Source organism: Kluyvera huaxiensis, assembly GCF_040149365.1.
GTDB classification, from domain to species: domain Bacteria; phylum Pseudomonadota; class Gammaproteobacteria; order Enterobacterales; family Enterobacteriaceae; genus Kluyvera; species Kluyvera intermedia_A.
On the sequence record NZ_JBEFLV010000021.1, the window covers coordinates 1 to 57,311 of the forward strand.

General features: G+C 54.5%; 51 protein-coding genes, 7 tRNA genes, 1 rRNA gene and 1 pseudogene (1 of these 60 running past the window's edge). 44 read left to right on the plus strand and 16 right to left on the minus strand.

All coding sequences use genetic code 11. The features are described 5' to 3' along the window. The 3 genes from rrf to ABOC97_RS18910 form a co-directional block, all read left to right on the plus strand. A 5S ribosomal RNA gene (gene rrf / locus ABOC97_RS18900) occupies positions 1-88 on the plus strand; the annotation flags it as partial. A gap of 57 nt (positions 89-145) precedes the next feature. Then, a tRNA-Asp gene (locus ABOC97_RS18905) sits at positions 146-222 on the plus strand. A 63-nt stretch (positions 223-285) separates the two neighbouring features. Continuing rightward, positions 286-361: transfer RNA gene (locus tag ABOC97_RS18910), tRNA-Trp, on the plus strand. A 101-nt stretch (positions 362-462) separates the two neighbouring features. Here the strand turns inward: ABOC97_RS18910 and hdfR are convergent. After that, the gene (gene hdfR, locus ABOC97_RS18915) at positions 463-1,281 is read right to left on the minus strand and encodes an HTH-type transcriptional regulator HdfR (protein ID WP_349600742.1); all 819 of its coding nucleotides are present in this window, start codon (positions 1,279-1,281) and stop codon (positions 463-465) included. A gap of 118 nt (positions 1,282-1,399) precedes the next feature. On the opposite strand from hdfR, the gene ABOC97_RS18920 reads away from it, so the two are divergent. Next, positions 1,400-1,738, plus strand: a complete 339-nt coding sequence (locus ABOC97_RS18920; RefSeq protein ID WP_061283982.1) for a MaoP family protein — start codon at positions 1,400-1,402, stop codon at positions 1,736-1,738. A gap of 25 nt (positions 1,739-1,763) precedes the next feature. On the opposite strand, the gene ABOC97_RS18925 is transcribed toward ABOC97_RS18920, so the two are convergent. Next, positions 1,764-3,284: a YifB family Mg chelatase-like AAA ATPase gene (locus ABOC97_RS18925; protein WP_349600745.1), complete on the minus strand. Its 1,521-nt coding sequence runs from the start codon at positions 3,282-3,284 to the stop codon at positions 1,764-1,766. A gap of 353 nt (positions 3,285-3,637) precedes the next feature. Between ABOC97_RS18925 and ilvL the strand changes: the two genes are divergently transcribed. The 6 genes from ilvL (at position 3,638) to ilvA (ending at position 10,193) form a co-directional block, all read left to right on the plus strand. Then, a complete protein-coding gene (gene ilvL, locus ABOC97_RS18930) occupies positions 3,638-3,736 on the plus strand; it encodes an ilv operon leader peptide (RefSeq protein ID WP_015966468.1) in 99 nt (32 codons plus the stop codon). A 139-nt stretch (positions 3,737-3,875) separates the two neighbouring features. After that, positions 3,876-5,522, plus strand: coding sequence for an acetolactate synthase 2 catalytic subunit (gene ilvG, locus ABOC97_RS18935; RefSeq protein ID WP_349600749.1), 1,647 nt, complete (start codon positions 3,876-3,878; stop codon positions 5,520-5,522). Then, positions 5,519-5,785: an acetolactate synthase 2 small subunit gene (gene ilvM, locus ABOC97_RS18940; RefSeq protein WP_234507333.1), complete on the plus strand. Its 267-nt coding sequence runs from the start codon at positions 5,519-5,521 to the stop codon at positions 5,783-5,785. Before ilvG ends, ilvM begins: the two co-directional genes overlap by 4 nt. A gap of 17 nt (positions 5,786-5,802) precedes the next feature. Beyond that, positions 5,803-6,732, plus strand: a complete 930-nt coding sequence (locus ABOC97_RS18945) for a branched-chain amino acid transaminase (RefSeq protein WP_349600751.1) — start codon at positions 5,803-5,805, stop codon at positions 6,730-6,732. Between the two features lie 60 nt (positions 6,733-6,792). Continuing rightward, entirely contained in the window at positions 6,793-8,643 is a 1,851-nt protein-coding gene (gene ilvD, locus ABOC97_RS18950; protein WP_349600753.1) for a dihydroxy-acid dehydratase, read from the plus strand. A 5-nt stretch (positions 8,644-8,648) separates the two neighbouring features. Further along, positions 8,649-10,193, plus strand: a complete 1,545-nt coding sequence (gene ilvA, locus ABOC97_RS18955; RefSeq protein WP_349600756.1) for a threonine ammonia-lyase, biosynthetic — start codon at positions 8,649-8,651, stop codon at positions 10,191-10,193. On the opposite strand, the gene ABOC97_RS18960 is transcribed toward ilvA, so the two are convergent. Both ABOC97_RS18960 and ilvY read right to left on the minus strand, forming a co-directional pair. After that, positions 10,171-10,458 carry a hypothetical protein gene (locus ABOC97_RS18960; protein ID WP_349600759.1) on the minus strand — a complete coding sequence of 96 codons (288 nt, stop codon included), beginning with the start codon at positions 10,456-10,458 and terminating at the stop codon, positions 10,171-10,173. The genes ilvA and ABOC97_RS18960 overlap by 23 nt on opposite strands. Before the next feature lie 97 nt (positions 10,459-10,555). Next, complete coding sequence (ilvY, locus tag ABOC97_RS18965; RefSeq protein ID WP_349600762.1) at positions 10,556-11,446, minus strand: HTH-type transcriptional activator IlvY; 891 nt, start codon at positions 11,444-11,446, stop codon at positions 10,556-10,558. A 153-nt stretch (positions 11,447-11,599) separates the two neighbouring features. Here ilvY and ilvC point away from each other — a divergent pair, with 153 nt between their 5' ends. Then, positions 11,600-13,075, plus strand: a complete 1,476-nt coding sequence (ilvC, locus tag ABOC97_RS18970; protein ID WP_349600765.1) for a ketol-acid reductoisomerase — start codon at positions 11,600-11,602, stop codon at positions 13,073-13,075. Between the two features lie 86 nt (positions 13,076-13,161). Here ilvC and ppiC (ABOC97_RS18975) read toward each other — a convergent pair whose 3' ends face one another. Beyond that, positions 13,162-13,443 (minus strand): peptidylprolyl isomerase PpiC, encoded by a 282-nt coding sequence (ppiC, locus tag ABOC97_RS18975; RefSeq protein WP_052285532.1) that lies wholly within the window; start codon positions 13,441-13,443, stop codon positions 13,162-13,164. A 49-nt stretch (positions 13,444-13,492) separates the two neighbouring features. Continuing rightward, positions 13,493-13,774: a peptidylprolyl isomerase PpiC gene (ppiC, locus tag ABOC97_RS18980; RefSeq protein WP_234507302.1), complete on the minus strand. Its 282-nt coding sequence runs from the start codon at positions 13,772-13,774 to the stop codon at positions 13,493-13,495. Positions 13,775-13,889: 115 nt separating this feature from the next. Between ppiC (ABOC97_RS18980) and rep the strand changes: the two genes are divergently transcribed. Continuing rightward, positions 13,890-15,914: a DNA helicase Rep gene (gene rep / locus ABOC97_RS18985; RefSeq protein WP_349600768.1), complete on the plus strand. Its 2,025-nt coding sequence runs from the start codon at positions 13,890-13,892 to the stop codon at positions 15,912-15,914. A gap of 38 nt (positions 15,915-15,952) precedes the next feature. Here rep and gppA read toward each other — a convergent pair whose 3' ends face one another. Together gppA and rhlB are read right to left on the minus strand one after the other, a co-directional pair. Next, entirely contained in the window at positions 15,953-17,437 is a 1,485-nt protein-coding gene (gene gppA / locus ABOC97_RS18990; protein WP_349600770.1) for a guanosine-5'-triphosphate,3'-diphosphate diphosphatase, read from the minus strand. A 7-nt stretch (positions 17,438-17,444) separates the two neighbouring features. Continuing rightward, a complete protein-coding gene (gene rhlB, locus ABOC97_RS18995; protein WP_052285528.1) occupies positions 17,445-18,710 on the minus strand; it encodes an ATP-dependent RNA helicase RhlB in 1,266 nt (421 codons plus the stop codon). 268 nt (positions 18,711-18,978) lie between these two features. Here rhlB and trxA point away from each other — a divergent pair, with 268 nt between their 5' ends. The 22 genes and pseudogenes from trxA to ABOC97_RS19105 all read left to right on the plus strand — a co-directional run bounded on the left by trxA (position 18,979) and on the right by ABOC97_RS19105 (position 37,640). Continuing rightward, positions 18,979-19,308, plus strand: a complete 330-nt coding sequence (trxA, locus tag ABOC97_RS19000) for a thioredoxin TrxA (RefSeq protein ID WP_002883224.1) — start codon at positions 18,979-18,981, stop codon at positions 19,306-19,308. A 137-nt stretch (positions 19,309-19,445) separates the two neighbouring features. Then, positions 19,446-19,550: pseudogene (locus ABOC97_RS19005) on the plus strand (hypothetical protein); the annotation flags it as partial. Between the two features lie 89 nt (positions 19,551-19,639). Beyond that, entirely contained in the window at positions 19,640-20,899 is a 1,260-nt protein-coding gene (rho, locus tag ABOC97_RS19010; RefSeq protein WP_052285527.1) for a transcription termination factor Rho, read from the plus strand. Between the two features lie 240 nt (positions 20,900-21,139). Beyond that, positions 21,140-22,243: a UDP-N-acetylglucosamine--undecaprenyl-phosphate N-acetylglucosaminephosphotransferase gene (wecA, locus tag ABOC97_RS19015; protein WP_349600786.1), complete on the plus strand. Its 1,104-nt coding sequence runs from the start codon at positions 21,140-21,142 to the stop codon at positions 22,241-22,243. A 13-nt stretch (positions 22,244-22,256) separates the two neighbouring features. After that, the gene (gene wzzE / locus ABOC97_RS19020; RefSeq protein ID WP_349600789.1) at positions 22,257-23,303 is read left to right on the plus strand and encodes an ECA polysaccharide chain length modulation protein; all 1,047 of its coding nucleotides are present in this window, start codon (positions 22,257-22,259) and stop codon (positions 23,301-23,303) included. 60 nt (positions 23,304-23,363) lie between these two features. After that, positions 23,364-24,494: a non-hydrolyzing UDP-N-acetylglucosamine 2-epimerase gene (gene wecB, locus ABOC97_RS19025; protein WP_349600792.1), complete on the plus strand. Its 1,131-nt coding sequence runs from the start codon at positions 23,364-23,366 to the stop codon at positions 24,492-24,494. Continuing rightward, on the plus strand, positions 24,491-25,753 hold the full coding sequence (wecC, locus tag ABOC97_RS19030) for a UDP-N-acetyl-D-mannosamine dehydrogenase (protein WP_318243371.1): 1,263 nt from the start codon (positions 24,491-24,493) through the stop codon (positions 25,751-25,753). Before wecB ends, wecC begins: the two co-directional genes overlap by 4 nt. After that, positions 25,750-26,817, plus strand: a complete 1,068-nt coding sequence (gene rffG / locus ABOC97_RS19035; protein WP_349600796.1) for a dTDP-glucose 4,6-dehydratase — start codon at positions 25,750-25,752, stop codon at positions 26,815-26,817. The genes wecC and rffG overlap by 4 nt, the downstream gene beginning before the upstream one ends. A 20-nt stretch (positions 26,818-26,837) precedes the next feature. Next, positions 26,838-27,719, plus strand: a complete 882-nt coding sequence (gene rfbA / locus ABOC97_RS19040) for a glucose-1-phosphate thymidylyltransferase RfbA (protein WP_318243369.1) — start codon at positions 26,838-26,840, stop codon at positions 27,717-27,719. Then, a complete protein-coding gene (gene rffC / locus ABOC97_RS19045) occupies positions 27,697-28,371 on the plus strand; it encodes a dTDP-4-amino-4,6-dideoxy-D-galactose acyltransferase (protein WP_349600911.1) in 675 nt (224 codons plus the stop codon). The genes rfbA and rffC overlap by 23 nt, the downstream gene beginning before the upstream one ends. 4 nt (positions 28,372-28,375) lie before the next feature. Next, positions 28,376-29,506, plus strand: a complete 1,131-nt coding sequence (gene rffA / locus ABOC97_RS19050; protein WP_349600800.1) for a dTDP-4-amino-4,6-dideoxygalactose transaminase — start codon at positions 28,376-28,378, stop codon at positions 29,504-29,506. A gap of 1 nt (position 29,507) precedes the next feature. Next, positions 29,508-30,758, plus strand: a complete 1,251-nt coding sequence (gene wzxE / locus ABOC97_RS19055; RefSeq protein ID WP_349600803.1) for a lipid III flippase WzxE — start codon at positions 29,508-29,510, stop codon at positions 30,756-30,758. Further along, positions 30,755-31,834, plus strand: coding sequence for a TDP-N-acetylfucosamine:lipid II N-acetylfucosaminyltransferase (locus ABOC97_RS19060; RefSeq protein WP_349600806.1), 1,080 nt, complete (start codon positions 30,755-30,757; stop codon positions 31,832-31,834). The genes wzxE and ABOC97_RS19060 overlap by 4 nt, the downstream gene beginning before the upstream one ends. Next, positions 31,831-33,189: an ECA oligosaccharide polymerase gene (wzyE, locus tag ABOC97_RS19065; RefSeq protein ID WP_349600809.1), complete on the plus strand. Its 1,359-nt coding sequence runs from the start codon at positions 31,831-31,833 to the stop codon at positions 33,187-33,189. The genes ABOC97_RS19060 and wzyE overlap by 4 nt, the downstream gene beginning before the upstream one ends. Then, positions 33,182-33,922, plus strand: a complete 741-nt coding sequence (wecG, locus tag ABOC97_RS19070; RefSeq protein ID WP_349600811.1) for a lipopolysaccharide N-acetylmannosaminouronosyltransferase — start codon at positions 33,182-33,184, stop codon at positions 33,920-33,922. Before wzyE ends, wecG begins: the two co-directional genes overlap by 8 nt. A 230-nt stretch (positions 33,923-34,152) precedes the next feature. Continuing rightward, positions 34,153-35,538, plus strand: coding sequence for a bifunctional threonine/serine APC transporter ThrP (thrP, locus tag ABOC97_RS19075; RefSeq protein WP_234507273.1), 1,386 nt, complete (start codon positions 34,153-34,155; stop codon positions 35,536-35,538). Between the two features lie 102 nt (positions 35,539-35,640). Beyond that, positions 35,641-35,717, plus strand: a tRNA-Arg gene (locus ABOC97_RS19080). A gap of 58 nt (positions 35,718-35,775) precedes the next feature. Next, positions 35,776-35,851 (plus strand) — tRNA-His (locus tag ABOC97_RS19085). Positions 35,852-35,875: 24 nt separating this feature from the next. Then, positions 35,876-35,962: transfer RNA gene (locus tag ABOC97_RS19090), tRNA-Leu, on the plus strand. A 48-nt stretch (positions 35,963-36,010) separates the two neighbouring features. After that, positions 36,011-36,087: transfer RNA gene (locus tag ABOC97_RS19095), tRNA-Pro, on the plus strand. Between the two features lie 98 nt (positions 36,088-36,185). Then, a tRNA-Pro gene (locus ABOC97_RS19100) sits at positions 36,186-36,262 on the plus strand. Positions 36,263-36,404: 142 nt separating this feature from the next. Further along, entirely contained in the window at positions 36,405-37,640 is a 1,236-nt protein-coding gene (locus tag ABOC97_RS19105; protein ID WP_349600813.1) for an anaerobic sulfatase maturase, read from the plus strand. Between the two features lie 37 nt (positions 37,641-37,677). On the opposite strand, the gene ABOC97_RS19110 is transcribed toward ABOC97_RS19105, so the two are convergent. From ABOC97_RS19110 to hemC, 5 genes are all read right to left on the minus strand, one after another. Further along, complete coding sequence (locus tag ABOC97_RS19110; RefSeq protein WP_349600815.1) at positions 37,678-39,330, minus strand: sulfatase-like hydrolase/transferase; 1,653 nt, start codon at positions 39,328-39,330, stop codon at positions 37,678-37,680. Positions 39,331-40,035: 705 nt separating this feature from the next. Continuing rightward, on the minus strand, positions 40,036-41,232 hold the full coding sequence (gene hemY, locus ABOC97_RS19115; RefSeq protein WP_349600818.1) for a protoheme IX biogenesis protein HemY: 1,197 nt from the start codon (positions 41,230-41,232) through the stop codon (positions 40,036-40,038). 3 nt (positions 41,233-41,235) lie between these two features. Continuing rightward, the gene (hemX, locus tag ABOC97_RS19120; RefSeq protein WP_349600821.1) at positions 41,236-42,459 is read right to left on the minus strand and encodes a uroporphyrinogen-III C-methyltransferase; all 1,224 of its coding nucleotides are present in this window, start codon (positions 42,457-42,459) and stop codon (positions 41,236-41,238) included. A 21-nt stretch (positions 42,460-42,480) separates the two neighbouring features. Then, complete coding sequence (gene hemD / locus ABOC97_RS19125; protein ID WP_349600824.1) at positions 42,481-43,221, minus strand: uroporphyrinogen-III synthase; 741 nt, start codon at positions 43,219-43,221, stop codon at positions 42,481-42,483. Beyond that, positions 43,218-44,159, minus strand: coding sequence for a hydroxymethylbilane synthase (gene hemC / locus ABOC97_RS19130; RefSeq protein ID WP_349600827.1), 942 nt, complete (start codon positions 44,157-44,159; stop codon positions 43,218-43,220). The genes hemD and hemC overlap by 4 nt, the downstream gene beginning before the upstream one ends. Positions 44,160-44,567: 408 nt before the next feature. Between hemC and cyaA the strand changes: the two genes are divergently transcribed. Further along, positions 44,568-47,114, plus strand: a complete 2,547-nt coding sequence (gene cyaA, locus ABOC97_RS19135) for a class I adenylate cyclase (RefSeq protein ID WP_112202279.1) — start codon at positions 44,568-44,570, stop codon at positions 47,112-47,114. 58 nt (positions 47,115-47,172) lie between these two features. On the opposite strand, the gene cyaY is transcribed toward cyaA, so the two are convergent. After that, a complete protein-coding gene (cyaY, locus tag ABOC97_RS19140) occupies positions 47,173-47,493 on the minus strand; it encodes an iron donor protein CyaY (RefSeq protein WP_349600831.1) in 321 nt (106 codons plus the stop codon). 138 nt (positions 47,494-47,631) lie between these two features. Here cyaY and lptM point away from each other — a divergent pair, with 138 nt between their 5' ends. The 8 genes from lptM (at position 47,632) to corA (ending at position 54,621) form a co-directional block, all read left to right on the plus strand. Beyond that, entirely contained in the window at positions 47,632-47,835 is a 204-nt protein-coding gene (gene lptM / locus ABOC97_RS19145) for an LPS translocon maturation chaperone LptM (protein ID WP_349600833.1), read from the plus strand. A 35-nt stretch (positions 47,836-47,870) separates the two neighbouring features. Further along, positions 47,871-48,695 carry a diaminopimelate epimerase gene (gene dapF / locus ABOC97_RS19150; RefSeq protein ID WP_234501790.1) on the plus strand — a complete coding sequence of 275 codons (825 nt, stop codon included), beginning with the start codon at positions 47,871-47,873 and terminating at the stop codon, positions 48,693-48,695. Further along, positions 48,692-49,399: a DUF484 domain-containing protein gene (locus ABOC97_RS19155; RefSeq protein ID WP_349600836.1), complete on the plus strand. Its 708-nt coding sequence runs from the start codon at positions 48,692-48,694 to the stop codon at positions 49,397-49,399. The genes dapF and ABOC97_RS19155 overlap by 4 nt, the downstream gene beginning before the upstream one ends. Further along, complete coding sequence (xerC, locus tag ABOC97_RS19160; RefSeq protein WP_349600839.1) at positions 49,396-50,298, plus strand: tyrosine recombinase XerC; 903 nt, start codon at positions 49,396-49,398, stop codon at positions 50,296-50,298. The genes ABOC97_RS19155 and xerC overlap by 4 nt, the downstream gene beginning before the upstream one ends. Continuing rightward, positions 50,298-51,014: a 5-amino-6-(5-phospho-D-ribitylamino)uracil phosphatase YigB gene (gene yigB, locus ABOC97_RS19165; protein ID WP_349600842.1), complete on the plus strand. Its 717-nt coding sequence runs from the start codon at positions 50,298-50,300 to the stop codon at positions 51,012-51,014. The genes xerC and yigB overlap by 1 nt, the downstream gene beginning before the upstream one ends. A gap of 138 nt (positions 51,015-51,152) precedes the next feature. Beyond that, positions 51,153-53,315, plus strand: coding sequence for a DNA helicase II (gene uvrD / locus ABOC97_RS19170; RefSeq protein ID WP_349600845.1), 2,163 nt, complete (start codon positions 51,153-51,155; stop codon positions 53,313-53,315). A gap of 147 nt (positions 53,316-53,462) precedes the next feature. Continuing rightward, positions 53,463-53,519 (plus strand): YsgD/CorL family protein, encoded by a 57-nt coding sequence (gene ysgD, locus ABOC97_RS19175; RefSeq protein ID WP_218007475.1) that lies wholly within the window; start codon positions 53,463-53,465, stop codon positions 53,517-53,519. Positions 53,520-53,670: 151 nt separating this feature from the next. After that, positions 53,671-54,621, plus strand: a complete 951-nt coding sequence (gene corA, locus ABOC97_RS19180) for a magnesium/cobalt transporter CorA (RefSeq protein ID WP_234501762.1) — start codon at positions 53,671-53,673, stop codon at positions 54,619-54,621. A 382-nt stretch (positions 54,622-55,003) separates the two neighbouring features. On the opposite strand, the gene rarD is transcribed toward corA, so the two are convergent. Together rarD and yigI are read right to left on the minus strand one after the other, a co-directional pair. After that, a complete protein-coding gene (gene rarD, locus ABOC97_RS19185) occupies positions 55,004-55,897 on the minus strand; it encodes an EamA family transporter RarD (RefSeq protein ID WP_349600850.1) in 894 nt (297 codons plus the stop codon). Positions 55,898-55,947: 50 nt separating this feature from the next. Next, on the minus strand, positions 55,948-56,415 hold the full coding sequence (gene yigI, locus ABOC97_RS19190) for an acyl-CoA thioesterase YigI (RefSeq protein ID WP_349600853.1): 468 nt from the start codon (positions 56,413-56,415) through the stop codon (positions 55,948-55,950). Between the two features lie 160 nt (positions 56,416-56,575). Here yigI and pldA point away from each other — a divergent pair, with 160 nt between their 5' ends. Then, positions 56,576-57,311: the 5' portion of a phospholipase A gene (gene pldA, locus ABOC97_RS19195; protein ID WP_349600856.1), read on the plus strand. Its footprint extends 131 nt past the window's final position; only the first 736 of its 867 coding nucleotides appear in the window; the start codon lies at positions 56,576-56,578; its stop codon lies off the right edge, out of view.

A 57,311-nucleotide genomic window follows, 5' to 3' on the forward strand; every position in this document is an offset into this window, starting at 1 on the left:
CTGACCCCATGCCGAACTCAGAAGTGAAACGCCGTAGCGCCGATGGTAGTGTGGGGTCTCCCCATGCGAGAGTAGGGAACTGCCAGGCATCAAATTGCAGTAAACCGGGGTGACAACCGGTGGTAGTAAAGTAAAGAAATTCGGTGGAGCGGTAGTTCAGTCGGTTAGAATACCTGCCTGTCACGCAGGGGGTCGCGGGTTCGAGTCCCGTCCGTTCCGCCACTTATTTAAAATTAAGCCTGCTAAATTAGCAGGCTTAATGATAAGAAAAATTAAGAAAGATTTAGGGGCGTAGCTCAGTTGGTAGAGCACCGGTCTCCAAAACCGGGTGTCGCGAGTTCGAGTCTCTCCGCCCCTGCCATATATAATCCTTTGCTTCGGCAAAGGATTTTTTTTGTCTAAAATTTGCCTTCCTGAAAGGCCCAAAATATTTTCCTCTGGGCCAAAGATCTCTTCTGATGTTTAAAAAACATTATTTTTCAAAATGTCGCGAATCTGCACCTGTTTGTCGCTATTCTGCAGCCAAATTGCATATAAAGGACGTGAAATAGGTAAACCGTCGGTGACTGGATAAAGATCACTTTGCTCCAGCGCCCATGTAGTTGGCAACCAGGTGCAGCCTTTTAACGGCAGCAACTGACGACGGGCCAGGCTGGCAGAACTGGTGGTTAAAAGTGGAATATCGTCGCTGGCAATGAGCCCTGCCTCATGTTGCTGAAAATCTGCTCCCCACTCAAGGCGAAGATAATTGAGCTCCGATTTCACTGCTGTAGGCGTAGCGCAGTACAGCTCGAGCGGGAAGTGTCCTAACAGTTGGCTGCTGAACTCATCCATTTTTGGGGTTTCTGTCGTGATCAGCAGGTCAAGTTGGCGTTCATGCAGCTGTTTAACCAGCGACTGCCGTTGGGCTATCCGTGCTTCAAACTGCAGCGAGTCGTCCGCCTGGTAAAGTCTGGCCAGCCATTCATTGAGCATACATTCCCATAGCGAAGCGCTCGCACCGATAGAAAACTCGTTGTGTCGTGAGGTATTTGCCACCTCTTTGCGCGCCGCCTGCCAGGTACTCATCAGCGTTTCGGCATAGGGAAGAAGCTTCTCCCCTGCTGCCGTGAGGCGGATGTTGTTACGATGGCGGGTGAACAGGTTTACTCCTAGCTGATTTTCTAACTGACGGATGCGAAAACTTACCGCAGATTGTGTCAGATAGAGCGCTTCCGCGGCCCGCCCAAAGTGACGAGTTCTGCTCACTTCGAGGAAAGTTTTCAGCAATTCGGTATCCACAGCTTTCTCCGCAATTTTTTTTGTCGTAATGATTTAAATCTTTTGTTTTACACTCTGTCAAGCGTATCTAATACTCCGCGCCATAAATAGCTCGGCCAAAGAATTAGGAGCGTGTAGGATGGCGGAAAGCTTTACGACGACTAATCGTTTTTTCGATAATAAAAATTATCCGCGCGGGTTCTCTCGTCATGGTGATTTCACCATCAAAGAGGCACAGCTGCTGGAGCGTTACGGCTTTGCCTATAACGAACTCGATCTCGGTAAGCGTGAGCCTGCTACCGAAGAGGAGCAGCAGTTCCTCGCGGTATGCCGCGGTGAACGTGAGCCGGTGACGGAAGCTGAACGCGTATGGCACAAGTATGTGACGCGCATTAAGCGTCCAAAGCGTTTCCATACACTGTCTGGCGGTAAGCCGCAGGTAGAAGGCGCTGAAGATTACACCGACAGCGACGATTAATAAAAAAGGGGCTCAGGCCCCTTTTTTATTGCAGCAAGGTTTGTAGATGTCGCAACATTCTGTCGATACCACGATAGCTTAGCGCCTCCTGCAGGTGATGCCGCACAATAGACTCGACTCCCTCCATATCCGCCAGCGTGCGTGAAACCTTTAACAGGCGCTGCCAGGCCCGTATCGAAAGTCCCAACTGCATTAACGTTTGCTCTAGCCAGAGTGCATCATCATTGCTTAGCGCACAGTATCGCTTAATCTCACTGCTGCTCAGATGAGCATTAAGTTTATCCTGCCGGTCATACTGGCGATGTTGAGCGGCAATTACCCGGCTTTGGACCGTCAGACTACTTTCACCTGGGTGAGGGGGTTGGCTCAGTAAACCTGGCGGCGGTAGTGGGATTTCCAAAGACAGATCGAAGCGGTCGAGAAATGGACCCGATAGGCGATTCAGGTAGCGTAGAGTCTGCTCCGGCGTGCAGCGGTTGTGCTGCCCTTCATAGTGCCCTGTTGGGCTGGGATTCATAGCAGCAATCAACTGGAAGCGAGCTGGATACGTTATTTTTGCTCGCGCACGAGAGATGAGGATCTTGCCTGATTCGATCGGCTCTCGCAGTGCGTCCAGTACCCGGCGTTCAAACTCCGGTAGTTCGTCGAGAAACAAGATACCGTTATGGGCCAGTGAGATCTCTCCGGGGACAGGTATCGAACCACCGCCGACTATTGCCGCCAACGATGCGCTATGGTGTGGGGCACGAAAAGGGCGACAGCGCCATTGAGTTCGTATATTGCAGGTATTTTCCAGGCTGATGATCGCCGCACTTTCTAGCGCTTCGCGATCGTTTAATGGTGGTAGTAATCCACACAATCGACTGGCGAGCATTGTTTTTCCCGTGCCAGGAGGGCCTATCAGTAGCAGATTATGCCCTCCCGCAGCGGTGACTTCTAAAGCTCGTTTGCCCTGCTGTTGGCCGATGACGTCACTGAGATCTTCAACATTCTCAACGGTAGGGGCATTTTCAGGTGGCGGTAAACGCAGAGCCTGCTTACCTTCAAGAAACGCGCAAACCTCAAGAAGATGGCTGGCAATCAGGCAGTCGTTGCCGCCCAATAGCCCAACCAGCGGTGCGTTGTCCTCGGCAAGTATAATTTGCCGCCCGGCGTTGATGGCCTCTATTGCGGCAGAAAGAGCCCCAGGAATGCCGCGTAGCACGCCCGTGAGCGCCAATTCTCCAACAAACTCATATTGCCCCAGTTTATGGCAGTTAAGCTGCTCAGAAGCCGCCAGGAGCGCAATAGCGATAGGTAAATCATATCGCCCCCCTTCTTTGGGAAGGTCGGCCGGCGCGAGGTTAATGGTGATTTTCTTTGCGGGGAAGGTATATCCACTGTTGATGATGGCGCTACGTACGCGGTCCCGCGACTCTTTGACGGTGGTTTCGGGTAGCCCAACCATGACCAGACCTGGTAGGCCCTGACTAATATGTACTTCGATGGTAATAAGTGGGGCATTGATCCCCAGCGCAGCGCGCGTGTAGACAACAGATAGCGACATAAATCCTCCCAGGATGGTGGGATTATGTATGGTTCGATTGTTGTATTAACTCGTCATTTTGCGTATTTACGCAACGCGTTCGCGATTTTTCGCTGTTTTTCATCGCATTGCATCGATGCCGGAACTACGTTCGCATTTTCCTGAATGACGCTCGACGATCTTCGCTGCGCCTATTGCCCGAATGCAAAAAGGTGAAATATTTTCATTTCATAATTTTTCTATATAAAACAAATTGCTTTAACAAATTCATTAGCATGATAAGCAACGGAGCCATAAAAAAAACTTGTGCAATTTGTGATGTCTGTGGTAACTCTGTAGGTATTCCTTCGAACAAGATGCAAGAACAAACAAAAATGAAAGCCCTTCTACGAGTGATTAGCCTGGTCGTGATTAGCGTGGTGGTGATTATTATCCCACCGTGCGGGGCTGCACTTGGACGAGGAAAGGCTTAGAAATCAAGCCTTAACGAACTAAGACCCCCGCACCGAAAGGTCCGGGGGTTTTTTTATGACTTAAAAACAATAACTAGGAGCAGAAAATGGTTACTAGCATAAAATTCTGTTTCTTACGATCTACGGCGGGGAACTAACTATGAATGGCGCACAGTGGGTGGTACATGCGTTGCGAGCGCAGGGTGTTGAAACGGTATTTGGCTATCCGGGTGGTGCCATTATGCCGGTTTACGACGCGCTGTATGACGGCGGCGTAGAGCACTTGCTGTGTCGGCACGAGCAGGGGGCTGCAGTGGCGGCTATCGGCTACGCCCGCGCCACCGGTAAAACCGGCGTCTGTATCGCGACGTCAGGCCCAGGGGCGACCAACCTGATCACCGGTTTGGCGGATGCGCTGCTCGATTCTGTTCCCGTTGTTGCCATTACCGGTCAGGTCGCCGCTCCGCTTATCGGTACGGATGCCTTTCAGGAAGTGGACGTTCTCGGTTTGTCGCTGGCCTGCACCAAACACAGTTTCCTGGTGCAATCCCTGGAAGAGCTGCCACGCGTAATGGCAGAGGCGTTTCAGGTGGCAAACTCAGGCCGTCCTGGCCCGGTGCTGGTTGATATTCCGAAAGATATTCAGGTTGCGCAGGGTGATTTAGACCCGTATTTTTCCACCGTCGAGAGTGATGATGCTTTCCCGCACAGTGAAGTGGCGCAGGCGCGCCAGATGCTGACTCAGGCGCAAAAGCCGATGCTGTACGTGGGTGGCGGTGTAGGGATGGCTCAGGCGGTTCCCGCACTGCGTGAGTTTATGGCGGCGACCAATATCCCGGCCACTTGCACGCTGAAAGGGTTGGGAGCAGTTCCGGAGAATTACCCATACTACCTTGGCATGCTGGGTATGCACGGCACTAAAGCGGCCAATCTGGCGGTGCAAGAGTGCGATCTGCTGATCGCCGTCGGCGCGCGCTTTGATGACCGCGTTACCGGCAAGCTCAACACCTTTGCCCCACACGCCAAAGTCATCCATATGGATATCGACCCGGCGGAAATGAACAAACTGCGCCAGGTGCACGTCGCGCTGCAGGGGGACCTGAATGCGTTACTGCCTGCATTGCAACAGCCGCTGGCAATTGACGCGTGGTGTGAACATAACGCGGCGATGCGCGCTGAGCACGCCTGGCGCTACGATCACCCGGGTGAAGCCATCTACGCCCCGCTGTTGCTCAAACAGCTGTCTGACAAAAAGCCCGCTGATAGCGTGGTAACCACTGACGTCGGCCAGCATCAGATGTGGTCGGCCCAGCATATGACCTACACCCGCCCGGAGAACTTCATCACCTCCAGCGGCTTAGGCACGATGGGCTTTGGCCTGCCAGCGGCCGTGGGTGCTCAAGTGGCGCGCCCGAATGATACGGTAATCTGTATCTCCGGTGACGGCTCCTTCATGATGAATGTACAGGAGCTGGGCACCGTAAAACGCAAGCAGTTACCGCTGAAGATCGTGTTACTCGACAACCAGCGGTTAGGGATGGTTCGACAATGGCAGCAGCTGTTCTTCCAGGAACGTTATAGCGAAACCACCCTGACCGATAACCCCGATTTCCTCACGTTGGCCAGTGCCTTTGGCATCCCCGGCCAACACATCACTCGTAAAGACCAGGTTGAAGCGGCACTCGACACCATGCTGACGAGCGAAGGCCCGTACCTGCTTCATGTCTCAATCGACGAACTTGAGAATGTCTGGCCACTGGTGCCGCCTGGCGCCAGCAACTCACAAATGCTGGAGAAATTATCATGATGCAACATCAGGTCAACGTGCAGGCCCGCTTCAACCCGGAAACCTTAGAACGCGTCTTACGTGTGGTACGTCACCGTGGTTTTCAGATTTGCTCAATGAATATGGAAACCGCAAACGACACCCAGAATATAAATATTGAGTTGACCGTTGCCAGCCAACGTCCGGTCGACTTACTGTTTAGCCAATTAAATAAACTGGTGGACGTGGCCTCAGTTGCCGTTCAGCAGTGTACAAGCACATCACAACAACAAATTCGCGCCTGAGCGCAATAGGAAGAGAAATGACGACGAAAAAAGCGGATTACATCTGGTTCAACGGTGAAATGGTACGTTGGGAAGAGGCAAAAGTGCACGTCATGTCCCACGCGCTGCACTACGGCACTTCCGTATTTGAAGGCATCCGTTGCTACGACTCTCACAAAGGCCCGGTTGTTTTCCGCCACCGCGAGCACATGCAGCGCCTGCGAGACTCCGCCAAAATTTATCGTTTCCCTGTATCTCAAAGCGTTGATGAGTTGATGGAAGCCTGCCGTGCCGTACTGCGTAAAAATAACCTGACCAGTGCCTATATTCGTCCTTTGGTTTTCGTCGGTGACGTGGGCATGGGCGTTAACCCGCCTGAAGGCTACACCACGGATGTGATCATCGCCGCGTTCCCATGGGGCGCCTATCTGGGTGCTGAAGCGCTGGATCAAGGGATCGATGCAATGGTCTCTTCGTGGAACCGTGTTGCGCCGAACACCATCCCAACTGCCGCGAAAGCGGGAGGTAACTACCTCTCTTCTTTGCTGGTAGGCAGCGAAGCGCGCCGTCATGGCTATCAGGAAGGTATTGCGCTGGACGTTAACGGCTACTTGTCTGAAGGCGCTGGTGAAAACCTGTTTGAAGTGAAAGATGGCATTCTGTTCACGCCACCGTTCACTTCTTCCGCACTGCCGGGTATTACTCGCGATGCGATCATTAAGCTGGCGAAAGAGATCGGTATCGAAGTTCGTGAGCAGGTGTTGTCCCGCGAATCCTTGTATCTGGCTGATGAAGTATTTATGTCCGGTACCGCCGCTGAAATTACTCCGGTGCGTAGCGTCGATGGTATTCAGGTTGGCGAAGGCCGCTGCGGCCCAGTCACCAAACGTATTCAACAAGCGTTCTTTGGCCTCTTCACCGGTGAAACCGAAGATAAATGGGGTTGGTTGGATCAGGTTAATCAATAAGATAGAAATGGGGCGGCACGCACCGTCCCACTAACGAGACAGAGACTGGGAGTACAAAGCATGCCTAAATACCGTTCCGCCACTACCACCCACGGCCGCAATATGGCGGGCGCCCGCGCACTGTGGCGCGCCACCGGGATGACCGATGATGACTTCGGCAAACCAATTATCGCCGTCGTAAACTCGTTTACCCAGTTCGTGCCGGGCCACGTTCACCTGCGCGACCTTGGTAAACTGGTTGCCGAGCAGATTGAAGCCTCCGGCGGCGTGGCGAAAGAGTTCAATACCATCGCTGTGGATGATGGTATCGCCATGGGCCACGGGGGCATGCTGTATTCACTGCCGTCCCGCGAACTGATCGCCGACTCCGTCGAGTACATGGTGAACGCCCACTGCGCTGACGCGATGGTCTGTATCTCCAACTGCGACAAAATCACCCCAGGGATGCTCATGGCCTCCCTGCGCCTGAACATCCCGGTAATTTTTGTTTCCGGTGGCCCAATGGAAGCCGGGAAAACCAAGCTGTCTGACAAGATTATCAAGCTCGACCTGGTCGATGCGATGATCCAGGGCGCTGACCCGAAAGTGTCTGACTCGCAGAGTGACCAGATTGAACGCTCAGCCTGCCCAACCTGTGGCTCCTGTTCCGGCATGTTCACCGCCAACTCGATGAACTGCCTGACTGAAGCGCTGGGTCTGTCACAGCCGGGCAACGGCTCACTGCTGGCCACGCATGCCGACCGTAAAGAGCTGTTCCTCACCGCCGGCCAGCGCATCGTTGAGCTGACCAAACGTTACTACGAGCAGGATGACGCAAGCGCACTGCCGCGTAATATTGCCAACAAAGCGGCGTTCGAAAACGCCATGACGCTGGATATCGCCATGGGCGGTTCCACCAACACCGTACTGCACCTGCTGGCTGCGGCGCAGGAAGCGGAAATCGACTTCACCATGAGTGATATCGACAAGCTGTCACGCAAAGTGCCGCAGCTGTGTAAAGTGGCGCCGAGTACCCAGAAATACCATATGGAAGACGTCCACCGTGCGGGTGGCGTACTGGGCATTTTAGGCGAGTTGGATCGCGCTGAGCTGCTGAACCGTGATGTGAAAAACGTACTGGGGCTGACGCTGCCGCAAACGTTGGATCGCTACGATGTGATGCTGACTCAGGACGAGGCGGTGAAAAAAATGTTCCGCGCAGGCCCGGCGGGTATTCGCACCACTCAGGCGTTCTCTCAGGATTGCCGCTGGGACACGCTGGATGACGACCGTGCTGAAGGCTGTATCCGCTCGCTGGAACACGCCTACAGCAAAGATGGCGGTCTGGCGGTGCTGTACGGCAACTTCGCGGAAAATGGCTGTATCGTGAAAACCGCCGGTGTTGATGACAGCATCCTGAAATTTACCGGCCCGGCCAAAGTGTACGAAAGCCAGGACGAAGCCGTAGACGCTATTCTCGGCGGTAAAGTGGTCGCGGGTGACGTGGTGGTGATTCGCTACGAAGGGCCGAAAGGCGGGCCGGGCATGCAGGAAATGCTCTATCCAACCACCTTCCTGAAATCCATGGGCTTGGGTAAAGCCTGTGCGCTGATAACCGACGGTCGTTTCTCCGGCGGGACCTCCGGCCTGTCGATCGGCCACGTTTCCCCGGAAGCGGCCAGCGGCGGCAACATTGCGATTATCGAAGATGGCGACATGATTGCTATCGACATCCCGAACCGTGGCATTCAGCTGCAGTTGAGCGATGCTGAAATTGCAGCTCGTCGTGAAGCACAAGAAGCTCGCGGTGATAAAGCCTGGACGCCGAAAAATCGTGAACGTCAGGTCTCCTTTGCCCTTCGCGCCTATGCCAGCCTGGCAACCAGCGCCGACAAAGGTGCGGTACGCGATAAATCCAAACTGGGAGGTTAAGAACCATGGCGGACTCGCAACCCCTATCCGGCACCCCTGAAGGTGCCGAGTATCTCAGAGCGGTGCTACGTGCACCGGTCTACGAAGCGGTGCAGGTGACACCGCTGCAGAAAATGGACAAGCTCTCTTCGCGCCTCGATAACGTTATCCTGGTCAAACGCGAAGACCGCCAGCCGGTGCACAGCTTCAAGCTGCGCGGTGCTTACGCAATGATGGCGGGCTTAACCTCCGAGCAGAAATCTCACGGGGTGATTACCGCTTCCGCTGGCAACCATGCGCAAGGGGTGGCGTTCTCAGCTTCCCGCCTGGGAGTGAAGGCGCTGATCGTGATGCCGGTGGCAACCGCCGATATCAAAGTCGATGCCGTTCGCGGCTTCGGCGGCGAAGTCCTGTTGTATGGCGCGAACTTTGATGAAGCGAAAGCGAAAGCGATTGAACTGTCGCAGCAGCAGGGTTTCACCTGGGTGCCGCCATTCGATCATCCGATGGTGATTGCCGGGCAGGGCACGCTGGCGCTGGAGCTACTGCAACAGGACGCGCATCTTGACCGGGTTTTTGTGCCGGTCGGCGGCGGTGGCCTGGCGGCGGGCGTGGCGGTGCTGATCAAACAGCTGATGCCGCAAATCAAAGTGATTGCCGTAGAAGCCGAAGATTCTGCCTGCCTGAAGGTGGCGCTGGATGCGGGCCATCCGGTGGATTTACCGCGCGTTGGGCTGTTTGCCGAAGGCGTCGCGGTGAAACGCATCGGTGATGAAACGTTCCGTCTCTGCCAGGAGTATCTCGACGACATTATCACCGTCGATAGCGATGCAATCTGCGCGGCGATGAAAGACCTGTTCGAAGATGTGCGTGCGGTGGCTGAACCCTCAGGCGCCCTGGCGCTGGCGGGGATGAAGAAATACATCGCTCAGCATGATATTCGCGGCGAGCGTCTGGCGCATGTGCTTTCGGGCGCCAACGTCAACTTCCACGGCCTGCGCTACGTTTCCGAACGCTGCGAGCTGGGCGAACAGCGGGAAGCGCTGCTGGCGGTAACAATTCCGGAAGAGAAGGGTAGCTTCCTGAAATTCTGCCAACTGCTGGGTGGCCGTTCGGTGACCGAGTTTAACTATCGCTACGCCAATGACAAAAATGCCTGCATCTTTGTTGGTGTGCGTTTGAGTCGTGGGCTGGAAGAGCGAAAAGAGATCCTTCAGTTGCTCAACGAAGGCGGCTATAGCGTGGTGGATCTGTCCGACGATGAGATGGCGAAGCTGCACGTGCGCTATATGGTCGGTGGTCGCCCGTCCCAGCCGTTGCAGGAACGTTTGTACAGCTTCGAATTCCCGGAATCCCCGGGCGCGCTGCTCAAATTCCTGCACACCTTAGGCACACACTGGAATATTTCGCTGTTCCACTATCGTAGCCACGGTACTGACTACGGTCGCGTGCTGGCGGCGTTTGAACTGGGCGACAACGAGCCGGACTTCGAAACCCGGCTCAATGAACTGGGCTACGATTGCCATAACGAAACCCATAACCCGGCATTCAGGTTCTTCCTGGCGGGCTAGAGCGACGAAAAAAACCGCCCGATGGCGCTACGCTTATCGGGCCTACAGGAACACCGGGATCGTAGGTCGGATAAGGCGCTTGCGCCGCCATCCGATAAAACCCGCCCGATGGCGCTCCGCTTATCGGGCCTACAGGAACACCGGGATCGTAGGTCGGATAAGGTGCTTTCGCCGCCATCCGATAAAACCCGCCCGATGGCGCTCCGCTTATCGGGCCTACAGGAATACCGGGATCGTAGGTCGGATAAGGCGCTTGCGCCGCCATCCGATAAAACCCGCCTGATGGCGCTCCGCTTATCGGGCCTACAGGAACACCGGGCTTGTAGGTCGGATAAGGTGCTTGCGCCGCCATCCGACATATATCAGTGGTTCGGCAAAATAGACCAGAACGCCTCAACAAGCGGCTCATGCAGCCGCTTTTTTTGTGCACACACACCGAGCTCAAACGGCGTTTTCTCATCGCTGCGGTCCAGAATCATCACGCGGTTGCGCACCGGCTCCGGGCTATTTTCCAGCACCACTTCCGGCAGCAGCGCCACGCCACAGCCCAGCGCGACCATCGAAACCATCGCTTCATGGCCGCCAACGGTCGCATAAATCGAAGGATTACTGATTTTATGGCGGCGGAACCACAGCTCAATGCGGCGGCGCACCGGGCCCTGATCGGCCATGATAAACGGTACCGTCGACCAGTCTGGGTTTTCGATAGAAACCTGATTACGCACCGGGCAGGGTAACGCCGGAGCAATCAGCACTACCGCCAGATTTTCCAGCATCGAGAACGCCACCGCGCCCGGCAGGGTTTCTGGCTTACCGGCAATCGCCAGGTCGGCTTCGCCCGTGACGACCTTATCCATCGCATCGGCGGCGTCACCGGTAGTGAGCTTGATCTCAACCGACGGGTGTTCGGCGCGAAAGCGATCGAGAATCGGCGGCAGATGGCTGTAGGCGGCGGTGACGGAACAGAAAATGTGTAGCTCACCCGACAGCGATGGCCCCTGCTGATCGAGGGTATGACGCAATTGCTGATACTGCAGCAGCGTCTGCTGAGCGAAAACGCGCAGTTCTTCGCCCGCTTCGGTGAGCGTAACCGTCCGGTTATCGCGCACAAACAGCGGCTGGCCGAGGTCCTCTTCCAGCCGCTGAATCTGCCGGGAAAGCGTGGAGGGGCTGACGTGCATCGCCCGGGCGCTGCGGCCAAAATGGCGGCTTTCCGCCAGATGCAGGAAGGTTTTTAGATCGCGTAAATCCACAGATCGCACTCCACGATTTTACGTTGCACAAATTGCAACGTGACGTTGTGAATATATCAATTTCCGCAATAAATTTCCTGTTGTAATGTGGTTTCAATCTCGCAAAACGCGAACCGAACAATAAGACAGTACAACATCACGGAGCACATCATCATGGCTAACTACTTTAATACACTGAACCTGCGCCAGCAGCTGGCACAGCTGGGCAAATGTCGCTTTATGGGCCGCGACGAATTCGCCGATGGCGCAAGCTACCTTCAGGGTAAAAAAGTGGTCATCGTCGGCTGTGGCGCTCAGGGTCTGAACCAGGGTTTGAACATGCGTGACTCTGGTCTGGATATCGCTTACGCCCTGCGTAACGAAGCGATTGCTGAGAAACGTGCTTCCTGGCGTAAAGCGACCGAAAACGGCTTTAAAGTCGGTACTTACGAAGAACTGATCCCGCAGGCTGACCTCGTTGTTAACCTGACGCCAGACAAACAGCACTCTGACGTTGTACGTTCCGTACAGCCGCTGATGAAAGACGGCGCGGCGCTGGGCTACTCTCACGGTTTTAACATCGTTGAAGTGGGCGAGCAGATCCGTAAAGACATCACCGTAGTGATGGTGGCGCCGAAGTGCCCGGGTACCGAAGTGCGTGAAGAGTACAAACGTGGTTTCGGTGTGCCAACCCTGATTGCGGTTCACCCGGAAAACGATCCGAAAGGCGAAGGCATGGCGATTGCTAAAGCCTGGGCTGCGGCAACCGGCGGTCACCGCGCGGGCGTTCTGGAGTCTTCCTTCGTTGCGGAAGTGAAATCTGACCTGATGGGTGAACAGACTATCCTGTGCGGTATGCTGCAGGCCGGTTCTCTGCTGTGCTTCGACAAGCTGGTGGAAGAAGGTACCGACCCGGCATACGCAGAGAAACTGATTCAGTTCGGCTGGGAAACCATCACTGAAGCGCTGAAGCAGGGTGGTATCACCCTGATGATGGACCGTCTGTCTAACCCGGCGAAACTGCGTGCTTACGCGCTGTCCGAACAGCTGAAAGAGATCATGGCGCCGCTGTTCCAGAAACACATGGATGACATCATCTCCGGCGAATTCTCCTCCGGCATGATGGCGGACTGGGCCAATGATGATAAAAAACTGCTGACCTGGCGTGAAGAGACCGGTAAAACCGCGTTTGAAACTGCCGCTCAGTTTGACGGTAAAATCGGCGAGCAGGAGTACTTCGATAAAGGCGTACTGATGATTGCGATGGTGAAAGCGGGCGTTGAGCTGGCATTCGAAACCATGGTGGATTCCGGCATCATCGAAGAGTCTGCTTACTACGAATCACTGCACGAGCTGCCGCTGATTGCGAACACCATTGCCCGTAAGCGCCTGTACGAAATGAACGTGGTTATCTCTGATACCGCGGAATATGGTAACTACCTGTTCTCTTACGCTTGCGTACCGCTGCTGAAAGAGTTCATGACTACGCTGCAGACCGGCGACCTGGGCAAAGCGATTGCCGAAGGTGCGGTGGACAACGCCCAGCTGCGTGACGTGAACGAAGCCGTTCGCGGCCACGAGATCGAGAAAGTGGGTAAAAAACTGCGCGGCTACATGACCGATATGAAACGTATCGCTGTTGCAGGTTAAGAGTGGTCTGATGCCCTCACCCTGACTCTCTCCCACGGGAGAGGGTGCAATAATGAAAAAGCCTTCCGATGGAAGGCTTTTGCAATTTAGTTCCGATACAGCACTTTAATGATGTGATAACCGAACTGCGTGTGCAGTGGGCCGGTTGGCTCCAGCACCGGGCAGGAGAACACCACTTTATCGAACGCCGGTACCATCTGGCCCTGACGGAATTCACCCAGGTGACCGCCTTTCTTACCTGATGGGCAGGTAGAGTGCTTCTTCGCCAGCTTTTCAAAGTCGGCGCCGTTTTTAATCTGCTCCAGAAGATCCAGAGCCAGTTGTTCTTCTTTTACAAGGATATGCAGTGCTGCAGCTGTTTTAGCCATGATTGTGCCTTTAAATGGGGAGATATCAGGCTGGCGATTTTAGCACGGCTTATCGGCGATACAGCACTTTGATGATGTGGTAGCCATATTTGGTTTTCACCGGCCCATAGGGTTTTAGCAGCGGACAGCTAAACACGGCGGCATCAAACGGCCCGACCATCACGCCCTGTTTGAATTCACCCAGATCGCCACCGTTGCGGCCGGAAGGGCAGCGCGAATAGCGTTTGGCCAGATGATCAAAACCGATCCCGCGCTCCAGTTTGCTGAGGATCTCAAGGGCCAGTTTCTCTTCTTTTACCAGAATATGCAGGGCTGCTGCGCTCTTCACCATGGGCTCATTCTCTTCACAGGATTACTGCCCAACACTTTACCATTTGCCGGGTAAATCTCAGCCTGACTTTCTGCTACAATCCACACCCCCGTGTTTATAGATTGAGCAATACGTCATGCGTTTGAACCCCGGACAACAACAAGCCGTCGAATTCGTCACCGGACCCTGCCTGGTGCTGGCGGGTGCTGGATCCGGTAAGACCCGCGTTATTACCAATAAAATCGCCCACCTGATCCACCAGTGTGGCTATCAGGCTCGACATATTGCAGCGGTAACGTTTACCAACAAGGCCGCGCGCGAGATGAAAGAGCGTGTGGCGCAGACGTTGGGGCGCAAAGAGGCGCGCGGGCTGATGATCTCGACCTTCCACACTCTGGGGCTGGATATCATCAAGCGTGAATATGCGGCGCTGGGGATGAAGTCGAACTTCTCCCTGTTTGACGATACCGATCAAACCGCACTGCTGAAGGATCTGACCGAAGGGCTTATCGAGGACGATAAGGTACTCTTCCAGCAGCTGATCTCGACGATCTCTAACTGGAAAAACGATCTGATGACTCCGTCGCAGGCGGCCGCCAGCGCGAAAGGCGAGCGCGACAGGATCTTTGCCCACTGCTACGGCTTGTACGACGCGCACATGAAGGCCTGTAATGTGCTGGACTTCGACGACCTGATTTTGCTGCCGACGCTGTTGTTGCAGCGTAATGAAGAGGTGCGCGAGCGTTGGCAGAATAAAATCCGCTACCTGCTGGTGGATGAGTATCAGGACACCAACACCAGTCAGTACGAATTGGTTAAACTGCTGGTGGGGCGACGAGCCCGCTTTACCGTCGTGGGCGACGATGACCAGTCAATCTACTCGTGGCGCGGTGCGCGTCCGCAAAACCTGGTATTACTGAGCAAAGATTTCCCGGCGCTGCAGGTGATTAAGCTGGAACAGAACTATCGTTCTTCCGGCCGTATCCTGAAGGCCGCGAACATTCTGATCGCCAATAACCCGCATGTATTTGAAAAGCGTCTGTTCTCCGAGCTGGGCTACGGTAAAGAGCTCAAAGTTTTGAGCGCCAACAATGAAGAGCACGAAGCGGAGCGCGTGACCGGCGAGCTTATCGCCCACCACTTCGTCAATAAGACCGCGTATAAGGACTACGCGATCCTCTATCGTGGCAACCACCAGTCGCGGGTGTTCGAAAAATTCCTGATGCAAAACCGCATCCCGTACAAAATTTCCGGCGGTACCTCGTTCTTCTCGCGTCCAGAGATTAAAGACCTGCTGGCGTATCTGCGCGTGTTGAGCAACCCGGATGATGACAGCGCCTTCCTGCGCATCGTCAACACCCCAAAACGTGAGATTGGCTCGGCGACGCTGCAGAAGCTCGGCGAGTGGGCCACGACCCGCAACAAGAGTCTGTTTACCGCCAGTTTTGATATGGGGCTGAATCAGACGCTGACTGGACGCGGCTACGAGTCGTTAACCCGCTTTACCCAGTGGTTGGGTGAAATCCAGCGTCTGGCCGAGCGCGAGCCGATTGCTGCAGTGCGCGATCTTATCCACGGTATCGACTACGAATCCTGGTTGTTTGAAACCTCGCCAAGCCCGAAAGCGGCCGAAATGCGGATGAAAAACGTCAACACCCTATTCGGCTGGATGACGGAAATGCTCGAAGGCAGCGAGCTAGAAGAGCCGATGACGCTCACGCAGGTTGTTACGCGATTTACGCTGCGCGACATGATGGAACGCGGTGAAAGCGAGGAAGACCTTGATCAGGTGCAGCTCATGACTCTCCATGCCTCGAAAGGGCTGGAGTTCCCGTACGTCTTCCTCGTAGGGATGGAAGAGGGGCTACTGCCGCACCAGAGCAGCATCGATGAGGATAATGTCGATGAAGAACGACGCCTGGCCTATGTAGGGATCACCCGTGCGCAGAAGGAGCTCATCTTCACGCTGTGTAAAGAACGCCGTCAGTATGGAGAACTGGTGCGCCCGGAGCCGAGCCGATTCCTGCTGGAGCTACCGCAGGATGACGTTGAGTGGGAGCAAGAGCGCAAAGTGATTACAGCTGAAGAACGGATGCAGAAAGGGCAGAGCCATCTGGCGAACCTGAAGGCGATGATGGCGGCGAAGAAAGCAAAATCGTAGGCCGGATAAGCGCAAGGCTATCCGGCAATGGTGAATGGTTAGCGTACTTCTAAATGCCAGTGGACATAGCTTTGCCACTGGCTTTCTTGATCGATAGTCTCTTTACCCAGCGGATGCTGCTCCAGCCACCCTTCCGGCAGCGTGAGCATCAGGCTTTCCTCGTTGACCTGTACCGTCATGTTGGGCACCAGATCGTCCCGGCGACGGCTGGCGAAGATGATAGCCAGGCGTAGCAGGCGGCAGAGGTGCTCGGCTGCGCGCGGAGGTACCGCATTTTGCTGGTGAAGCGACGAAAGGTCGACAGGGTTAGTCTGATTGAGCAATAAGGTCGCGAGCAGTTTCTTTTGCGCGGGCGTAAAGCCTGGCAGATCGAGATTGCGCACCAGATAGGCGGCGTGCTGCGGTGCTTGTTTAAAATCAACGCTCAGGCCGATTTCATGCAAAGCGCAGGCGCTAAGCAGCAGTTCGCGGCTTAATGGCTCCAGATCCCAGCTATTTCCGACCTGATCGACAAAACTTGCCGCCAACTGCTCGACGCGATTGGCTTGTTCAGTATCGACCATAAAGCGACGCTGAATATTGCGCAGCGTGCGGCTACGAATATCTTCGTCCACTGCCAGATGCAGCATGCCGTAGACCAGACCTTCGCGCAGCGCGCCGCCGGCCAGCGTCATACACTGGATATTCAATTCGGTGAAGATAGCGATAAGGATCGCCAGACCGCTTGGGAAGACCAGCGCGCGTTCCAGCGTCAGCCCTTCAATTTCCAGCTCTTCCAGACGCCCACATTGGATAGCGCGCTGTTTTAGCTGCTGAAGTTTGGCAAGGGTAATACGTTCATCCATCCCCTGCGCCATCATGATTTCTTGTAACGCCTGAACAGTTCCGGACGCGCCGACACAGACTTTCCAGCCGTGCTGACGCAGTTCATCGGCAACCGGTTTGAGCACTTCACGCGCAGCCCGTTCGGCTTCGTCGAAATGTTCCTGAGCCAGGTTACGGTCGGTAAAGTAGCGTTCAAGCCAGGTGACGCAGCCCATCGACAGGCTGAACAGTGAAGTCGTTTGTGCGCCGGTACCGGTCACTAATTCGGTGCTAGCACCGCCGATATCAACCACTAAACGGCGATCGTCGCCGCCGGTGGTGTGCGCGACGCCCTGATAAATCAGGCGCGCTTCTTCTTCGCCACGGATAACCTGCACCGGGCAGCCGAGAATTTCCTGGGCTTTGGCGATAAACACATCGGCATTAACGGCAAGACGAAGTGTTGCGGTCGCAACGATGCGAATTTGGGTCGGGGGAATATCTTGTAAACGTTCGGCGAACAGGCGCAGGCACTGCCATCCACGTTCCATGGCTTCCGTTGACAGCATGTTGTCACGGTTGAGTCCGCCTGCCAGACGCACTTTACGCTTAATGCGCGTAAGCGTCTGGATACTTCCCGCCACCTCGCGAACAAGCAGCATATGAAAACTATTGGAACCGAGATCGATAGCTGCGTAGAGCGAGGTGGAAGTGAGCATAACTTTTTTAACCTGAACGACGGCGATTACGTGGCGCACCAGAACGGCGTGGACCATTGCCCTGACGAACACGCGTCAGACGTAATGGTTTCGGCAGTTCAGTTAACAGCGCATCCGGATTGTACTTACTGACCGGAATAGAGTGACCGGTGTAGGTTTCAATCGCTGGCAGATTCAGCGCGTACTCTTCACAAGCAAGGCTGATGGAGTGTCCGCTGGCGCCAGCACGACCGGTACGGCCGATACGGTGAACGTAGTCTTCACAGTCATCCGGCAGATCGTAGTTAAAGACGTGGGTAACGGCTGGGATATGCAGGCCGCGTGCCGCAACATCGGTGGCAACCAGAATGTCGATATCACCGCTGGTGAAATCTTCCAGAATACGCAGGCGTTTTTTCTGCGCGACGTCGCCGGTCAGCAGACCTACGCGATGACCGTCTGCGGCCAGATGACCCCAGATATCTTCACAGCGATGTTTGGTGTTGGCGAAGATAATCGCGCGGTCCGGCCACTCTTCTTCCAGCAGCGTTTGCAGCAAACGCATCTTCTCTTCGTTGGAAGGGTAGAACAGCTCTTCTTTAATACGGTGGCCCGTTTTCTGCTCTGGCTCGACTTCCACATACTCGGCGTTGTTCATTTGTTCGAACGCCAGTTCGCGGACGCGGTAGGACAGCGTTGCGGAGAACAGCATATTCAGACGCTGGTTGGTCGGCGGCATGCGACGGAACAGCCAACGGATATCTTTAATAAAGCCCAGATCGTACATGCGATCGGCTTCGTCCAGCACCACCACCTGAATCGCGCCCAGGTTGATGTGGTTCTGTTTTGCATAATCAATAAGACGACCTGTGGTGCCGATCAGAATGTCGACGCCGCTTTCCAGCACTTTCAGCTGTTTGTCATAGCCGTCACCGCCATAAGCCAGACCCAGTTTCAGGCCAGTCGCCTGAGCCAGAGGCTCTGCGTCGGCGTGAATCTGCACTGCCAGCTCACGTGTTGGCGCCATAATTAAGGCGCGCGGTTGATTCACCTGGCGGTCTGCACTCGCTGGGTGAGAAAGGAGATAATGAAACGTGGACGTCAGAAACGCCATCGTTTTCCCGGTACCGGTTTGCGCCTGTCCAGCCACATCACGTCCAGCAAGCGTTAGCGGCAAAGCCAGCGCCTGAATGGGCGTGCAATTATAAAACCCTTTGGTTTCAAGGGCTTCAACCACTTTAGGGTGCAGGGCGAAGTCGGAAAACTTCTGTTCTGTTAAATGTGTTTTGCTCATAGTGTGGTAGAATATCAGCTTACTATTGCATTAAGAAAGCGTATCCGGTGAAATAACGTCAACCTTTGTTGGCGAAGTTAACATCAACACCTTGTTGGTTAATGCTATACACGTCATTCTTCAAGCTGCTTCCGCGCTGGCTGCGTTTGTTCACCCGAATCACTTACTTGAGTAAGTTCATCGGGATTCGCTCACTTGCCGCCTTGATGCAACTTGAATGATTTTGTGTATACACCAACACACCAGGCTTATTCCTGTGGAGTTAAATATGAGCGATAAAATTATTCACCTGACTGACGACAGTTTTGACACGGACGTACTCAAAGCTGACGGGCTGACACTCGTCGATTTCTGGGCAGAGTGGTGTGGTCCGTGCAAAATGATCGCCCCGATTCTGGATGAAATCGCCGAGGAGTATCAGGGTAAACTGACCGTTGCTAAACTGAACATCGATCAGAACCCGGGCACAGCCCCTAAGTATGGCATCCGCGGTATCCCTACGCTGCTGCTGTTCAAAAACGGCGAAGTTGCAGCAACCAAAGTTGGCGCGCTGTCTAAAGGCCAACTGAAAGAGTTCCTCGACGCTAACCTGGCGTAAGAAATTCGGTTTGGGCGTCCGGTGTTCTTAAATTAAGCAGAACTCTGGACGCCCGGCTTCAGTCGTGCTAAGTTATTTTTGACTTCGTTTTAAACATACCTTGTTTGAATCTTGTTTTATCCAAACCTCTCGTTGCGATGTATGACGTCAGAGGTGAAAAAATTCCAGGTTTGTCACTCTTTCCGTCTTGTCGTTTCAGTTCTGCGTACTCTCCTGTGACCAGACAGCGAACAGACATGAGTGATGGCCGTAAACAGGCATGGATGACCCTGCCATACCATTCACAACATTAAGTTCGAGATTTCCCCCAAGTTTAAGAACTCACACCATTATGAATCTTACCGAATTAAAGAATACGCCGGTTTCTGAGCTGATTACTCTCGGCGAAAATATGGGTCTGGAAAACCAGGCTCGTATGCGCAAGCAGGACATCATTTTTGCCATCCTGAAGCAGCACGCAAAGAGTGGCGAAGATATCTTTGGTGACGGTGTACTGGAGATATTGCAGGATGGATTTGGTTTCCTCCGCTCTGGAGACAGCTCCTACCTCGCCGGTCCCGATGATATCTACGTTTCCCCTAGCCAAATCCGCCGTTTCAATCTCCGCACTGGTGACACCATTTCGGGTAAGATCCGTCCGCCGAAAGAGGGTGAGCGTTACTTTGCGCTGTTGAAAGTTAACGAAGTTAACTACGACAAGCCGGAAAACTCGCGCAACAAGATCCTGTTTGAGAACTTAACCCCGCTGCACGCAAACTCTCGTCTGCGTATGGAACGTGGTAATGGTTCTACCGAAGATTTAACTGCTCGCGTCCTGGATCTGGCATCGCCGATTGGTCGCGGTCAGCGTGGTCTGATTGTGGCACCGCCGAAAGCCGGTAAAACCATGCTGCTGCAGAACATCGCGCAGAGCATTGCGTATAACCACCCAGACTGCGTACTGATGGTTCTGCTGATTGACGAACGTCCGGAAGAAGTGACCGAGATGCAGCGTCTGGTAAAAGGTGAAGTTATCGCTTCCACCTTTGACGAACCTGCATCCCGCCACGTTCAGGTCGCTGAAATGGTTATCGAGAAAGCGAAACGTCTGGTTGAACACAAGAAAGACGTTATCATTCTGCTCGACTCCATCACTCGTCTGGCTCGCGCCTACAACACCGTGGTACCGGCTTCCGGTAAAGTACTGACCGGTGGTGTCGACGCTAACGCCCTGCATCGTCCGAAGCGTTTCTTCGGTGCAGCACGTAACGTGGAAGAGGGCGGCAGCCTGACGATTATCGCCACCGCGTTGGTTGATACCGGCTCTAAAATGGATGAAGTTATCTATGAAGAGTTTAAAGGTACCGGCAACATGGAACTGCACCTCTCTCGTAAGATTGCTGAAAAACGCGTCTTCCCGGCTATCGATTACAACCGTTCCGGTACCCGTAAAGAAGAGCTGCTCACCACTCAGGAAGAGCTGCAGAAAATGTGGATCCTGCGCAAAATCATCCATCCAATGGGTGAAATCGATGCGATGGAATTCCTCATCAATAAGCTGGCAATGACCAAGACTAACGATGATTTCTTCGACATGATGAAACGTTCGTAAAATCCGGTTTTTGCCGACGAACGCCACACTTTTGTGTGGCGTTTTTGTTTTTAGGAGTTTAGGTGATAGGGCTCAACTTTTTTTTCACGGACAATTACGGTTTACGGCTACAATAATAGTTAGTTTGTAAAATCGGTTATAAATCAGGCGAGTTTCCCCAATATTCATCAGGCTTCCTCTTCTGATGAGCTGCTATCGTGGGTATACTTTCGCTATTAATATTCGCAGCGAGTATAAATTGTGAGTTTACTGACCGTCGGTACTGACTTGATCAGTATTTTTTTGTTCACCACCGTATTCCTTTTTTTCGCCCGTAAGGCAGCTAAAAGGATCGGTTTGGTGGATAGACCTAATTACCGTAAACGTCACCAGGGGCTTATTCCGCTAGTGGGTGGCATCTCGGTCTATGCCGGGATCTGCTTCACTTTTGCGATCGCAGATTACTACATTCCTCACGCTTCCCTTTACCTTGCCTGTGCAGGTGCCCTGGTGCTCGTTGGGGCTCTTGATGACCGCTATGACGTTAGCGTGAAAATCCGTGCAACCATTCAGGCGCTGATTGGTATCGTGATGATGACGGCAGGTAATTTATATCTGCGTAGCTTGGGTTATATCTTCGGCTCGTGGGAACTGGTGCTTGGGCCGTTTGGCTTCTTCCTCACTCTGTTCGCTGTCTGGGCGATGATTAACGCCTTCAATATGGTCGATGGCATTGATGGCCTGCTCGGCGGTCTGTCGAGTGTGAGCTTTGGCGCAATTGGCCTGATCCTGTGGTTTGATGGGCAGGTCAGTCTTGCTATATGGTGCTTCGCGATGATTGCCGCCATTCTGCCGTATATTATGTTGAATCTTGGCGTGCTGGGCCGTCGCTATAAAGTCTTCATGGGCGATGCGGGCAGCACGCTGATTGGCTTTACGGTTATCTGGATCCTGCTGGAAACCACCCAGGGGACACATCATCCTATCAGCCCGGTCACGGCGCTGTGGATTGTCGCCATTCCATTGATGGATATGGTGGCTATCATGTATCGCCGTCTGCGTAAGGGCATGAGCCCGTTCTCAGCAGACCGTCAACACATTCATCATCTGATCATGCGCGCAGGCTTTACTTCTCGCCAGGCGCTGGTCCTGATTACCCTTGCCGCAGCGTTGCTGGCCGGAATCGGAGTCCTGGCCGAGTACACTCGCGTTGTGCCTGAGTGGGTCATGCTGCTACTGTTCTTCGTGGCCTTTGGCCTCTACGGCTACTGCATCAAGCGGGCCTGGAAAGTGGCGCGTTTCATTAAGCGTATGAAGCGTAGAATGCGTCGAAACAGTGAAAACCATCCAAAATTAACCAAGTAAAACTGGGGTAGTAATGACACAACCATTACCGGAAGCACAGTTGGCGAGTGCTGAGAATGAACTGGATATTCGTGGCCTGTTTCGCGCGTTGTGGTCGGGGAAACACTGGATTATCGGCTTTGCGGTGCTGTTTGCCGCCGTGGTGCTGATTTATACTTTTTTTGCCCGGCAAGAGTGGAGCACGACGGCTATCACTGACCGGCCTACCGTGAATATGCTCGGTGGTTACTATTCGCAGCAGCAGTTCCTGCGCAACCTCGATGTGAAGGTCAATCCCACCACTGCCATACCACCCTCGGTGATGGACGAGGTGTACAAAGAGTTCGTTATGCAGCTCGCCTCCTGGGATACCCGTCGTGATTTCTGGTCGCAGACGGACTACTACAAACAGCGAATGGTGGGTAATTCCCGCGCCGATGCAGCGCAGCTGGATGACCTGATTAACGATATTCAATTTATTCCTGGCGATGCGCAAAAGAGCGTGAGCGACAGCGTGAAGCTAAACGCGGAAACCGCGCAGGACGCCAATAACCTGTTGCGCCAGTACGTGGCGTTTGCCAGCCAGCGCGCTGCCGGGCATCTGAATGATGAGCTGAAAGGTGCGTGGGCCGCACGCACGATTCAGATTAAAGCGCAGGTGAAGCGTCAGGAAGAAGTCGCTCAGGCGATATTCAACCGCCGTATGCACAGCATTGAAGCGGCGCTGAAGATTGCACAGCAGCACAACATTAATCGTAGCGTCACGGATATTCCGGCCGATGAGTTACCTGACTCTGAACTCTCATTGTTGGGTCGTCCTATGCTGCAGGCCCGTCTGGAAAACCTGCAGGCCGTGGGACCGGCGTTCGACCTTGATTACGATCAGGGGCGAGCGATGCTGACGACTCTTAATGTTGGCCCGACGCTGGCAGCAAGTTTTCAGACATATCGGTATTTGCGGACACCAGAGGAACCGGTAAAACGCACGAGTCCACGCCGCGTATTCCTGATGGTTATGTGGGGAATTGTCGGCGCATTGGTGGGTGCTGGGGTGGCACTGGCGCGTCGTCGCACGCAGTAGTAAATACCCATCATTTGATGAAGGGCGATGGGCCTGTTTCATCTAAAGAAGAGAATCGATGTGAAAGTACTGACTGTATTTGGCACACGACCAGAGGCCATCAAAATGGCTCCTCTGGTTCATGCGCTAGCAAAGGATCCTCATTTTGAGGCGAAAGTATGCGTCACCGCGCAGCATAGGGAAATGCTTGATCAGGTGCTAAACCTCTTCTCCATCGTTCCGGATTATGATCTCAATATCATGAGTCCAGGACAGGGTCTCACAGAAATAACCTGCCGGATTTTGCAGGGGTTAAAACCCGTTCTGGAATCTTTCAAACCGGACGTTGTGTTGGTGCATGGCGACACGACGACCACGACCGCAGCAAGTCTGGCGGCATTTTATCAGCGTATTCCTGTTGGGCATGTTGAAGCGGGTCTGCGTACCGGCGATCTCTACTCGCCGTGGCCGGAAGAAGCTAACCGCACGCTGACCGGCCATTTGGCTATGTACCATTTCGCGCCGACGGAAAACTCGCGGCAGAATCTGCTGCGGGAAAATTTGTCGGATAAGCGTATTTTCGTCACCGGTAACACGGTGATTGACGCCCTGTTCTGGGTACGTGACCGGGTGATGAACGACGAAGCGCTACGCGCTGATTTGTCCGCGCGCTATCCGTTCCTGAGCAACGGTAAAAAGATGATCCTGGTGACGGGGCACCGTCGTGAGAGTTTCGGCCAGGGCTTCGAAAAAATTTGTCACGCGTTGGCGGAAATCGCCGCGACCAACCCGGATGTGCAGATTGTCTATCCGGTGCACCTGAATCCAAACGTTAGCGAGCCTGTTAACCGTATTCTGGGTCATATCGATAACGTGATACTTATCGACCCTCAGGACTACCTGCCATTCGTCTGGTTGATGAACCATGCCTGGCTTATCCTGACCGACTCTGGCGGTATTCAGGAAGAGGCCCCTTCGCTGGGTAAACCGGTGCTGGTGATGCGCGAAACCACGGAGCGCCCGGAAGCTATCGATGCGGGTACGGTTCGCCTGGTCGGGACGGACAGCCAACGCATTGTGGATGAAGTTACGCGTCTGCTGCGCGATGAAGATGAATATCAAAGGATGAGCCGGGCGCATAACCCTTATGGGGATGGCCGGGCATGCGAACGTATTTTATTAGCATTAAAAAATAATCAGGTAACGTTATGAGTTTCTCAACCCTCTCGGTGATCGGTCTAGGCTATATCGGCCTTCCTACTGCAGCTGCTTTTGCCTCACGGCAAAAGAAGGTGGTGGGTGTCGATATTAATCAACACGCGGTGGATACCATTAACCGCGGTGAAATTCATATTGTTGAGCCCGATCTCGACAGGGTTGTGAAAACGGCGGTTGCCGCCGGATACCTGCGTGCAACCACCACGCCAGAAGCGGCCGACGCTTACCTGATTGCCGTGCCAACGCCATTTAAAGGCGACCATGAGCCCGATATGGTTTACGTGGAAGCGGCAGCGCGTTCCATCGCGCCGGTGCTAAAAAAAGGGACTCTGGTGATCCTCGAGTCTACGTCTCCCGTTGGCGCAACCGAGCAGATGGCCGGCTGGCTTGCACAGATGCGCCCGGACCTGACTTTCCCACAGCAGGTGGGTGAGCAGGCAGACATCAACATCGCCTACTGCCCGGAGCGCGTGCTGCCGGGGCAGGTGATGGTTGAATTGATTAAGAACGACCGGGTGATTGGTGGTATGACGCCGGTGTGCTCCGCGCGCGCCAGCGAACTGTACAAAATCTTCCTGGAAGGTGAATGCGTGGTGACTAACGCGCGTACCGCCGAAATGTGTAAGCTGACCGAAAACAGTTTCCGTGACGTGAACATCGCCTTTGCCAATGAGCTATCGCTCATCTGTGCCGATCAGGGGATTAATGTCTGGGAACTGATTCGTCTGGCGAACCGTCACCCGCGGGTTAATATCCTCCAGCCAGGCCCGGGCGTTGGTGGCCACTGTATCGCCGTCGACCCATGGTTTATCGTGGCGCAAAACCCGGAGCAGGCGCGTCTTATTCGCACCGCGCGGGAAGTGAACGACCATAAACCATTCTGGGTTATCGACAAAGTGAAGGCCCACGTTGCCGACTGTCTGGCGGCCAGCAACAAGCGCGCCAGCGAACTGAAAATTGCCTGCTTTGGCCTGGCGTTTAAACCGAATATTGACGACCTGCGTGAAAGCCCGGCCATGGAAATCGCTGAACTGATTGCCCAGTGGCACAGTGGTGAAACGCTGGTGGTGGAACCGAATATTCATCAGTTGCCGAAAAAGCTCGACGGGCTGTGCTCGCTGGTTTCGGTAGAAACCGCGCTGGCTAGCGCCGATGTGATTGTCATGCTGGTAGATCATACCCAGTTCAAAGCTATTCGCGGCGAGACTGTCGCTCAACAATATGTGGTAGATACTAAAGGAGTCTGGCGTTGAAACGTATTCTGGTAACCGGCGGCGCGGGCTTTATCGGTTCGGCGGTAGTGCGCCATATTATCAACCACACGCCGGACAGCGTAGTGGTGGTCGACAAACTCACCTATGCTGGCAACCTGACTTCGCTGGCACCAGTGGCGCATGATGAGCGCTTTGCCTTTGAACAGGTCGATATCTGCGATCGCAGCGAGTTAAATCGCGTCTTTGCGCAGTATCGTCCGGATGTAGTGATGCACCTGGCGGCAGAAAGCCACGTCGACCGTTCGATCGACGGCCCGGCGGCATTTATTGAAACCAATATTGTTGGCACCTACACGCTGCTGGAGGCCGCTCGCGCCTACTGGTCTGCGCTTGAAGAGGGGGCTAAAGCGGCGTTTCGCTTCCATCATATTTCCACTGATGAAGTGTATGGCGATCTGCATTCAGTGGATGATTTCTTTACCGAAACTACACCGTATGCCCCAAGTAGCCCTTACTCCGCATCGAAAGCCAGCAGCGATCATCTGGTTCGCGCCTGGCTGCGTACCTACGGGCTGCCGACGCTGATTACCAACTGTTCGAATAACTACGGCCCCTATCACTTTCCGGAAAAACTGATCCCGCTGACCATTCTCAATGCGCTGGCGGGTAAACCGCTGCCGGTGTACGGCAACGGGCAGCAGATCCGCGACTGGCTGTACGTCGACGATCATGCGAGGGCGCTCTACCTGGTGGCAACACAAGGGGCAATTGGCGAGACCTACAATATCGGTGGCCACAACGAGCGTAAAAATCTCGACGTCGTCGAAACAATTTGTTCTCTGCTGGAAGAACTGGTGCCGCAGAAGCCGCAGGGCATTGCGCGCTATCATGATTTGATCACTTTTGTCGCCGACCGTCCCGGTCACGATCTGCGTTACGCCATCGATGCGGCAAAAATTGCCCGCGAGCTGGGCTGGACGCCGGAAGAGACCTTTGAAAGCGGAATGCGCAAAACGGTGCAGTGGTACCTTGCCAATGAAAGCTGGTGGCAGCAGGTACAGGATGGCAGCTATCAGGGCGAACGCCTAGGCCTGAAGGGCTAACTCCCGGAGGAGGAAAAACGATGAAAGGTATTATTCTGGCTGGCGGATCGGGCTCACGCCTGCATCCGATCACCCGCGGTGTGTCGAAACAGCTGCTGCCGATTTATGACAAACCGATGATTTACTACCCGCTGTCGGTACTGATGCTGGCGGGTATTCGTGACATTTTGATTATCACTACCCCGGAAGATAAAAGCAGCTTCCAGCGTCTGCTGGGCGACGGCAGTGAGTTTGGTATCTCGTTGCAGTATGCCGAACAGCCAAGCCCTGATGGCCTGGCACAGGCGTTTATCATCGGTGAAACGTTCCTTAACGGCGAACCGTCCTGTCTGGTACTGGGCGATAACATCTTCTTCGGCCAGTCTTTTAGCGCAAAACTGCGTCATGTTGCATCACGCACTGACGGGGCCACGGTGTTCGGCTACCAGGTGATGGACCCGGAACGCTTCGGCGTGGTGGAATTTGACGATAACTTCCACGCGCTGTCGCTGGAAGAGAAGCCAAAACAACCTAAGTCTAACTGGGCGGTGACCGGGCTGTATTTCTACGACGGCGATGTTGTGGAGTACGCTAAGCGCGTGAAACCGTCGGAGCGCGGTGAGCTGGAGATTACTGCCCTCAACCAGATGTATCTCGACGATGGCAAGCTGACCGTTGAATTGCTCGGGCGCGGTTTTGCCTGGCTGGATACCGGTACGCACGACAGCCTGATTGAGGCGAGTATGTTTGTGCAGACGGTGGAAAAACGACAGGGCTTTAAAATTGCCTGCCTGGAAGAAATTGCCTGGCGCAACGGTTGGCTCGACGACGATGGCGTGAAATGCGCCGCGGCGCGGCTGTCGAAAACGGGCTATGGCCAATACCTGCTGGAGCTTCTTCGTGCCAGTCCACGCCAATATTGAGCCCCTGACGTGGGAAAATCAGTTTTTCAACGTCAATAGCGCGATTGCCCGCCTTACCGATGACGCCCCGCAGCTGACCACCGAACGGTTGGCAGGCTGGTCGCGGGTGCAGGTTAAAATTGCGGCCCATCAGATGGCTGAACTTGATGCCCTTCAGCAGTTGGGTTTTCAGCTGGTTGAAGGTGAAGTAGATTTAGCGTTGCCGGTGACACCAGTCGCCAGTTCACAGGCGCTGGTGGCGCAAGAGTCGGATATCCCGGCGCTGCGCTATCTGGCGGCCCAGGCATTTGCCTTAAGCCGCTTTCGTGCGCCGTGGTATGCCCCTGATGCCAGCGGCCGTTTCTATGCGCAGTGGATTGAGAATGCAGTCAAAGGCACTTTCGATAACCAGTGCCTGATTTTTCGCGATGATAGCCAGGCTATTCGCGCCTTTGTTTCCCTACGAGAATTGAACGCCCACGAAGCGCGTATTGGCATGCTGGCCGGGCGCGGCGCGGGTGCAGAACTGATGCAGGCGGCGGTGCGCTGGGCGCATACCCGCGGCCTTTCGACGCTACGGGTGGCGACGCAAGCCGGCAATACCGCAGCACTTCAACGCTATATTCACAGCGGGGCTAACGTTGTCAGCACCGCTTACTGGCTATACAGGTGACATCATGATCCCATTTAACGCCCCACCGGTCGTGGGTACTGAACTCGATTACATGCAATCCGCGATGGGCAGCGGCAAACTGTGCGGCGATGGTGGTTTTACCCGTCGCTGCCAACAATGGATGGAACAACGTTTCGGCAGCGCCAAAGTCCTGCTGACGCCGTCCTGCACTGCATCTTTGGAGATGGCTGCTATTCTGTTGGATATCCAGCCGGGTGACGAAGTGATTATGCCGAGCTATACCTTCGTCTCGACCGCCAACGCCTTTGTGCTGCGCGGAGCGAAGATTGTGTTTGTCGATGTCCACAAAGAGACGATGAATATCGATGAGACGCAGATTGAAGCGGCCATCACCGATAAAACCCGCGCGATTGTGCCGGTTCATTACGCGGGCGTAGCCTGTGAGATGGATACCATCATGGCGCTGGCGAAGAAATATAACCTGTTCGTGGTGGAAGACGCCGCGCAGGGCGTGATGTCGACCTATAAAGGCCGCGCGCTGGGCTCGATTGGCCATATCGGCTGCTTTAGCTTCCACGAAACCAAAAACTACACCGCTGGCGGTGAAGGCGGCGCGACGCTAATTAACGACCGTGCGCTGGTTGAGCGGGCGGAAATAATCCGCGAGAAAGGCACCAACCGCAGTCAGTTCTTCCGTGGACTGGTGGATAAATACACCTGGCGTGATATTGGCTCCAGCTACCTGATGTCCGATCTGCAGGCGGCTTATCTGTGGGCGCAGCTGGAAGCGGCCGAACGTATCAATAAGCAGCGCTTGTCGCTGTGGCAGAGCTACTACGATGCCTTCTTGCCGCTGGCCAATGCTGGCCGCATCGACCTGCCGGTGATCCCGGAAGGCTGCGGGCACAACGCGCACATGTTTTACATTAAGCTGCGCGATGTTGAAGACCGTAGCGCGCTGATTAGCTGGCTGAAAGAAGCCGAAATTCTGGCGGTGTTCCACTATATCCCGCTGCACTCTTGCCCGGCGGGCGAGAAGTTTGGCGAGTTCCGCGGCGAAGATCGTCACACCACGAAAGAAAGTGAGCGTTTACTTCGATTGCCGCTATTCTACAATCTGTCGCCGGTTGATCAACGTACGGTTATCAATACGCTGCTGAGCTACTTCGCCTGATATGTCACTGGCTAAAGCTTCAGTGTGGACCGCCGCGTCTACGCTGGTAAAAATTGGCGTTGGGCTGCTGGTGGTTAAGCTGCTGGCGGTCTCGTTTGGCCCTTCGGGCGTTGGTCAGGCGGGTAACTTCCGCCAGCTGGTGACGGTACTTGGCGTGCTGGCTGGGGCCGGTATCTTTAACGGCGTGACCAAACTGGTTGCTCAGCATCACGACGACCCGACGCACTTGCGTCAGGTGGTGGGAACGTCCTCGGCGATGGTGCTGGGATTCTCAACGCTGCTGGCGGTGATTTTTCTGCTGGCGGCAGCCCCGATAAGTCAGGGGCTGTTTGGTCATACTGATTACCAAGGGCTGGTGCGCCTGGTCGCGCTGGTTCAGATGGGGATCGCATGGGCGAACCTGCTGCTGGCGCTGATGAAAGGTTTCCGCGATGCGGCTGGGAATGCGCTGTCGCTGATTGCGGGTAGCCTGATCGGCGTGGTGGCCTATTACGCCTGCTATCGGCTGGGCGGCTACGAAGGTGCGCTGCTCGGACTGGCGCTGGTTCCGGCGCTGATTGTTATTCCCGCTGCGGTGATGCTTTCCCGGCGTGGGATTATCCCATGGGAATACCTGAAACCGCGCTGGGATGCGACGCTGGCGAGCCAGCTTGGCAAGTTCACTCTGATGGCGCTTATCACCTCTGTCACCATGCCGGTGGCTTACGTGATGATGCGAAATCTGATGGCAGCACACTACAGTTGGGAGGAGGTGGGGATTTGGCAGGGCGTGAGCAGTATTTCCGACGCTTACCTACAATTTATCACCGCCTCGTTTAGCGTCTATTTGCTGCCAACGCTGTCGCGGCTGACCGCGAAGCAGGATGTTTCCCGTGAGATTGGTCGTTCGCTGAAGTTTGTATTGCCGGCAGTGGCGGCTGCCAGTCTGACGGTCTGGCTGCTGCGCGACTTTGCTATCTGGCTGCTGTTTTCGGCGAAATTTACCGCCATGCGTGACCTGTTTGCGTGGCAGTTGCTGGGTGATGTACTGAAAGTAGGCGCTTACGTTTTTGGTTATTTAGTGATTGCCAGGGCGTCGCTGCGTTTTTATATTCTGGCCGAATTGAGCCAGTTTACGTTGCTGACGGCATTTTCTCACTGGCTGATCCCGGCGCACGGCGCACTGGGCGCAGCGCAGGCCTACATGGCAACTTATATTGTTTATTTCACGCTGTGCTGCGGCGTATTTTTCATTTGGCGTAAACGGCAATGACCGAACTGATACACATCCTGGGATCGGATATCCCTCATCATAACCAGACTGTGCTGCGGTTTTTTGCCGATGAGCTTGCCGTAGAGCATGCGCACGCCCGTCAGTTTATGGTGGTGAGCAAAGAAGACGGCCTGGCGGCAGCGTTTCCCGCGTTGGCGATTGACCGCTATACCGATAAATCAGCGCTGGCGAAAGCCGTCATCGCGAAAGCCAAAGCAAATCGCCAGCAGCGGTTCTTCTTCCACGGTCAGTTTAATACCGGGATTTGGCTGGCTCTGCTCAGCGGTGGCCTGAAGCCGTCGCAGGTGAACTGGCATATCTGGGGCGCGGATTTGTATGAAGTTTCCCGCGGCCTGAAGTTTCGCCTGTTCTACCCGTTGCGCCGGATGGCGCAGGGACGGGTTGGTCGGGTGTTCGCCACCCGTGGCGATCTTAGTTATTTTGCGGCTTTGCATCGTCAGGTCCCGGGCGAACTGCTCTATTTCCCGACGCGAATGGATCCGACGCTGAACGGGTTAGCCGATACCACGCCGCGCGATGGCAAACTGACCATTCTGGTGGGCAACTCTGGCGACCGCAGTAACCAACACGTTGCCGCGCTGAAGGCGGTACATCAGCAGTTCGGCGACACGGTTAATGTGATTGTCCCGATGGGCTACCCTGCGAACAATGACGGCTATATTGCTGAAGTAAGCGGTGCTGCTCAAGCACTGTTTAGCGATGACAATGTGCAGATTCTGCGCGAAAAACTCGAGTTTGATGACTATCTTGCGCTATTACGCCGTTGTGATTTGGGCTACTTTATTTTTGCCCGCCAGCAGGGGATTGGCACGCTTTGTTTGTTGATTCAGGCGGGGATCCCCTGTGTTCTGAATCGGCAGAACCCGTTCTGGCAGGACATGGCCGAGCAGCACATTCCGGTCCTGTTCACCGATGATGAGCTGACCGTGTCGGTAGTGCGTGAAGCGCAGCGACAGCTGGCGCTGGTCGATAAAAGTGACATCGCCTTTTTTAAACCTAACTATCTGGTGCCGTGGTATCGGGCGCTGACACTGGCGGCAGGAGAGGCGGTATGAGCGAAATGCAATTTACCGGGCTGTTTGCCGTCTGGCTGCTGTCGACGCTGTTTATCGGTACCTTGACGTGGTTTGAATTCCGCCGCGTGCGCTTTAACTTCAACGTCTTCTTCTCGCTGCTGTTTTTGCTGACCTTTTTCTTCGGTTTCCCGCTGACCTGTACGCTGGTGTTCCGTTTTGGGGTCGGCGTGTCGCCGCCGGATGTGCTGCTGCAAACGCTGCTGATTTCGGTCTGCTTCTACGCAGTGTACTACGTCACCTACAAAACCCGGTTACGCTCGGCAACCGCCAGCGCACCGCGCCGCCCGTTGTTCACCATGAACCGGGTAGAGACGCACATCACCTGGATCCTGTTGATGAGCCTGGCGCTGTTTACGGTTGGCACGTTCTTCCTGCATAACGGGTTCCTGCTGTTTAAGCTGCATTCGTATAGCCAGATTTTCTCCAGTGAAGTCTCTGGGGTCGCACTGAAGCGTTTCTTTTACTTCTTCATTCCGGCGATGCTAGTGGTCTATTTCTTAAAACCTGGCTGGAAGGCGTGGATTGGTTTCCTGATTGCCACCGTAGCTTTTGGTCTGCTGACCTACGCTATCGTTGGTGGTACGCGTGCAAATATCATTATTGCCTTCGCTATCTTCCTGTTTATTGGAATTATTCGCGGCTGGATTTCGCTGTGGATGCTGGTGGCCGCGGGCGTGATGGGAATTGTCGGCATGTTCTGGCTAGCGCTTAAGCGTTATGGCATGGATGTGAGCGGTGATGAAGCGTTTTACACCTTCCTCTATCTGACGCGCGATACTTTCTCGCCGTGGGAAAACCTGGCTCTGCTGCTGCAACACTACGACAAGATAGAGTTCCAGGGGTTGGCGCCGATGGTGCGCGACTTCTACGTCTTTATCCCCAGCTGGCTGTGGCCATCCCGGCCTGGCATTGTGCTGAATACGGCCAACTACTTTACCTGGGAAGTTTTGAATAACCACTCCGGGCTGGCTATCTCCCCAACGCTGATCGGTTCGCTGGTGGTCATGGGCGGTATGTGGTTTGTGCCGTTGGGTGCGGTGGCGGTAGGGTTGATTATCAAATGGTTCGACTGGCTGTATATGCTGGGCAACCAGGAGCCTAATCGCTATAAATCAGCGATTCTGCATAGTTTCTGTTTTGGTGCGATCTTCAATATGATCGTGCTGGCTCGCGAAGGGCTGGATTCCTTTGGCTCCCGCGTGGTCTTCTTTATGGTTATTTTTGGGGTCTGCTTGCTGGTGGCAAAACTGTTGTACTGGTTGTTTGAAAGCGCGGGGCTGATACATCAGCGGCTAAAACGCCCTTCGCACGCTGGAGAGGGACAAAATGGCTGATTCACTGACCGCGCCAACCTACACGTTGCGCGGCCTGAAGCTGATTGGCTGGCGCAATATGCAGCACGCGCTGGACTATCTGTACGCGGACGGCAATTTGAAGCAGGGGACGCTGGTGGCGATTAACGCCGAGAAGATGCTGACGCTGGAAGATAATGCCGAGGTAAGAACGCTGATTAACGCGGCGGAGTATAAATACGCCGACGGCATCAGCGTGGTGCGATCCGTTCGCAAGAAATACCCGGATGCCAACGTTTCACGCGTGGCGGGGGCTGACCTGTGGGAAGCGCTGATGGCGCGGGCGGGAGCGGAAGGCACGCCGGTATTCCTGATTGGCGGCAAGCCAGAAGTATTGGCCGAGACGGCCGCGAAACTGCGTCAGCAGTGGAATGTGAATCTGGTCGGCACGCAGGACGGCTATTTTACGCCGGATGAGCGGCCAGCGCTGTTCGAACGCATTCGCGATAGCGGGGCGAAAATTGTTACCGTTGCGATGGGGTCGCCGAAGCAGGAGATCCTGATGCGCGACTGCCGACAGGTGCATCCTGATGCGCTGTATATGGGCGTAGGTGGCACCTATGATGTCTTCACGGGTCACGTTAAGCGTGCGCCGAAAGTGTGGCAGAACATGGGGCTGGAGTGGTTGTACCGTCTGCTGTCTCAGCCAAGCCGCATTAAACGTCAGCTGCGCCTGCTGCGCTATTTACGCTGGCACTACACCAATAATCTCTGAATATCCTGCGTATTAGCCTGAACGTATCGCGCATTTCCTGCGTGATACGTTCACATCTTCGACACTTTATTCCTCATTTCTATTTGCCATTTTTTCGAAATTGTTAAACCATTCGCATGCCCTGATGACGTATCCGTATTTTTACGCATACGTCCACATCCGACAGACATCTACTTTTTACTATAAAAAAAACCGGCAATGACCGGGCATACGCAAACACAAGAGGATTTATGGCAGAGAAAAAACCGGAGCTCCAGCGCGGTCTGGAAGCCCGACACATCGAATTAATTGCCCTTGGAGGCACCATCGGCGTCGGCCTGTTTATGGGCTCGGCAAGTACCCTGAAGTGGGCCGGCCCCTCGGTTCTGCTGGCCTATATTCTGGCGGGGATTTTTGTCTTCTTCATTATGCGCTCGATGGGTGAAATGTTATTCATCGAACCGGTGACCGGTTCGTTTGCTGTCTATGCGCACCGCTATATGAGCCCGTTCTTCGGTTATCTCACGGCCTGGTCGTACTGGTTTATGTGGATGGCGGTAGGCATCTCTGAAATCACTGCCATCGGGGTTTACGTCCAGTTCTGGTTCCCGGATATGGCGCAGTGGATACCTGCGTTGATTGCCGTGGGGCTGGTCGCGCTAGCAAACCTGGCCGCGGTACGCCTGTACGGTGAGATCGAATTCTGGTTCGCCATGATTAAAGTCACCACCATCATCGTGATGATTGTCATTGGTCTTGGGGTCATCTTCTTCGGCTTTGGCAACGGCGGCACCTCGATTGGTTTTAGCAATCTGACTGAGCATGGCGGTTTCTTTGCCGGCGGCTGGAAGGGCTTCCTGACGGCGCTGTGTATTGTGGTAGCGTCCTACCAGGGCGTAGAGCTTATCGGTATGACCGCAGGTGAAGCGAAAAATCCACAGGTTACTCTGCGTAGTGCAGTTGGCAAAGTGCTGTGGCGCATCCTGATTTTCTATGTGGGCGCGATTTTCGTGATTGTCACTATCTTCCCGTGGAATGAAATTGGCACTAACGGCAGCCCGTTTGTACTGACCTTCGCCAAAATTGGGATTACCGCTGCGGCAGGGATTATTAACTTCGTGGTGCTGACGGCGGCGCTGTCCGGCTGTAACAGCGGCATGTATAGCTGCGGGCGTATGCTCTACGCGTTGGCGAAAAACCGTCAGCTCCCGGCGGCGATGGCGAAAGTGACGAAAAGTGGCGTACCGGCGGCAGGTGTAAGCGTATCGATTGTTATCCTGCTGATTGGCTCATGTCTGAACTACATCATTCCAAACCCACAGCGTGTGTTTGTTTATGTCTATAGCGCCAGCGTATTGCCGGGGATGGTGCCGTGGTTTGTTATCCTGATTAGCCAACTGCGTTTTCGTCGTACCCACAAAGAAGCGATTGCCAGCCACCCGTTCCGCTCCATTTTGTTCCCATGGTCTAACTATGTCACCATGGCGTTCCTGGTTTGTGTGCTAGTGGGGATGGGATTCAATGAAGATACCCGTATGTCGCTGTTTGTAGGTGCGCTCTTTTTAGCCATTGTGACGTTGGTTTATAAGGTATTTGGCATGAGCCAGAAACCGGAAGTGCAGAAAGTGCAGAAATAAGCGACAAAACGCGCAAAGCATGAGCAAACGATAATTTTCTTTAAAAAGGCACTAGACAGCGGGGTAGGAAGTCCGTAATATCCGACCCCGCAACGGCGCTAAGCGCCCGTAGCTCAGCTGGATAGAGCGCTGCCCTCCGGAGGCAGAGGTCTCAGGTTCGAATCCTGTCGGGCGCACCATTTACCCGGTGCTGGAGCTGCGGTGGTTTTGATAACCGCGTAGGAAAGATTTGCAGTGGTGGCTATAGCTCAGTTGGTAGAGCCCTGGATTGTGATTCCAGTTGTCGTGGGTTCGAATCCCATTAGCCACCCCATTATTTGATTAGAGTTGTGAACATGCGATGGTGGCGGAATTGGTAGACGCGCTAGCTTCAGGTGTTAGTGTTCTTACGGACGTGAGGGTTCAAGTCCCTCCCTTCGCACCACGACTTTAACGAATTGAACGAAGAGTTCAAAAGCAGTAAGCAAAATTTCGGCGAGTAGCGCAGCTTGGTAGCGCAACTGGTTTGGGACCAGTGGGTCGGAGGTTCGAATCCTCTCTCGCCGACCAATTTTGAATCCTGCTAAGGCAGGGTTTTTTGTTTACGGGGATTCCGTTTACAAAAAAACGAATTGAACTAAAAATTCAAAAAGCAGTATGCAGTATTTCGGCGAGTAGCGCAGCTTGGTAGCGCAACTGGTTTGGGACCAGTGGGTCGGAGGTTCGAATCCTCTCTCGCCGACCAATTTTGAACCCCGCTTCGGCGGGGTTTTTTGTTTTCTGCTATTCCGTACACCTCCCGCAGCAACAAACGCCCCTTTCGTTTTTCATCATGGCAGTACTATCTTCTTCCCAATGGATATCGCTTTACTCAGGAAGGAGTGAACATGCTGCAACAGGTTCCGACGCGTGCGTTTCACGCGATGGCAAAGCCGAGTGGTTCGGAGTGCAATCTGAACTGCGCCTACTGTTTTTATCTCGAAAAGCACGCCTTATACTCCTCTCACCCATCGCTACGTATGGATGATGCGACGCTGGAGGCTTATGTCCGTGGTTATATTGCCGCTAGCGAACCGCAAAATGAGGTCGCCTTTACCTGGCAGGGAGGAGAACCGACGCTGCTGGGATTGGATTTCTATCGGCGTGCCGTGGCTCTGCAACAGAAATACGGTGCGGGGCGACAGATCAGCAATAGCTTTCAGACCAACGGCGTACTGCTGGATGATGAGTGGTGCCAGTTCCTGGCGCAGCATCAGTTTCTGGTGGGGTTGTCGCTTGATGGTCCGGCAGAGATCCACAACCAGTATCGTGTGACGAAAGGCGGCCGCCCAACGCATAAGCTGGTGATGCGTGCGCTGGGACTGTTACAAAAACACCGGGTTAACTACAACGTGTTGGCCTGCGTTAACCATACCAGCGTCCGTGAACCATTGCAGGTCTATGATTTCCTGTGTGAGGCGGGCGTTGAATATATTCAGTTTATCCCTGTCGTCGAACGGTTGGCTGATGAGACCGCTGCACAGGCGGGACTCACGCTTCATACGCCTGGAGAAATGAAAGGTTCACTGACGGCGTGGTCGGTTCCCCCGCAAGCGTACGGTGATTTTCTGATAGCGGTGTTTGACCGCTGGATCCAGCGCGACGTAGGGCGCGTGTTTGTGATGAATATTGAGTGGGCCTTCGCTAGCTTTGTCGGCGCGTCGGGGACGGTCTGTCATCATCAACCTACCTGTGGGCGTTCGCTGGTTGTGGAGCATAACGGTGATGTTTATGCCTGCGATCACTTCGTCTATCCCGAATACCGACTTGGCAACCTGCATCATGATACGTTCGCGAGCATGGTCGACTCTCCAGCGCAGGAGCAGTTTGGCAAAGATAAATATGCTCGTTTGCCTACTCAGTGTCGCGAATGCAAGGTTCTGAAGGCCTGTTGGGGCGGTTGCCCGAAACACCGCTTTTCACTGACGGCAACAGGTGAGCCTGGATTGAATTACCTGTGCGCTGGTTATCAGCGCTATTTTCGCCATTTGCCACCGTATCTGAAAGCAATGGCGGAGCTGCTGGCAAATGGTCGACCCGCCAGCGATATCATGCGCGCGAATCTGATTAAAGTGGGTCAATAAAAGAGGCCCACCTCCGGTAAGGAAGTGGGCCTACGATTTACGACTTAATTTGCGTTTTCGGTGGGTATTTCTGCAGGATTTTCTTATATTCTTCGATTTCAACGGTTAGCGGCACGCCCATCGGGGTGTGACGGATACCAACAGAATCGGTTTCCTGTGGATCAGCATACAGGTTAAAGAGCATTGCCCCCGCCGCTGGCATTACCGTTCCGGTGAAGCCGCCCTGATACCCGCTCTGGGTAAAGGCAAATGGCTGTTGAAGTAATGTATAGAATTTGAACTCATCAATACGTACGGCTGAAAGCTGTCCGTTCAGGAAGTAGTGCTCCGCTTTACGGTTCGATTGACCATCGGTTCCGATGAAGAATGAGGACTGATCAACGCCATCGATAAAGGTGGTACTTGGCACCAGCTTGGAAACTTCGGCACCTGGCTTACCGGCCAGCGCCAGCGCTGTTGGGAACAGATCCGCCAGATCGACGATACCTTCTGATTTACGCGGTTGGACCATGCCTTTCCAGTAAACAAATGTCGGGACGCGTACGCCACCTTCCCAGGTAGATCCTTTCGCGCCGCGGAACGGTGTTCGGCCATGCGGTGGAAGCTCAGCTTCTGGGCCGTTATCGGAAGTAAAGACAATAAGCGTATTATCAAGCTGGCCATTTTTCTCCAGCGTTTTATAGAGATTGGCGAAGATATCGTTCATCTCCACAATACAGTCGCTGTAGGTTGTACGCGCCGGTGAGCTGCCCGCATATTTCGCATTAGGATAGTTATCGAAATGGCAGCCGCGAGTCCCGTAGTAGAGGAAGAATGGCTTATCGCTTTTGGTCATTTTATTGAGGAAGTCGACGCCGTACTGCATCCAGCGCTGATCGAGGTCCTCCATATATTTTGGCGTTATATCGGCAATGGCTTCTTCCTTACCACCGCGTACCGCGTGCACGTCATCTTTGCTGAACGGCATATTTTTCATGAACTCGGTGCGAGATGGGCTGAGGGCCACTTCCGGGTTCATATGGACATCACGCCATTCGGTATACATATCGGAGACCGAGTTGAAGCCACGGAAGTCATCAAAACCCACGTTCTGCGGCTGTGAACCTTCGTTATCCCCCATATGCCATTTACCGATGGCCTGAGTCACATAACCCTGATCGTGCAGCAGTTCTGGCAACGTCGTTAACCCTTCCAGGCCACCGGGCTGACCATACATTGGTGGGATCAGAATGCCATGGTGGACGGAGTACTGTCCGGTCATGATCGTTGCACGGGTAGGGGAGGAACTTGGCTGGGAATAGGCGGAGGTAAGGATCAGACCTTGATTAGCGACGGCGTCAATATCCGGAGTTGGGTTGCCTACCGCGATGCCACCACCGTTGAAACCGACGTCCATCCAGCCCACGTCATCCAGCAGGAAGATGACAACGTTCGGTTTTTTGCCGGTCTTTTTCAGGATCTCGGCCAGTTTAGCTTGGGTCTCTTTATTCTGCTCAGGATGCATCATCACTGGCATCATATTGTCGGCGATAGAGGTTGCCGTTTTGCCTAAATATTGGTTAGGGTGATCGTACCCTGGTGCACCTTGCTTCGCCGCCGCTGCTGCGGGGGTATCTGTGGCATGGGTAAGCACGGGCAGTGCGGCAATCACCGTAATGGCGAGTAGCTTTTTAGGGAATGATAAATCCATTATAGAGTCTCCATAATCAATATATATATTTCAATAAATATTAGTGTTTTTATTTCTGAGGCTGCTCAATGATGAATGTGTTTTGTAACACTATAATATTTATGAATATATATGAAATGAGCAGCGCCACGAACTCGTCGTGGTTGGGATCTTATACTCTCTATTTCTCTACTGTAAATATAAGGAGTGGGGATATGCGGATAGGGACATAATATAAATTGTTACTTGTTTTTAAATATAAAAATAATACATGTGCGGCTCGTTACTATCTATTTTGATTATTTTATTCACTTTCTTTATTTGGTGAGGGTGAAGTCGCTATGGGAATAATGATTATCCAGGATAAACGAAATATTTTTCTGTAACAGGAGGTTTTATCCCCTGGGATCCTGTGACATAATGCGCCGCGTAGATGCTCATTCCATCTCTTATGCTCGCCTTACGGCTTCATAAACCCAGGAATGACGCAGAGCCGTTTACGGTGCTTATCGTCCACTGACAGATGTCGCTTTAGCCTCATCAGACACCATGGACATAACGTTGAGTGAAGCACCCATTATGTTGTCGAATTAAACCTGTTTAACGCCTGCTCCTGATACGAGCAGGCGTTTTTTTATGGGCGAAAGCCGGGTACTGCGACGATGAGCTTGCCGCCAGCCCAATAAAAAGGGGACCTTTCGGTCCCCTCAGGAAATATTCCAGACTTTACGCTGGCGGGTTGTTCTGTAACGTTAGCATCAACCCATCCCGGCGCATTGTCGCGGCTTCTTCCGGTTGCTTCAGGCGGTCGAGCACATCGGCCAGCCAGGCATAGTCGAACGCGTCCGGACGCTGTTTGAGCGCCGCGCGGAAGGCCAGGCTTGCTTCCTGCCATTCACCGTGTTTCATCAGTGACTGACCCAGCGTGCTCCATAGCAGCGGACGATCGCCCACCGTTTTAATCTGCTGACGCAGCAGTTTTTCCATCTGTTCCGGATTGTTGGTATTCAGGCGCGGTATCAGCATGACAAGACGATCGTCATACTGGCGCTTCAGGCCGTCGATGATGATCTGCTGGGCGGTGTCATGATCGTCACATTCAATCAAGTGATCGGCCATGGCGACCTGCAAAGCGACCTGATGGCGAGTTTTACGGCTCTGGTTTTTCCACCAGTCGCGCAGCCCTTCGCTACCCTGATCGGCACGAGCTTGATCCATTAGACCAATCCACGCTTGTTGCTCCAGTGCGGCGCGGTGAGCATCGTCGCCGACGTGGGCTTTCGCCATCGATGGGATGATGTCCAGCAGTGAACTCCATGCTCCGGTCTGAATGTAGGCCTGCTCGGCCAGACGTAGCACTTCCGGATGACGCGGGGTGATTTCCAGCAGCTTATCGATACCGTGGCGCGCCGCGTGGGTTTCGTTGCGAGCAAGCTGCAGGCGAACGCGGGTAATTTCGACGGGGATCATATCGTTACCGGCATTTTCCGCCGCGCGCTGCAGATGCTGATTGGCACGTGCTTCATCGCCGCGCTGCTGCGCGGCTTCCGCTGCCAGCAGGTAGTTCACCACCGGCTGCTCTGCGTGATCGGCATTTTTCGACATCAGCTTTTCAACCTGCTGATAATCGCCTTCCGCCAGCTTCAACAGCGCCTGTTCCGTTTGCTTACGCGCACGGCGACGTTTACGTCCGACAAACCAGCCGCGAGTATGGGCACCGGTACGGAAAATACGGCGTAGAATCCACTCCAGGGCGAACAGCACCACCATCACCAGAATCATGATGATGACCAGCCCGGTTACGCTGGTCTCGATGTTGTAATTATCTGTCTGAATCAGGACATAGCCCTGATGGCCTGCGATCATCGGACCAACAACAATGCCCGCAATCAGCAGTGCGAAGAGTAAGAGAACTTTCAGCATCGATTATTCTCCTTGCGGCGCGGCGGCGGCTGGCTGCTCTGGTGCAGGCTCCGTCACGGCAGGTTGCGCGTCAGCGGGCTGTGCAATGGCAGGCTGTGCAATGGCAGGCTGTGCCATCAGGTTACGCACGCGAGTTTGCATCAGCTTTTCCAGAATCGGCTGGCTTTGCAGGGTTTCTGGTACGTCCATGCTGATGCTTTGCTGGCTGAGTTTTTCGATATCGTCGAGGAACGCCTTGGTGGTGGAGTCTTCCGTGTCGTAGTAGGCACGAACCCAGGTGGACACGTTATCCAGCGCCTGTTTGTAGGTCTCATCCTGATGACGAGGTACCGCTTGTACGGCGGCTAACAGTTGCGAGCGAATATTTTCCCGCAGGTAGATATCCTGGTTTGGTGCCAACAGCGGCACGGCGGTTTCATCGCGGCGGCGGATAGTGATAAAGCTGTCCATAAAGCTCTGCCAGCTTTTCTGCAGATTGACGCGCCATTCGCTGAGCGACGCCGACAGCTCGCCGTCGTCGTTGTCCATCGGTGAGTCATCGTTGTTATTGTCAGCCAGACGCAGGTTATCGACCTGGTTGGCCAGCTGATTCACCTTGAGAATGATGCCGTCGTAGTCCACCTGTGAGATTGCCGCGAGGCTGGCAATATCTTCCGTCAGCGCCCGGCGAGCGGTGATTAAGCTCGGATCGTTCATGTCGGCAAGGCTGGCGTCAGCGCTTTTTAACAGCGCCGCGGCGGTGGTCACGTCCTGATCGCTCCACAGTTTGCGACCAGCCAGCTTAACGAGAAAATCAGATTGTGAAAGAAGCCAGGTTTTGGCATCGGTGCCGGAGATTGCGGCCACTTTTTGCTGCACTTCATCCAGCTGTTTGGCCATTTCACCTTGTTGGGCCTTCGCCTCATCCAACTGGGTTGCCTGCTGTTTGATGGTCGTTTCCAGCGCCTCTTTTTGCGCATCCTGCGCTTTTTGCAGCGCAATGAGCTGATTGGCGAGGGTATCGCTGGTGGTGGTTTGGTTGACGGCCTGCTGTTTGCCCCAGCCGTATAGGCCAACGCCTGCTGCCAGCGCTATGGCAATGGCGACCGCGCTCAGAACGAGGCTGGTTTTTCCGCTGTTATTTTTTTTCTCAGCGGTTGCGGGCTGATTAGATTCGGGCTGCGGCGTGATGTTCACGGCTTCCCCGGACTCTTCAACCACGGCGGAGTTTTCTTTTTGTTCCGTCATTATGGCTTCCAATTTTGAGAGTTATTGTAGTGCGCGCAGCAGCGCATCGTTGTCTGCGCTATCGGCAACCTGAATATCCTGCCAGCCCATCTCCTGGGCCAGTTTTGCAATACGTTCACTCACGACCAGTAACCGGCATTTGAGCAACCAGCTCTCCCGGTACCAGAGGGGAATAAGCGTCCAAAGTTGTTGCAGCATTTCACCGCTAGTGACGACAAGCGTGGTGACTTCACGGGCCTGCCAACGCATGGCTTCTTCGGCGCCATCATAGTGAACAGGACAGCGCTGATAGCATTCACAAAGCGTTACCTCTGCACCGCGCGCGGTGAGTGTCTCGGTCAACAGTTCCCGGCCACCATTGCCGCGAAGGATGAGCGCTTTCTTACCGGCAATAGTTTGCAATTCAGGTAATTGTAGCAACACTTCGCTGATTTCCCGATCTAATGGATAGCGAACGTCAAGACCACTGACCTGATGCAGCGCTAATGCCGTGGTACGGCCAATGGCAAAATAGCGGGGCGCGGTAGGCCAGAGAAGGTGTTGCTGCTGGAGCTGGGCGTGGGCGAAGCTAACGGCGTGCTGCGACAGTGCGAAGACCAAATCACCATCGCCCAATGTCTTTAGCCTTTGGCTGAGCGTATTTAGCTCGCGGCCGGGGGTAAATTCAATGAGTGGGAAACTCCAGGCAACCTGCCCCAGCGAGCGCAAACGGCTGACTAACTCTTCGCCTTGCAAAGAGGGGCGAGTTACCAGAATGGTCATATGGCCGCATCCCCGTCGTAAACGGCAGCCAGAATTTCACGGGCACCGTTATCGAGCAGTTCATCAGCCAGTTCAATGCCCATTTTCTCGGCGTCTTCCGGTTTACCACGGCGTTCACCACGGACCGTCTCACGGCCATCAGGCGAGCCAACCAGCGCGCGTAGCCACAGCTCGCCATCGACCAATTCGGCATAGCTGCCGATAGGGACCTGGCAACCGCCTTCCAGACGCATGTTCATGGCGCGTTCGGCGCATACACGAATCGCTGTTTCATCGTGGTTCAACGGCGCGAGCAGTGCGCGCGTTTGTGCATCATCCAGACGGCATTCAATACCGACTGCACCCTGGCCAACGGCCGGGAGCGACTCTTCTGGCGGCATCGGTTGGCGGACGCGGGCATCCAGCTCAAGGCGTTTAAGCCCCGCAACGGCCAGGATGATGGCATCGTAATCGCCGTTATCGAGTTTGCTGAGTCGAGTGCCGACGTTGCCGCGCAACGAGCGGATCACCAGGTCCGGACGGCGCTGGGCAATCTGGCACTGGCGACGCAGGCTGGAGGTGCCGACGATGCTGCCTGCCGGGAGATCATCCATACAGGCGTAATGATTTGAAACGAAGGCGTCACGCGGATCTTCGCGTTCGCAGATGGTGACGAGACCCAGCCCCTGCGGGAACTCGACCGGGACATCCTTCATGGAATGCACGGCGATATCGGCACGGTCTTCAAGCAATGCCAGCTCAAGTTCTTTAACAAACAGCCCTTTGCCGCCCACCTTAGCCAGCGGAGTATCAAGGATAATATCGCCGCGGGTGACCATCGGGACAAGCGTCACCGTCAGCCCTGGATGGCAGGCCATCAGGCGTTCTTTTACATAGTGCGCTTGCCAGAGAGCGAGCGGACTTTGGCGTGTGGCAATTCTCAAAACTTTGTCTAACATGCTTGTTACCGTCATTATCGTCCGTTGTTCATCGTAACATTGTTACCTTAATGATGTTAGTTTTCAGGGTTTCATACCCTAATCAAATCGCAATGCAGGAAATGTGCCCGTTGCGTAAATGATGGCAGGTATAAACGGGGTTGTGTTTACCGTTTATTACTGGCACTGTCTTGATCGTATGCCGGGGTTTACAGCAGCATTCAATGCTACACTTGTTGTAGTGCAACATTCTTTACGGTCAACCGGCAAGGTGTTAGATTGATCACGTTTTAAACCGATTTTTGTCCGAATTTTGATAATCACAACGGCGGACGAGAAACGGTAACGGTTCTTCTTGTTGAAATATTAAAAACCTCCGTATCTGCACTTTTACGATACGCCGCGGTTTTGAACATCAGGCGATATGTCTTGTACCTCTATATTGAGACGCTAAAACAGAGACTGGATGCCATCAACCAACTGCGTGTAGATCGCGCGCTTGCTGCCATGGGCCCTGCTTTCCAGCAGGTATACAGTCTACTGCCGACATTATTACATTATCATCATCCGCTGATGCCGGGTTACCTTGACGGTAACGTTCCCAAGGGCATCTGCCTCTACACGCCTGATGAAACCCAACGTCATTATCTCGACGAACTCGAGCTGCATCGCGGTATGCCGCCGCAGACTTCTGCGAAGGGCGAGCTGCCGATCACCGGCATCTACTCGATGGGCAGTACCTCGTCCGTCGGCCAGAGCTGCTCTTCTGATTTGGATATCTGGGTCTGTCACCAATCGTGGCTCGATAATGACGAACGCCAATTATTACAGCGCAAATGTAGCCTGTTGGAAAGCTGGGCGGCATCGCTGGGCGTTGAAGTCAGTTTTTTCCTAATCGATGAGAACCGCTTCCGTCACAATGAAAGCGGTAGCCTCGGCGGTGAAGACTGTGGCTCAACGCAACATATTTTACTGCTCGACGAATTTTACCGTACGGCGGTGCGCCTGGCGGGCAAACGTATTCTGTGGAATATGGTGCCGTGCGAGGAAGAAGAGCACTACGACGATTACGTCATGACGCTGTACGCTCAGGGTGTACTGACGCCAAATGAATGGCTCGACCTCGGCGGATTGAGCTCGCTCTCTGCCGAAGAGTACTTTGGCGCCAGCCTGTGGCAGCTCTACAAAAGTATCGACTCCCCATATAAAGCGGTGTTGAAAACTCTGCTGCTGGAAGCCTACTCCTGGGAATATCCCAACACGCATCTGTTGGCAAAAGACATTAAACAGCGCCTGCATGACGGCGAGATCGTCTCCTTCGGTCTCGATGCCTACTGCATGATGCTAGAACGCGTTACCGAGTATCTGAAGGCGATTGAAGACGAAACACGTCTCGACCTCGTTCGCCGCTGCTTCTACCTCAAAGTATGCGAAAAGCTCAGCCGTGAACGCGCCTGCGTTGGTTGGCGTCGTGAAGTGGTGGGGCAACTGGTGAAAGAGTGGGGCTGGAGCGAAGAGCGTCTGGCTATGCTCGATAACCGCGCTAACTGGAAAATCGATCAGGTGCGCGAGGCGCATAACGAACTGCTCGACGCGATGATGCAGAGCTATCGTAACCTGATTCGTTTCGCGCGCCGTAACAACCTCAGCGTTTCGGCCAGCCCGCAGGATATCGGCGTGCTGACGCGTAAACTGTACGCGGCGTTTGAAGCGCTGCCGGGTAAAGTGACGCTGGTTAACCCGCAAATCTCCCCGGACTTGTCCGAACCCAATCTGACCTTTATCTATGTTCCGCCGGGACGTGCCAACCGTACGGGTTGGTATCTCTACAACCGCGCGCCGAACATGGAATCCATCATCAGCCATCAGCCGCTGGAATATAACCGCTATCTCAATAAGCTGGTGGCCTGGGCGTGGTTTAACGGCTTGCTGACTTCGCGCACGCGTCTGTTTATTAAAGGCAATGAGATCGTCGACCTGGCGAAACTTCAGGAGATGGTGGCCGATGTGTCGCACCACTTCCCGCTGCGCCTGCCGGCGCCGACGCCAAAAGCCTTGTACAGCCCGTGCGAAATTCGCCATCTGGCGATCATCGTCAACCTGGAATACGACCCAACCGCGGCCTTCCGCAATCAGGTGGTGCATTTTGACTTCCGTAAGCTCGATACCTTCAGCTTCGGCGAAGATCAGAAATGCCTGGTTGGCAGCGTTGACCTGCTGTACCGCAACTCGTGGAACGAGGTGCGTACGCTGCACTTCAACGGCGAGCAGGCGATGATTGAAGCGCTGAAAACTATTCTCGGCAAAATGCACCAGGACGCCGCGCCGCCGGACAGCGTCGAAGTTTTCTGCTACAGCCAGCATTTGCGCGGTTTAATCCGTACTCGCGTGCAGCAGCTGGTTTCTGAGTGTATTGAACTGCGTCTCTCCAGCACCCGTCAGGAAACTGGCCGCTTTAAAGCGCTGCGCGTCTCCGGGCAAACATGGGGACTGTTCTTTGAACGTCTGAATGTGTCGGTGCAGAAGCTGGAAAACGCCATCGAGTTTTACGGCGCTATCTCGCACAACAAGCTGCACGGCCTGTCTGTGCAGGTTGAGACCAATCACGTCGAATTGCCACAGGTGGTTGACGGCTTCGCCAGCGAAGGGATCATCCAGTTCTTCTTTGAAGAGTCAGGTGAAGAACAGGGCTTTAATATCTATATTCTGGATGAGAGCAACCGCGCAGAGGTGTATCACCACTGTGAGGGCAGTAAAGAAGAGCTGGTGCGCGATGTTAGCCGGTTCTACTCGTCATCACACGATCGCTTCACCTACGGCTCCAGCTTTATCAACTTCAACCTGCCGCAGTTCTACCAGATTGTGAAGGTTGATGGCCGTGCGCAGGTGATTCCTTTCCGCAGCCAGGCGCTGACGCCGCCACCGTCTCATCACGACAACGATAATACGCCGCTGTTGCAGCAGTATTTTTCGTAAAACAGCATCGTTCTAAATGCCGGATACGGCGGTTTACACCGTTATCCGGCAAGAAATCTTAACGGAATTTCACCGTTTCGCCCGACTGATGCGTAGCCGCCTGTTCCAGTAAATCCCAGAAATTTTCGCCGCTGCGGTCACAGACCCACTCGTCACCTTTCAGGTCAAAGTGGTAGCCGCCCTGCTTGGTGGCCAGCCACACCTGGTGCAATGGCTCCTGGCGGTTAATAATAATTTTGCTACCGTTTTCAAAGCTGATAGTCAGTACGCCACCGTTGATTTCGCAGTCGATATCGCTGTCGCCGTCCCAATCGTCCAGACGTTCTTCAATGGTTAGCCACAGGGTATCGGCCAGGCGATGAAATTCACTGTCGTTCATTGTCGTTTCCCGTTTTTTAGTGATTCGGCAGTATAGCGTGAAACAAATCACGTTGCAGTCAGGCGCTTAACGCTTGCTTTTGCGCCTTCTCCTGCGATGATAGAAAATAGAAAGCATTGAACTACAGGCATCTTAAGAATGAATAAGATTTTTCGACCGCTGGCGGTGTTACTCGCCTTGTTTAGCCTTGCAGGCTGTGGCCTGAAAGGCCCGCTATTTTTCCCTCCGGCTGATAAAACGGCACCACAGCCGACCAAATCGGTGACGCCTCCGGTGCAAAGTGATACTCCGGATCGCAACGACCGCGGTGATAACGGCGGCCCGACGCAGGTTAATTACTAATTAATACGTTCTGTTCCGCGCAACTGGAGTAGATGATGCAGTTTTCTAAAATGCATGGCCTCGGCAACGATTTCATGGTTGTCGACGCGGTAACGCAGAATGTTTTTTTCTCGCCAGAGCTGATTCGTCGCCTGGCCGACAGGCATCACGGCGTGGGCTTCGACCAGCTATTGGTTGTTGAACCGCCTTACGATCCCGATCTGGATTTCCACTATCGCATTTTCAACGCCGATGGCAGCGAAGTTTCGCAATGTGGTAACGGCGCACGCTGCTTCGCACGTTTTGTGCGCCTGAAAGGCCTGACCAATAAACGTGAGATCCGCGTGAGTACGGCGAATGGTCGTATGGTATTAACCGTTACGGATGATGAGTTGGTTCGCGTCAACATGGGTGAGCCTAACTTTGAGCCATCGCAGGTACCGTTCCGCGCTAACAAAGCGGAAAAGACCTATATTATGCGTGTGGCCGAACAGACAGTATTGTGCGGCGTGGTTTCCATGGGGAACCCGCACTGCGTGATTCAGGTTGATGACGTTGACACCGCTACGGTAGAAACGCTGGGCCCGTTAATGGAAAGCCATGAACGTTTCCCTGAGCGCGCGAATATTGGTTTTATGCAGATTGTGAAGCGCGAACACATCCGTCTGCGGGTCTATGAACGCGGCGCGGGCGAAACGCAGGCTTGCGGAAGCGGGGCCTGTGCTGCGGTCGCCGTCGGTATTCAACAAGGTTTGCTGGCGGAAGAGGTGCGCGTGGAATTACCGGGCGGGCGTCTTGATATCGCCTGGAAGGGCCCGGGCCAACCGCTGTTTATGACTGGCCCGGCGGCACATGTCTATGACGGATTTATTCACCTATGAAACACGTCGGGGAAGAACAACAGGACGCCGCCACCGCGCTAGATGATCGCGCGGTGGCGGACTATCTGTTGCAACATCCTGAGTTCTTTATTCGTAATGCCGCCGTGGTTGAGCAAATGCGCGTCCCGCACCCGGTGCGGGGTATGGTGTCACTGGTTGAGTGGCACATGGCGCGTTCGCGCAACTACATCGCGATGCTCGAAGAGAATATGGACCAGTTGATGGATCAGGCCGCAGCCAACGAAGGGCTGTTCTATCGCCTGCTGCATCTGCAAAATCGACTGGCCTGTGCGGAAAGCCTCGACGATCTTCTGCTGCGGTTTCACCGTTGGGCCCGTGAGCTGGGGCTGGCGGGCGCATCGCTGCGTCTATTCTCCGATCGCTGGCGGCTCGGTGCACCCTCAAAATATACCCACCTCGTCCTCTCGCGGCAGGCTTTTGAGCCGCTGCGGATACAGCGTCTGGGGCAGGAAAACCACTATCTCGGCACGCTGAATGGTCCTGAGCTGCTGCTGCTGTTACCTGAAGCAAAAGCGGTGGGTTCAGTCGCGGTATCGATGATGGGCAGCGATGGCGATCTCGGGGTTATTCTGTTCAGCAGCCGCGACCCACACCATTATCAAGCTGGGCAGGGAACGCAGCTTTTGCAGGAAATTGCCCTTATGCTGCCTGGCCTGCTGGAACGATGGATTGAACGCGTATGACCGACACCTCGCTGACGCCCGCCGTGACGCGTTTTCTACGCTATCTGGGCGTGGAGCGGCAGCTTAGCCCGATTACCTTACTGAACTATCAGCGTCAGCTTGATGCCATTATTGAACTGGCCAGCGCAATGGGCCTGCAGAATTGGCAACAATGTGATGCTGCGATGGTGCGCAGTTTTGCTACCCGCAGCCGCCGTAAAGGGCTCGGTGCGGCAAGTCTGGCGCTACGCCTATCTGCGCTGCGCAGCTTCTTTGATTGGATGGTGAGCCAAGGCGAGCTTCTGGCAAACCCGGCGAAAGGGATTGCCGCACCTAAAGCCCCGCGCCACCTGCCAAAGAATATCGACGTCGACGATGTGAATCGCCTGCTGGATATCGATCTCAACGATCCGCTGGCGGTGCGCGATCGCGCAATGCTGGAAGTGATGTACGGCGCCGGCCTGCGTTTGTCTGAACTGGTTGGGCTGGATATCAAACATCTCGATCTCGATACCGGTGAAGTGTGGGTGCTCGGCAAAGGGAGCAAAGAGCGCCGTCTGCCGATTGGCCGCAACGCCGTGACGTGGATTGAACACTGGCTCGATCTGCGCGGGCTGTTCGGCGGTGATGACGATGCGCTGTTTCTGTCGAAACTGGGCAAGCGTATTTCAGCGCGTAACGTGCAAAAACGCTTCGCCGAATGGGGCATCAAGCAGGGGCTGAACAGTCACGTCAATCCGCACAAGCTGCGCCACTCGTTCGCTACCCATATGCTGGAGTCGAGCGGTGATTTGCGCGGGGTGCAGGAACTGCTGGGCCACGCCAATCTATCGACCACCCAAATCTATACCCACCTTGATTTTCAACACCTTGCTACGGTGTACGATGCGGCGCATCCACGCGCCAAACGGGAGAAATAATGCGTTTTTATCGACCGCTGGGCACCATTGCCGCGTTGACGTTTGACCTCGACGATACCCTTTATGATAACCGCCCGGTGATTGACCGTACGATGCAGGAGTCGCTGAATTTTGTGCGCGGCTACCATCCGGCGTTGGTGAACTTTGATGCGCGAATGCTGCAAAGCTGGCGCGATGAGCTGCTGCAATGTGAACCGGAGATTTACCACGACGTTACCGAATGGCGTTGGCGCGCGCTGGAGCACGGCCTGCGTAAAGCGGGACTGACGGCGCAAGAGGCGACTGCGGGAGCCGATGCGGCGATGGCCAATTTTGCCGAGTGGCGCAGCCGGATTGATGTTCCGCAGGAAACCCACGACACCCTAACCAAGCTGGCGCAGAAATGGCCGCTGGTGGCGATCACCAACGGTAACGCCCAGCCGGAGCTGTTCGGGCTGAGCGGCTATTTCGAGTTTGTGCTGCGCGCAGGCCCTGATGGGCGCTCGAAACCGTACGCCGACATGTATCATCTGGCGGCGGATAAGCTCAACGTCCCGCTCGGCGAGATCCTGCACGTAGGCGATGACCTGACCACTGATGTCGCGGGCGCCATCCGCTGCGGCATGCAGGCCTGCTGGATTAAGCCGGAAAATGCCGACCTGATGCAGACCGCCGACAGCCGTTTGTTACCACATGTTGAGATTTCGCGGTTGGCATCTCTGACCTCGCTGATATAATTCCCGGTAGTTCTGTATAAAATTCCAGGGTTTTTGGCGGATGGCGCTATGCTTATCCGCCCTACGATGACGTAGGCCCGGTAAGCGAAGCGCCAGCGGGCGTTCCGTTTTTTTCCTGATTACTACGCGGCGGTGCCAATGGACGTTTCTTACCTGCTCGACAGCCTCAATGATAAACAGCGCGAAGCCGTCGCGGCAAAGCGTACCAATATGCTGGTGCTCGCTGGGGCTGGTAGTGGTAAGACGCGCGTGCTGGTACACCGTATTGCCTGGCTGCAAAGCGTGGAAAACTGCTCGCCATACTCCATTATGGCGGTGACCTTCACCAACAAAGCTGCGGCGGAAATGCGCCACCGTATCGCGCAGCTGATGGGGACGTCTCAGGGCGGCATGTGGGTCGGTACCTTCCACGGGCTGGCGCACCGCCTTCTGCGAGCGCACCATCTGGACGCCAACCTGCCGCAGGATTTCCAAATCCTCGACAGCGAAGACCAGCTGCGTTTACTGAAGCGTCTTATCAAGGCGATGAACCTTGATGAGAAGCAGTGGCCGCCGCGTCAGGCGATGTGGTTTATCAACAGCCAGAAAGACGAAGGGCTGCGTCCGCATCATTTGCAGAGCTATGGCAACCCGGTTGAACAGACCTGGCAGAAGGTCTATCAGGCGTATCAGGAAGCCTGTGACCGCGCCGGGCTGGTGGATTTCGCCGAGCTGCTGCTGCGCGCCCACGAGCTGTGGCTCAACAAACCGCATATTCTTCAGCACTATCGCGAACGTTTTACCAATATTCTGGTGGATGAATTCCAGGATACCAACAACATCCAATACGCGTGGATCCGCCTGTTGGCCGGTGACACCGGAAAGGTGATGATCGTCGGCGATGATGACCAGTCAATCTACGGCTGGCGCGGAGCGCAGGTGGAAAATATCCAGCGCTTCCTGAACGATTTCCCCGGCGCCGAAACCATCCGTCTGGAGCAGAACTACCGTTCGACCAGCAATATCCTCAGTGCCGCCAACGCCCTGATTGAAAACAACAACGGGCGTCTGGGCAAAAAACTGTGGACCGACGGCGTCGACGGCGAACCGATTTCGCTCTACTGCGCATTCAACGAACTCGACGAAGCTCGCTTCGTGGTGAACCGTATCAAAACCTGGCAGGACAACGGCGGCGCGCTTGAGCAGTGCGCAATTCTCTATCGCAGCAACGCCCAATCGCGCGTGCTGGAAGAGGCGTTGCTGCAGGTCAGTATGCCGTACCGTATTTACGGCGGTATGCGCTTCTTCGAACGTCAGGAAATTAAAGACGCGCTCTCCTACCTGCGCCTGATTTCCAACCGCAACGACGATGCGGCCTTTGAGCGTGTGGTGAATACGCCAACGCGCGGTATCGGCGATCGCACGCTGGACGTGGTGCGCCAGGCTTCGCGTGACCGTCAGCTTACGCTGTGGCAGGCCTGCCGCGAACTGTTGCAGGAGAAGGCGCTCGCCGGGCGCGCCGCCAGCGCGTTACAGCGTTTTATGGAACTGATTGACGCACTGGCGCAGGAAACTGCCGATATGCCGCTGCACGTACAGACTGACCGGGTGGTGAAAGATTCCGGCCTGCGCATGATGTACGAGCAGGAGAAAGGCGAGAAGGGGCAGACGCGTATCGAGAACTTAGACGAACTGGTGACGGCGACGCGCCAGTTCAGCTACAACGAAGAAGAAGAGGATTTACTGCCGCTGCAGGCATTCCTCTCCCACGCGGCGCTGGAAGCGGGCGAAGGTCAGGCCGATACCTGGCAGGATGCGGTGCAGTTGATGACCCTCCACTCGGCCAAAGGTCTGGAGTTCCCACAGGTATTTATCGTCGGTATGGAAGAGGGGATGTTCCCAAGCCAGATGTCGCTGGATGAAGGCGGCCGTCTGGAAGAAGAGCGTCGTCTGGCCTACGTTGGCGTGACCCGCGCCATGCAGAAGCTGACGCTGACCTATGCGGAAACGCGCCGCCTGTACGGCAAAGAGGTGTACCATCGTCCATCGCGCTTTATCGGCGAACTGCCCGAGCAGTGCGTAGAGGAAGTGCGTCTACGCGCGACGGTGAGCCGCCCGGTGAACCATCAGCGCATGGGCACACCGATGGCGGAAAACGACACCGGCTACAAGCTTGGTCAGCGCGTTCGTCACGCCAAGTTTGGTGAAGGCACCATTGTTAATCTGGAAGGCAGCGGCGAGCATAGCCGCCTGCAGGTCGCGTTCCAGGGGCAGGGGATTAAATGGCTGGTGGCAGCCTATGCCAGACTGGAAACCGTATAACATTCAGAAAAATATCATTATTTTGTAACGATCTGCTAGCCTTACTGAACTGAAGGTAATTAATGCCGGTTAGCGTTTCGTTGCGTGTTGACGCCGTTTTTTTGCTGGCGTAACATGCGCGCACGATTACGCTAAGAGGACAAAGCCTTGGACACACCCAGTAGATGCTGGCTCACCTTCCTGTCATCCAGGAACAACTCCTAAGGCTATCCTCTTATGCTGATAGCCTTAGCGGTTGTCAGCGACCCGTATTTATCCCGTCGCATTGAGTCAGGCTGTTTAATGGTCTGAAACCCCTGTAGTTTCTGTGTGCCCACCGGCTGTCCGATAATTTTTTGCATTGGGAGTCCCGGTCATGCTGAGCGCATTTCAACTGGAAAATAATCGTTTAACGCGTCTTGAAGCGGACGAGATTGAGCACCTGGCCAGTTCGGTTTGGGTTGATTTAGTCGAGCCGGATGACGATGAACGAAACCGTGTGCAAAAGGATTTGGGCCAGAACCTGGCCACGCGCCCTGAACTGGAAGACATCGAAGCATCCGCACGTTTTTTTGAAGACGAAGACGGCCTGCATATTCACTCCTTCTTCTTTTATGAAGATGCGGACGATCATGCCGGTAACTCGACCGTGGCATTTACCATCCGTGAAGGGCGTCTGTTTACCCTGCGCGAACGTGAATTGCCCGCGTTCCGTCTGTATCGTATGCGCGCCCGTAGCCAGCTGATGGTGGATGGCAACGCCTACGAACTGCTGCTCGATTTGTTCGAAACCAAAATCGAACAGCTGGCGGATGAAATTGAAAACATCTACAGCGACCTGGAAAAGCTCAGCCGTGTGATTATGGAAGGGCGTCAGGGCGACGAGTATGACGAAGCGCTTTCGACGCTGGCAGAGCTGGAAGATATCGGCTGGAAGGTTCGTCTGTGTCTGATGGATACCCAGCGCGCGCTGAACTTCCTGGTGCGCAAGGCGCGCTTACCGGCCAGCCAGCTGGAGCAGGCGCGAGAGATCCTGCGAGATATCGAATCCCTGCTGCCGCACAACGAATCGCTGTTCCAGAAGGTGAACTTCCTGATGCAGGCGGCGATGGGCTTTATCAACATCGAGCAGAACCGCATCATCAAGATCTTCTCGGTGGTTTCGGTGGTGTTCCTGCCGCCGACGCTAGTGGCGTCCAGCTATGGGATGAACTTTGAGTTTATGCCGGAGCTGCGCTGGAGTTTTGGCTATCCTGGCGCGATTATCTTTATGATTCTGGCGGGGCTTGCGCCGTATCTCTACTTCAAGCGCAAGAACTGGCTGTAAGCTCTGTGTCGGATGGCGGCTGCGCCTTATCCGACCTACGTGAATGTGCGGTTTGTGTCGGATGGCGGCTTTGCCTTATCCGACCTACGTGAATGCGCGGTTTGTGTCGGATGACGGCTGTGCCTTATCCGACCTACGTGAATGTGCGGTTTGTGTCGGATGACGGCTGTGCCTTATCCGACCTAGTGAATGCGCGGTTTGTGTCGGATGGCGGCTACGCCTTATCCGACCTACGTGAATGCGCGCTTTGTGTGGGATGGCGGCTTTGCCTTATCCGACCTACGTGAATGCGCGGTTTGTGTCGGATGATGGCTTTGCCTTATCCGACCTACAGTGATACATGTTTGTAGGCCGGATAAGCGTAGCGCCATCCGGCGTCCCTCTACCCGCGACGGCCCCGTCGCTGGGTATAAATCGCATCCATCACAAAAATTGCCAGCGCGACCCAGATAAACGCGAAGGTGACCATTTTGTCCGCCCCCGGCACTTCACCGTAGAACGTCACCGCCAGCAGGAACATCAGCGTTGGGCCGATATACTGGAAGAAACCCAGCGTCGACAGGCGCAGACGGGTTGCGGCGCCGGTAAAGCACAGCAGAGGAATCGTGGTCACGACGCCTGCGGCAACCAGCAGCAGATTCAGCGACCATGAATTTTGCCCCATATGGCTGGTTGCGCTATCGGCGATACCGAATAGATAAATTGCCGCTACCGGCAGCAGCCAGAGCGTTTCAAACAGCATGCCGGTCTGCGCATCGACGGCGATTTTCTTACGCACCAGGCCGTAGAAGGCAAAGCTGAAGGCCAGACCTAAGGCGATAACCGGCAGCGAACCGAAAGTCCATAGCTGTACCAGCACACCGCAAACCGCCAGGAATACCGCCAGCCATTGCATACGGCGGAAGCGCTCCCCGAGGAAAATCATCCCCAACACAATATTCACCAATGGGTTTATAAAGTAACCCAGGCTGGCTTCCAGCATGTGATGGTTATTGACTGACCAGATAAACAGCAGCCAGTTGCCGCCGATCAGCACCGCTGAAAGCGCCAGTAAAAACACCTTCTTTGGCGTCTTGAGTAGCGTTCTGACCTGCGACCACTGGCGGCTGATGCTCACCAGCGCCACCATAAAGAAAAACGACCAGATGACGCGGTGGGTCAGGATCTCATCGGCAGGAACGTAGTAAATCAGCTTAAAGTAGGCTGGGGCGATGCCCCAGATAAAATAGGCGGCGAGGGCAAGAAGCACGCCCTGACGCGTCTGTTTGGGATCCATGAGAAACATCCATTTTAAAAAAGTAACGCAATTTTACGCGATTATGGCCGTTATCCCACCATATAAGTCGCCGTCGCGCTGGCGATATGTGTCTGTTCTTCGTTGTGCAGCTCAACGCGAGCAACGGCAACCTTGTTGCCCGCGCGCAGTAGCGTGCTGGTGGCGGTAAAGCGTGTACCACGGCCTGGACGCAGATAGTCCACGCGCAAATCAATGGTGCCCATCCGCGACAGGCGTTGGCGCAGCTCGTCTTCATTGATGGTGTCATGGCGCGCTAGCGTACTGCCCACGCACACCAGCCCGGCGGCAACGTCCAGCGCCGAGGCAATCACCCCGCCGTGCAAAATGCTTTGTGCCCAGTTGCCTACCATCATTGGTTGATTGTTAAAACCAATCTGCGCAAAGGCCTTTTCGTAGACCTCCAGTTCCAGATTCAGCGCCCGGTTAAACGGCATATGGTAGACAAAAATTTCGCCAACCAGCTTGAGAGCAGCTTCGGCGGTAAGTTGTGCAGACATAATGACCTTGCTTGGCATGTTAATGAAATGTTGATTTTATGCCTATTGCATGTTGATTACTACTTTCAGAAAGGTTTGATGAGCAAGAACAGTGCAAACCGGTAGAATGCGTGTCATTTTGCTATTCATTATTTTTATAGACCTCAGGGGAAAGTGACCGATGCGGCTCTCACGGAGTGGATTACTGGCGCTACTGCTGCCTGTCTCAGCGTTTGCACAGGAAGCAACGATTAAAGAAGTGCACGATGTGCCCGCAGTGCGCGGCAGTATTATCGCCAACCTGCTGCAAGAGCATGATAATCCGTTCACGCTGTACCCTTATGAAAGCAACTATCTGCTGTACACCTGGACCAGCGATCTCAACAAAGAGGCGATTAGTTCCTACGATTGGGCGGAAAATGCGCGTAAGGATGAAGTCAAATTCCAGCTCAGCCTGGCGTTCCCGCTGTGGCGCGGGATCCTTGGCGATAACTCGGTACTGGCGGCTTCTTATACGCAGCGATCCTGGTGGCAGCTTTCCAACAGCGGTGAGTCTGCACCGTTTCGTGAAACGAACTATGAACCGCAGCTGTTCCTCGGTTTTGCTACCGATTACCAGTTTGCCGGCTGGACGCTTCGCGACGTTGAAGTGGGGTATAACCATGATTCGAATGGCCGAGCCGACCCAACATCACGTAGCTGGAACCGCCTGTATACCCGTCTGATGGCGCAGAATGGTAACTGGCTGGTGGAAGTGAAACCCTGGTATGTGGTGGGCGAAACCGATGACAACCCGGATATCACCAAATATATGGGCTATTACCGGCTGAAAATCGGCTATCAGTTAGGGGATGCGGTACTGAGCGCGCAGGGGCAATATAACTGGAACACCGGCTACGGCGGCGCAGAGCTAGGCG

What these genes read in the sequence shown, in the direction of transcription:
- ABOC97_RS18920 (WP_061283982.1), top strand. Translation starts at nt 1,400, where the DNA reads ATGGCGGAAAGCTTTACGACGACTAATCGTTTTTTCGATAATAAAAAT.
- ABOC97_RS18925 (WP_349600745.1), bottom strand. Translation starts at nt 3,284, where the DNA reads ATGTCGCTATCTGTTGTCTACACGCGCGCTGCGCTGGGGATCAATGCC.
- ilvL (WP_015966468.1), top strand. Translation starts at nt 3,638, where the DNA reads ATGAAAGCCCTTCTACGAGTGATTAGCCTGGTCGTGATTAGCGTGGTG.
- ilvG (WP_349600749.1), top strand. Translation starts at nt 3,876, where the DNA reads ATGAATGGCGCACAGTGGGTGGTACATGCGTTGCGAGCGCAGGGTGTT.
- ilvM (WP_234507333.1), top strand. Translation starts at nt 5,519, where the DNA reads ATGATGCAACATCAGGTCAACGTGCAGGCCCGCTTCAACCCGGAAACC.
- ABOC97_RS18945 (WP_349600751.1), top strand. Translation starts at nt 5,803, where the DNA reads ATGACGACGAAAAAAGCGGATTACATCTGGTTCAACGGTGAAATGGTA.
- ilvD (WP_349600753.1), top strand. Translation starts at nt 6,793, where the DNA reads ATGCCTAAATACCGTTCCGCCACTACCACCCACGGCCGCAATATGGCG.
- ilvA (WP_349600756.1), top strand. Translation starts at nt 8,649, where the DNA reads ATGGCGGACTCGCAACCCCTATCCGGCACCCCTGAAGGTGCCGAGTAT.
- ABOC97_RS18960 (WP_349600759.1), bottom strand. Translation starts at nt 10,458, where the DNA reads ATGGCGGCGCAAGCGCCTTATCCGACCTACGATCCCGGTATTCCTGTA.
- ilvC (WP_349600765.1), top strand. Translation starts at nt 11,600, where the DNA reads ATGGCTAACTACTTTAATACACTGAACCTGCGCCAGCAGCTGGCACAG.
- ppiC (WP_052285532.1), bottom strand. Translation starts at nt 13,443, where the DNA reads ATGGCTAAAACAGCTGCAGCACTGCATATCCTTGTAAAAGAAGAACAA.
- ppiC (WP_234507302.1), bottom strand. Translation starts at nt 13,774, where the DNA reads ATGGTGAAGAGCGCAGCAGCCCTGCATATTCTGGTAAAAGAAGAGAAA.
- rep (WP_349600768.1), top strand. Translation starts at nt 13,890, where the DNA reads ATGCGTTTGAACCCCGGACAACAACAAGCCGTCGAATTCGTCACCGGA.
- gppA (WP_349600770.1), bottom strand. Translation starts at nt 17,437, where the DNA reads ATGCTCACTTCCACCTCGCTCTACGCAGCTATCGATCTCGGTTCCAAT.
- rhlB (WP_052285528.1), bottom strand. Translation starts at nt 18,710, where the DNA reads ATGAGCAAAACACATTTAACAGAACAGAAGTTTTCCGACTTCGCCCTG.
- trxA (WP_002883224.1), top strand. Translation starts at nt 18,979, where the DNA reads ATGAGCGATAAAATTATTCACCTGACTGACGACAGTTTTGACACGGAC.
- rho (WP_052285527.1), top strand. Translation starts at nt 19,640, where the DNA reads ATGAATCTTACCGAATTAAAGAATACGCCGGTTTCTGAGCTGATTACT.
- wzzE (WP_349600789.1), top strand. Translation starts at nt 22,257, where the DNA reads ATGACACAACCATTACCGGAAGCACAGTTGGCGAGTGCTGAGAATGAA.
- wecC (WP_318243371.1), top strand. Translation starts at nt 24,491, where the DNA reads ATGAGTTTCTCAACCCTCTCGGTGATCGGTCTAGGCTATATCGGCCTT.
- rfbA (WP_318243369.1), top strand. Translation starts at nt 26,838, where the DNA reads ATGAAAGGTATTATTCTGGCTGGCGGATCGGGCTCACGCCTGCATCCG.
- rffA (WP_349600800.1), top strand. Translation starts at nt 28,376, where the DNA reads ATGATCCCATTTAACGCCCCACCGGTCGTGGGTACTGAACTCGATTAC.
- wzxE (WP_349600803.1), top strand. Translation starts at nt 29,508, where the DNA reads ATGTCACTGGCTAAAGCTTCAGTGTGGACCGCCGCGTCTACGCTGGTA.
- ABOC97_RS19060 (WP_349600806.1), top strand. Translation starts at nt 30,755, where the DNA reads ATGACCGAACTGATACACATCCTGGGATCGGATATCCCTCATCATAAC.
- wzyE (WP_349600809.1), top strand. Translation starts at nt 31,831, where the DNA reads ATGAGCGAAATGCAATTTACCGGGCTGTTTGCCGTCTGGCTGCTGTCG.
- wecG (WP_349600811.1), top strand. Translation starts at nt 33,182, where the DNA reads ATGGCTGATTCACTGACCGCGCCAACCTACACGTTGCGCGGCCTGAAG.
- thrP (WP_234507273.1), top strand. Translation starts at nt 34,153, where the DNA reads ATGGCAGAGAAAAAACCGGAGCTCCAGCGCGGTCTGGAAGCCCGACAC.
- ABOC97_RS19105 (WP_349600813.1), top strand. Translation starts at nt 36,405, where the DNA reads ATGCTGCAACAGGTTCCGACGCGTGCGTTTCACGCGATGGCAAAGCCG.
- ABOC97_RS19110 (WP_349600815.1), bottom strand. Translation starts at nt 39,330, where the DNA reads ATGGATTTATCATTCCCTAAAAAGCTACTCGCCATTACGGTGATTGCC.
- hemY (WP_349600818.1), bottom strand. Translation starts at nt 41,232, where the DNA reads ATGCTGAAAGTTCTCTTACTCTTCGCACTGCTGATTGCGGGCATTGTT.
- hemX (WP_349600821.1), bottom strand. Translation starts at nt 42,459, where the DNA reads ATGACGGAACAAAAAGAAAACTCCGCCGTGGTTGAAGAGTCCGGGGAA.
- hemD (WP_349600824.1), bottom strand. Translation starts at nt 43,221, where the DNA reads ATGACCATTCTGGTAACTCGCCCCTCTTTGCAAGGCGAAGAGTTAGTC.
- hemC (WP_349600827.1), bottom strand. Translation starts at nt 44,159, where the DNA reads ATGTTAGACAAAGTTTTGAGAATTGCCACACGCCAAAGTCCGCTCGCT.
- cyaY (WP_349600831.1), bottom strand. Translation starts at nt 47,493, where the DNA reads ATGAACGACAGTGAATTTCATCGCCTGGCCGATACCCTGTGGCTAACC.
- lptM (WP_349600833.1), top strand. Translation starts at nt 47,632, where the DNA reads ATGAATAAGATTTTTCGACCGCTGGCGGTGTTACTCGCCTTGTTTAGC.
- dapF (WP_234501790.1), top strand. Translation starts at nt 47,871, where the DNA reads ATGCAGTTTTCTAAAATGCATGGCCTCGGCAACGATTTCATGGTTGTC.
- ABOC97_RS19155 (WP_349600836.1), top strand. Translation starts at nt 48,692, where the DNA reads ATGAAACACGTCGGGGAAGAACAACAGGACGCCGCCACCGCGCTAGAT.
- xerC (WP_349600839.1), top strand. Translation starts at nt 49,396, where the DNA reads ATGACCGACACCTCGCTGACGCCCGCCGTGACGCGTTTTCTACGCTAT.
- yigB (WP_349600842.1), top strand. Translation starts at nt 50,298, where the DNA reads ATGCGTTTTTATCGACCGCTGGGCACCATTGCCGCGTTGACGTTTGAC.
- uvrD (WP_349600845.1), top strand. Translation starts at nt 51,153, where the DNA reads ATGGACGTTTCTTACCTGCTCGACAGCCTCAATGATAAACAGCGCGAA.
- corA (WP_234501762.1), top strand. Translation starts at nt 53,671, where the DNA reads ATGCTGAGCGCATTTCAACTGGAAAATAATCGTTTAACGCGTCTTGAA.
- rarD (WP_349600850.1), bottom strand. Translation starts at nt 55,897, where the DNA reads ATGGATCCCAAACAGACGCGTCAGGGCGTGCTTCTTGCCCTCGCCGCC.
- yigI (WP_349600853.1), bottom strand. Translation starts at nt 56,415, where the DNA reads ATGTCTGCACAACTTACCGCCGAAGCTGCTCTCAAGCTGGTTGGCGAA.